Source organism: Paenibacillus puerhi (assembly GCF_009846885.1).
Taxonomy (GTDB): Bacteria; Bacillota; Bacilli; order Paenibacillales; family NBRC-103111; genus Paenibacillus_G; species Paenibacillus_G puerhi.
Window position 1 is genome coordinate 115,344 of sequence record NZ_WUWM01000016.1, and the last position, 44,826, is coordinate 160,169.

Here is a 44,826-nt window from a genome sequence, read left to right on the forward strand (position 1 = left end):
ATCCCAGTTCCCCCATTGTATAGGTATGCTTACGATGTACAGGTTGCGTACCCTGCACCTGATTCATGAGCGGATATTATAGGGAAACATAAAACGGCACGGACAAGTCCATCCTACATGTTATTGTTAAAGGAGGGTGTACGCATGAGATGGCGTTTATATGGAAGCTTGCTCTTAATCATGGTCCTGATGATCACGGTTTGCCCTTCGGCAGCGGAGGCTGCGCCGCGTAATCCGACGAACGGACGTGCTTATTTTGAGGAACGTGGCGAGATTGTCTGGGAGGTGCCCAGCGAGGAGAAGGTAATTGCGCTGACCTTCGATGACGGTCCTGATGAGACGGATACTCCGGCCATTCTCGATCTGCTCAAGCAATATGATGCGAAAGCAACCTTCTTCGTGATCGGAAAACGGGTGGAACAATTTCCTGAGCTGGTGAAACGGGAAATGCGAGAAGGACATGAAATCGCGAATCATACGTACAGCCACATGTATTTCACAAAAAAAATATCCGAAAGCAAGATCGAGGAGCAGCTCTCGAAGGCCGAGCATGCCATTGCGGATGTGACGGGACAGAAGACGAAGCTATTTCGTCCTCCGGGCGGCTATTACAGTGAACGCGTAGTCCGCGCTGCCAAAAAAGCCGGCTATCTGGTCGTGATGTGGTCCTGGCATCAGGATACGGAGGATTGGAATACGCCGGGCGTGAACAAAATTGTGAAAAAAGTGCTGGATCATGCCCATAACGGGGATATCGTCTTGTTCCATGATCATGTCGAAGGCCGAACTCAGACGGTGGAGGCCTTGAAGCAAATATTGCCGGAGCTGCAGGCCCGGGGGTACCGGTTCGTGACGGTTAGCGAGCTGCTGACTTACCGGAAATCGACGACTGTTGAAAAATAAGAAGACCCAACCGGTCGATTCGCCGCCAAAGCAGGACGAGGCGGATCGGGTGGTTGCTTCGCTGTGTTAAGAAAGGGCTTACACATCCTTCCGCGAGTTTAAATGATTAGGCTGGCCGCTCTGACAAGCAAATTCGTCTATGATGGCCGCCCTAGACCGGCTCTGTGATCTGTATTGACAACAGCCAGAAGGTTTGCTAGCATGGCAATCATTCATTAATAGAATGAAGAACTTATAAGGTTTAGTAACCGGGAGTTGCGGACAGGAGAATGAAGATGGAAAGAAACGAACCGGAAAGACAGCCGGGGAAAGAAACGAACCGGAAGATGGTAACCCTCGGATTATTGGCTGCTTTGTTTATCGGAGCGTTGGATGTGACGGTGGTCAGTACGGCGACGCCCCATATGATCGAGGAGCTGAGCGGACTTTCCATGATCACTTGGGTATTTTCGATCTATACGTTGACAACCTGTGTGGCGACGCCGATCTTCGGCAAGCTCGCCGATTTGTATGGAAGAAAGTCGGTTTTTATTACCGGCCTCGTCATATTCGTACTGGCCTCCGTCCTTTGCGGCATGGCCGAATCGATGGTAGGCCTGATCTGGTTCCGGGCTCTGCAAGGGATAGGAGCCGGTGCGCTTACGCCGGTTACCTTCACCATTATCGGGGATTTGTTCCCGGGCGAGGAGCGGGGGCGGATGCAGGGCTTGTTCGCTTCGGTATGGTCGGTCGCCGGGCTGCTTGGGCCGCTCGTGGGCGGATACTTCGTCGATTATTTATCGTGGCGCTGGATATTTTATATGAATATCCCGATTGGTATCGTGTCGCTCGTATTGGTGCTGGGATTTATGCACGAGCGCTTCGAGAAGCAGCGCAAGCGCATCGACTATGCGGGCGCTGCTGCGTTCACCCTGGGCATCTCGGCTCTGCTGTACGCACTGCTTAGCGGAGGGGAAAGTCTGCCGTGGAATTCCCCGGTCATTTGGCTGCTGTTTGGCGTGGCCGCGGTTGCATTGCTGGTCTTCGTTCGCATCGAGAGCCGGGTAGAGGAGCCTATGATCCCGCTGGACTTGTTCCGCAATGGGGTCATGAACGTGTCCAATCTTAGCGGTTTTCTCGCTTTCTCGATCTCTACAGGAACGACGATTTATGCGCCGATGTGGATCCAGACCCTGCTGGGCTACAGTGCCACAAGCTCGGGCTTGATGGTCATGTCGATGTCGATTGCTTGGCCGATAGCCTCCAATCTGGCCGGCAAGCTGATGTATCGGTCGGGAGCCAAGAAGTTCATCGTGTTCGGCTCGCTGCTGGTGCTGCTTGGAGGGATCTGGCTCATGTCGCTTCACATCGAGTCGCCCTTCTGGTCGATGACGGCCATCCTCACGATCATCGGCTTCGGCATGGGCTGCCTGTCCACCCCGCAGACGGTTCTGATTCAGTCCGTCGTCGGCTGGGAGCTGCGCGGCACCGCTACATCGACCAACTCGCTGATGCGGTCGCTCGGACAGACGGTCGGCGTTGCCATCTTCGGGGTGCTGTTCAACAGCCACCTGATCACGCACACCAAGGCCGAGATGGCCTCGGGAATGCAGGCGGTGTTCGCGGCTATCTTTGTTATCGCGCTGCTGAATCTGGCGACCGTGATGTTTCTCCCCTCCTCCCGCAAGATGGCGGCGATGCAGAAGAGCTGACCCGCTTAGCTTCGCCAAATAAATACCCCTGCCTCATGTACAGGCTGCCTGCTTAAGGCAACCGGGTAAGGCAGGGGTGTTTGGGCTTCTCCGGCGAACTGCCGGGGCCTGCTAGATAGATTGAAATTAAGAGGATAACATTCGGCTAGATCTTGATCGGAAACATCCATCATGTGGTGCAAACCTGCAGCTGTACATCTTTTTTGTCTTATGATTGACCACCAAGTAAAACTCCTGCAAACGTGCATCTATTTTCCGCTTAACCCGTTGTTCAGGGGAAATATTGCATGAAATTCCTGCATGCTTGGTGGAATTTCCCTCTATGGAATGCCGTTTATGTAAAAAAACTGCACGTTGGCATGTTTCCGTCCTGGAATGGGGGCTGAGATTGATCGAGTAGGCCGACAATCGTTAAGCCGCTAAGGCCGCCATCCGGCAAGCAGCCGCTTCAGCTCCTCCGCATCGCGGGGAGGCCGGGCGCTGCTTCGAACCTGGGCGGGCAGCGCCCGCCAGACGTCGAGCAGCAGCGGCGGCTCCAAGCCGAGCGCGAGCAACAGCTCCGTCTGGGCAAATACGTCGGCAGGCGTTCCAGCGAGCAGACAGCGGCCCCCTTCCAGCAGAAGCACCCAGTCTGCCCAGGCATAGGCGAGATTCATGTCATGCGTAGCCATCGCGACAGTAACGCCGCTGCTGTGAATACGGTCCAGCTCCGAGAGCAAGAGCCGCTCTGACTGCCTATCCAGGTAGGCAGTCGGCTCGTCGAGCAGCAGCAGCTCGGGCTGAAGCGCGAGGACGCCTGCCAGAGATACGCGTTTTTTCTGTCCCAGGCTCAGCTCATGGATGGGCCGATGGGCAATCGTTTCCAGGCCGAGGGATGCGAGCGTCTGCACGGTGCGTTCCCGGATATCGGACTCGAGAAGGCCGGCATTGCGCAGTCCATAGCCAATATCCTCATACGGCGTATGGAGGATCAGCTGATGCTCGGGATCCTGGAAGACGAGACCGACCTGCTGCCGCAGCCGCTTCAGCTCCTTAGCACTGTAGGCAAGCGGTGCTCCGCGCCAGAGGACTTCGCCGGAGCTTGGCCGGAGCAGACCGATTGCTTGCAGGAAGAAGGTGGATTTGCCTGATCCGTTATGCCCGCAGATCGCGGTTTTCTTACCGGCGGGAAGCTGAAGATCCAGGCGGTCAAGGGCGGGGAGCTCCGCGCCCGGATAGCGGTGGACGAGCTTGCGGGTTTCCAGTATAGAGCTCATAGGGCCTCCCTCCAAAGCAGCCAGCCCTGCAAAGCCAGTAGGGCGGCAAGCCCAACGCCCGCCTCCCAGAGGTAAGCGCGGGGCATAGGACGGTCGCTGCTCGTACAAGGAGAAAGCCGAATATCTCCGGTAAAGCCGCGCGCCGCCAGGCCGTGCGCAAGCCCCCGATAGCGCTGAATGGCTTGCACGAACAAGCGTCCGGCCAGTATAGCCGTGTCGCGGATGCGGCCGCGAAAGCCGATCTGGCCGCCTCGCGCACGCTGCGCCCGATAGAGCTCCAGGGCCGAGTCGGCAAACAAGAAAATAAAGCGGTAAGTAATCAGCACCAGCTCGATAACCAGCCCCGGCACACGCAGCTTATCCAGCACCTGCAGCAAGCCGGTGACCGGCGTGGTTAGGACGAGGAAGGCGAGGACCGCAAAACAGGCTGCGGTACGGCACAGCAGATCGGCTGCCCGGTCGATCCCGGCCTCGGATACGTACAGGGTGCCTGCGGTACCGTTCAGCTCAAGGACAAGTGCCGGCAGGCTGGCCGCATAGAACAGCAGCGAGAGAGCGAGCAGGCCTGCATAGAACTTGAGGGGAATCCCGGCGTGGCCGACGATCCAGACAAGCATCCAGCCGAAGATGGCGGTCTGAACCCAGGGATGACCGACATACGACAAGGCAAATAGCGCAGCCGCGAACCCGCTCTTCCAGAGTGGAGAGACGGGATGCAGCTTATTGCTGTACGCGTAAGCGTCGATCCGGCGGATCATGAGGAGCCGGGAACGGAGTCTTGGCGCTTCTTGCTGCCTTTGCCGGTGACGGCTGTCCCCGAGCTTGCTGCCTTGCCTGCGCTGCCCTCCTTGGATGACCTGCCTCTCAGCAGGCCGAACACATAACCGATCATGCCGGCCCCGATAGCGGCCTGCAGCGCGAACAGCATGCTTTCGGTCTCGGCCGGAGGCTCGAACCAAGGTGAGAACCACGGTTCATAGGAAGGGGCCAGGGTGCCGATCAACTCCTCCGCTTCACCGTCGGCGCCGCCGAACTCGCCGTTTACGAACAGCAGCGGGATGACGGTCAGCAGCACGACGGCGAACAGGATCCATAGATTCTGTGTGCTTCTTTTCATCGGGAACGACCTCCTTTCATCGCTCGCCGGAGCAGCGACAGCTCCTCCGCGCCTTGGGCTTGAAGCCAATTCCAGATCAGCACGGTGAGGAGTCCCTCGCTGATCGCGAGGGGGACTTGGGTGAAGGCAAAGATGCCGCCGAACTTGGCAAGCGATACAAGAAACCCTCCGCTCTCTGCCGGAAAGGCAACCGCTAATTGCAGCGAAGTGACCATGTACGTGCTAAGATCGGCCAGAGCGGCGGCCATGAAAATAGCCAGCTTCTGCTTGCCTGTGGACGCCATCAGCCAGCGGTAGGCGGCATAGCCGGCAAACGGGCCGGCGACGGCCATAGAGAAGGCATTGGCTCCGAGCGTGGTCAGCCCTCCGTGCGCGAGCAGCACAGCCTGGAACAACAGCACGATCGAGCCGATCACGCTCATCGGCAGCGGGCCGAACATCACGGCGCCGAGGCCGGTCCCCGTCGGATGCGAGCTGCTGCCGGTGACGGACGGGATTTTCAGAGCCGAGAGGACGAACGTGAAGGCACCGGCAAGTCCGAGCATCAGCTTCAGCTCCGGCGTTTCCTTCGTTATCCGGATCAGCCTGCGCAAGCCCAGAAGGAAGAAGGGAAGAAAGGCCGCCCACCAGAATATCGCCCAGCCGAGGGGAAGGAAACCCTCCATAATGTGCATTGCCTTTACGGTTTGGGGCTCGTTGACGATAAAGTACAGGACCATGCCTGCGATGAGAAGCAGCGTACGGGCTAGCCTCTTGACTTTCATGGGTGTTCCTCCATTTCGAAATGTAACATCTGACTTCTACTACTCCAGCCTGGCCCGTATGAACGGTATGAACGCAAATAAGCCAATCCGGCGTGGATTGGCTGCAGGTACGAAGTACACCTAAACAAACGATCACAGGCATGATCGTTATTTCGTGGCTCGTACACCTCTCCTTTCCGCGAAGGTAACCGGGTGTGCAGAGTCTAGGTAGGTCTCCTGGCTCCCGGATCAAGCGCGTTCTCCCGTCTTCCCCGGACTAACGTCCAAGTGACTGGTGAGAGAAAGCTTTCCGGTTACAGTGGCGGGACCGCTCGGGAGTTGCACCCGATTCCCTGTTACCCTTTGCGGCTAGCAAAGGCACCTGACTCTGTGTAAAGCGAATTTAAACGAAACATAACACAATCTAGTGACTTTGTCTATTGCTTGTGTTACTATTTTGATGTTTCATGCTACTGCAGGAGTTAAAGGGAGAGGGAAGCGAGTGAAGCGAGTGAAGGAACGATTGCGCAAGTGGGCTTGTCTAGGAATGATCCTGACGGTCGGGCTGGCCGGATGTACGTCGAGTGCTCCGGAAGAAGCTTCGAGCGCTCCGAAGGAGGAGCTGATTCTCGCCGTAGGCGGAGAGCCGGAAGCGGGATTCGATCCGACGACAGGCTGGGGACGTTATGGCTCGCCGCTTTTTCAGAGTACTCTGCTAAAGCGCGATAGCGAGCTCAAGATCGGCTACGATCTGGCGACAAGCTATGAATTGAACGAGGACGGTACGATATGGACGGTGAAGCTGCGAAAGGACGCAAAGTTCTCCGATGGAATAAACGTCACGGCGGACGATGTTCAATATACGTTCGAGGCTGCAGGGAAAAGCGGATCGGCCATCGACTTGAGTAATCTGAAGTCAACGGAAGTCGTGGATGAGCACACGATCAGGTTTCATTTGAAGGAGCCGCAGTCGACCTTCGTCCAAATGCTGGTGGCGACCGGCATAGTGCCGAGGCACGCGCACGGCAAGGATTATGCGTCGAAGCCTATCGGCTCGGGTCCTTACAAGCTTGTGCAATGGGATAAGGGACAGCAAGCTATCGTGGAAGCGAATCCCGATTATTACGGCAGCAAGCCGTATTTCAAAAAGCTGACGTTTTTGTTCTTGAACGAGGATGCGGCTTATGCGGCAGCCAAGGCGGGCAAGGTCGATATCTCCTATATCCCGGCGGCTTTCAGCAAGCAGCCTGTTGCGGGGATGCGTTTGGAAGCGGCGCGCTCGGTCGATAACCGCGGCATTATGTTTCCTTATATCAAAGCGGGGGGCCAGGCGAAGGAAGGGGTCCCGATCGGCAACGATGTAACGGCAGAGCCGGCGATCCGCAAGGCGGTCAATATGGCGCTCGACCGCAAGGCGATCGTGGAAGGGGTGCTCGAGGGTCACGGAACTCCTGCCTATACGGTGAACGACGGGCTGCCCTGGTTTAATCCGGAATCCGTCATCCGGGATGCGGATATGGAAGGCGCGAAAAAGCTGCTGGAGCAAGACGGCTGGAAGGATACGGACGGCGACGGCATCCGAGAGAGGGGCGCGTTGAAGGCCGAGTTCAAGCTGCTCTATCCGGCAAGCGATGTGACTCGGCAGTCGCTTGCGATCGCGGTTGCGGATATGCTGAAGCCGCTAGGCATTCAGATTAAGGCGGAAGGCAAGAGCTGGGACGAGCTGGAGAAGCAGATGCATGCGAGTCCCGTTCTATTCGGCTGGGGCAGCCACGATCCGCTTGAGATGTATCATGTGTACAGCGCCAAGTATCAGGGCGTGGAGTACTACAATCCGGGCTATTACCGCAATGATACGGTAGAGGATTATATGAATAAAGCGCTTCGGGCGAAGACCGAGAAGGAAGCGATGGATTACTGGAAAAAGGCTCAGTGGGACGGGAGCACGGGCCTTAGCGCCAAAGGGGACGCGCCATGGGCATGGCTGGTGAATCTGGACCACCTATACCTCGTGAAAGAGGGACTGGATATCGGCAAGCAGCCGATTCATCCCCACGGTCACGGCTGGCCGGTGACGGATAACCTTGAGGAATGGCGATGGACGAAGTAAAACGGAGCCCGGCAGACGGAAAGGCGGAGGAGCGCACAAGCACAAGCCTCAGCGGCAGCGGGCTTCAGCGCGAGGCAGCGGAGCCGTCCGCCGGATCGATAGCGGGACAAGCCGCCGTACAAGGGAGAGGACGCACGCGCTTGTTGGCGGTCTGGCCGTCGTACCTGCTGCGCAAGAGCATCGGGCTTGTGCTGCTGCTTGCGGCCGTCAGCTCAATTTCGTTCGCACTGGTGGAGCATTCCCCGATCGATCCGGTTCAAGCCTACGTAGGCGCCGATCTGCTGAAGGTTGGACCCGAGCAGCGGGAGGCGATAGCCGTCTATTGGGGGCTGGATCGTCCGCCGCTCGAGCGTTACGCCAGATGGGCGTCGGCCCTCATACGCGGCGACTTCGGCGAGTCCATGATCTACCGGAGGCCGGTGCTGGAGGTGATCGGAGAGCGATTCGCCGCTTCGCTGACCTTGATGCTGACCGCATGGCTGCTGTCCGGTCTGGTCGGCTTCGCCGCAGGCGCGCTGGCCGCGATGCGGAAGGACACGTGGATCGACCGAATCATCCGCTGGTACTGCTATACGCTGGCCTCTACGCCGACCTTCTGGCTCGGCTTGCTGCTGCTGCTCATCTTCGCCGTCTGGCTGGGATGGCTCCCGGTAGGTCTTGGCGTGCCTGCAGGCGTACTGGCCGACCAGGTGACGCTCGGCGACCGCATCCGGCATATGCTGCTGCCCGCGCTCACCTTGAGCGTGGTCGGCATTTCAAGCATTGCTTTGCACACGAGGCAGAAGCTGATCCAGGTCATGGACAGCGATTATATGTTGTTCGCGAGGGCGCGGGGGGAGAGAGGCTTTACGCTATTCTGGCGTCATGGGCTGCGCAATGTGGCCTTGCCTGCCGTGACGCTGCAGTTCACTTCATTCTCGGAGCTGTTCGGCGGGGCCGTGCTTGCCGAGCAGGTGTTTTCCTATCCGGGTCTCGGCCAGGCTACGGTCGAAGCGGGGCTGAGGGGAGACGTGCCACTGCTGCTCGGCATCGTGCTGTTCAGCGCAGTATTCGTCTATGTGGGCAATCTGCTGGCTGATCTGACTTACCGTCTGATCGATCCGAGAATTTGAGGGCAGGGTTTGGTAAATCCGAATTTCCTGCCGAAAACTTGAAGGAGGCGCGCTATGAACTCAACGACTGGCTCCCCGGCGTCCCCGTCTTCCGGACGGGCCGATGGCGCATGGCGGCTGCACCGGCGACAGCGTGCTTTGCTATCCGCCGTCTTCGCCGCCGGCTTGCTGGCGCTGTTCGCGCTGGGGGCGCAGCTTGCGGACAGCGCGCAGCTTGCCTCTCGGCTTGAGCTCCGCAATCTCGCGCCGACTCTGGCTCATCCTTTCGGCACGGACTGGCTCGGTCGGGACATGCTGACGCGCACGCTCAAGGGACTTGCGCTCAGTCTTCAGGTCGGCTTGGCTGCAGGCTCCGTCAGCGTGGTCATCGCTGCGCTGCTTGGGCTGGCCGCGGCTACGATGGGGAAAACGGCGGACCGGATCGTCACTTGGCTGATCGATCTGTTTCTAAGTGTGCCGCATCTGGTCACGCTTATTTTGATTGCCTTCGTGCTGGGGGGCGGGGCCAAGGGAGTTATCGTGGGCGTGGCGCTGACGCACTGGCCCAGTCTCTCGCGTCTGATCCGCTCCGAGGTGCTTCAGCTGCGGTCAGCCGAATACGTGCAGATTTCCCGCCATCTGGGCCGTTCCCGGATATGGATCGGAACGCGGCATATCCTGCCCCATCTGGTGCCGCAGCTGCTGGTCGGACTTGTCCTGATTATCCCGCATGCGATCCTGCACGAGGCCGCCGTGACCTTTGTCGGGATGGGCTTGTCCCCGCATGAACCGGCCATCGGCATCATTCTGTCGGAGTCGATGCGCTACCTGTCGACCGGCATGTGGTGGCTGGCGTTGTTCCCGGGCTTATGCCTGCTTCTGGTCGTCCGCTGTTTCGACCGTCTGGGCGATAATCTGCGTCTGCTCGTCGATCCTAAGCGGGCGCATGAATAAGGGCGGGATGGTTCCCCGAGGGACTGGCGGCGGGCATGTCGCCCGGCTGTGAGCGGATGAGGGAAGGCAAGGTAAAGCGAGGTAAAGTAATAGAAGGTGAAATAAAGTAAGGTGAAATAAAGTAAGGTGAAATAAAGTAAGGTGAAATAAAGTAAGGTAAAATAAAGTAAGGTAAAATAAAGTAAGGTAAAGGTAAAGTAAGGCATAAGAAGATAAAGGCTAAAAGAAAGTAAAGAAAGGTGAAGAAAGGTAAAGGCAAGGCGAGGCAGGCAACCGAAAGTGGCTGCTAGTAGAGCGATCTGAAAGTCATGTCATCATGGAGCAACATAGGAGCGGTGGCGGGGTTAAGGCTAACGGACATGTTGGAGGCTGTCGATTCATTGTGGACGGCAGCGCAGTTAAGTAAAGGCTGATCATTACGGACACCACAGTCGCTATTTCACAAAAATGAGGCCTGTTCAAATTGTAACGGACACAGACGACCTTACTTACGTCAAAACCGCATAGAATGGGCAGAAATGCACCAAATAGCGTCATCTGAGTCCGTTAGATTTTCAATATCGCAAAAATGCTGCAAATAGAGACTCTGAGCTATATAGCCCCCTAATCCATTTGGACATTCCTAATCACCTTCATATACACTAGAGGGGTGGGGGAAATATCCATGAAAAGACGGTTTAGATGCCCGGTTCAAGCCAAAAAGGAGCTCGTAGTAGAGGTACTCTCCGGCTACCGTACAGAGGTGGTAGCCCGAAAGTATGGCATGGCTCCTAAAACGCTTAGCACCTGGGTTCGTCAATATCAGGATGAGGTGGGCGACCTTATGGTAAAGAAACGTGATGAAGAGGAAAAAACCAAGCAGGATGCAGCCAAGTTCAAAGAGCTTGAAAAGAAATACGACGAAGCGATGAAACTACTGGGCCAGAAGGAACTGGAGAACAGCATCCTCAGAGATCTGGTTAAAAAAAAGTATCCCGACTGGAAGTAGCCTCCTATTGGATCGGGGAGGGATATCCGGTTCGTACGGTGCTGCGTCTGTGCGGAGTCCCCCGTTCCACTTACTACTACCGCCTTCGGCATCCGGAGCGTCAACAGCCCGCAGGTAAGGGCCGTCCTATTCCAGGACACTCTTACGATAAAAACGGATCCGTTGTTTTGGATGCCCGGATCAAAGGATACCTTAGAAGTCTAATCAGAGGTCCACATGCTGCAGCCGGCTACCGGAAACTCACGGTCCTTTTAAGGCGAAAATATAAGTTAGTCATTAACAAGAAAAAAGTTTACCGGCTCTGCAAAGAGCTGGGCATCCTCGCTCCGCAACGGGAGAGGACGAATCCCGTACCCAAAAAGGTAGCTAACAATCGTGTTGTGAACGGCCCCAATCAACTTTGGCAGCTGGACATTAAGTATGGGTATGTGGCTGGTAAACGGCGGCATTTTTACCTGGCAAGCATCATCGACGTGTTTGACCGGAGCATTGTCGCGCATCATCGAGGTAAAGTTTGTAGTACTCAGGACATTTTACGAATCGTCCAAAAGGCGCTTCTGAAACGCGCGGCATACCGGCAAGGGAATCATCCCGTTCTTCGAACCGATAACGGCCCTCAGTTCGTCAGCAAGGCCTTCTACGCCTTCTGCGAACAGGCTGGCATTGAGCATGAGCGAATTCCAAACCAAACGCCAAACAAGAATGCCTTCATCGAATCCTTTCACAGTATTTTGGAAAGGGAATGTTACCAGCGGAATTGCTTTGAAACTTATGAGGAAGCTTTTAGAGAAGTAGATCGGTTTATTCGATATTACAATAACGATCGCATTCATGGCAGTCTTCAAGATTGGCCACCAAAAGAATATCTACGGCTCGTATCCGATGGGATGATAACACCAAAACAAATTGCGCTTTAGTGCGATAGCACAAGATTGAAGGCGGTAGTGTCCAAATTTAGGGGGTTAATCCGCTCAGAGTCTCTATTTGCAGCATTTTCGCGATATTGAAAATCTAACGGACTCAGATGACGCTATTTGGTGCATTTCCGCCCATTCTATGCGATTTTGACGTAAGTAAGGTCGTCTGTGTCCGTTACAATTTGAAGAGGCCGCATTTTTGTGAAATAGCGACTGTGGTGTCCGTTACGATCAGCCTTTACTTAACTGCGCTGTCGTCCACAATGAATCGACAGCCTCATATTGGACCGTTAGAGCGACAATTTCTTGGTTTTGCGGGCGCTTGAGACCGCTAAGGGTACGTCATGTCCGTTAGCCGATCCCGATACCCATGCAGGTATAGGAGACACGTAACGTTACTTCGGGTACGTTCTACTGGGAAAGGGGAAGGGGCTGCTAAACCTAGCAGAGAGCCGCCTACCCGTCACGGAATGACTGCGCCTGCGAGGACGGCTCTGCCCGGTCTGCATCCCTTCCGGGATAACACGTTAACCTACGACTACGATAGCCTGTTACAAGGTGACCCCTGTTTTGAAAATAGCGATTTCACGGAAATGACTCTTCTCATTGTTCACCCACTCGCCGCTGGCGATGCTGATGATGTAGGCGATAAAGCATCGCAGTATGTCCTCCGGCTCCACGTCCTCGACGAGCGCTCCGGCATTGAAATCGATCCAGTGCGGCTTGGCCCGGTACAGCGCGGAGTTCGTGGATACCTTCATCGTCGGGACGAAGGTGCCAAACGGCGTGCCTCTCCCGGTCGTAAATATAACAAGCTGACAGCCGGCCGCAGCCAGCGCCGAGGAGGCGACCAGGTCGTTGCCCGGCGCGCTGAGCAGGTTAAGACCTTTGGTCTGCAACCGATCCCCGTAATTCAATACGCCGTTGATGACGGACGTGCCGGACTTTTGCGTGCAGCCCAGCGACTTGTCCTCCAAGGTGGTGATGCCGCCTGCCTTGTTGCCCGGAGACGGATTTTCATAAACAGGCTGGCGATGATCAAGAAAATACTGCTTGAAATCATTGATCAGCTTGACAATTTGCTCGAAGATTTCCTCGCTCGCCGCCCGCTCCATCAGGATCGTCTCCGCCCCGAACATCTCCGGCACCTCGGTCAAGATCGTGCTGCCCCCCTGTGCTGCCATAAAATCGGACAACTGGCCAAGCAGCGGGTTGGCCGTGATGCCCGACAGCCCGTCGGAGCCGCCGCATTTCAGCCCGATCTTGAGCTCGGATAACGGCACGGTCTCCCGCCGGTCGCCCTGGGCAGCGGCATGAAGGTCCTTCAACAGCCGGACGCCCTCCGCTACTTCGTCGGATACGTCCTGGGACAGCAGGAACTTGACTCGGCTGCTGTCATATTCGCCAAGAGCCTCCCGGAATTCAGCCAAGTTGTTGTTCTCGCAGCCTAGTCCCAGTACCAGCACGCCGGCGGCGTTCGGATGCTTGACGGCGTTCGCCAGCATCGTCCGCGTATGCACATGATCATCTCCGAGCTGGGAGCAGCCATAGTTGTGCTTCAGCACCAAGGTGTTGTCGAACGGCTCGATGCTGCCGACCTCCGCTTGAAAGGCAGACATGATCTGATCGGCGACTCCGTTCACACAGCCGACCGTAGGGACGATCCACAGCTCGTTGCGAATGCCTACCTCGCCATTTTGCCGGCGATAGCCCTGGAAGGTCAGCTGTTCATCGGCGAATGGATTAGGTGCGAGCTTGGGCTCGTAGCTGTAAGCCTCCACGCCGGTCAGGTTGGTTCGGGTGTTGTGGGTATGCACATGCCCGCCTGGGGGGATCGCCTCCGTAGCGTGGCCGATCGGATACCCATACTTGACCACATGCTCCCCTGGGACAATCGGTACAAGCGCGATCTTGTGGCCCCGAGCCACATCCTCGAGCAACGTGACCTCCTTGTCCCCGACGACGGCGTGCTCCCCTTGCTTATAATCTCTCAAGGCTACGGCAACATTATCTCCGGGATGTATATGAATGATTTCCTTCATGCCGACTCCTCCTCTTGTGGCTTAACGCTTCTCCTCGGCGAGCAAGGCTTCCAACGCAGGCTGCATGCCGGAATGGACAATCGCGTGCAGCTGCTCGGCAACCAGCGCGGTCAAGCCCGGCACCTCATTCAGATCACGGCCCCACTGAGTCTTGGCTCCGAGCACGGCAGCGGTGAGCTTCTGCACGCCAGGAAGCGTCCCGTCATAATCGTTCCAGGCGGTCTGGAACAAATCCAGCACCTCGCGATCATCCACTAGCTGGATCGCTTCATCGCCTCGTTGGCCCCGATAGAAAGCGATCAACGCCGCGAGCGAGAAGGTCAGCTTTGCCGGCAAAGCGCCTTTGGCTTCCACGTACCCCAGCAAGGACGGCAGATCGCGCGTTTTGAACTTGGATACGGAATTCAAGGAAATGCTCATCAGGTAATGCTCGATGAACGGATTCCCGAACCGCTCCAGCACGGCTTCGGCGAAGGAGGTCAGCTCCTCTTCCGGCAGATCCAGCGTAGGGATGATCTCTTCCTGAATGAGCGCTTTCACATAGGCGCCAGCGACCTTATGCTCCAGAGCGTCCCGCACGGTATCCAGCCCGTACAGGTAGGCAACCGGCGTCATCGCGGTATGGGCTCCGTTCAGAATCCGTACCTTGCGCGTCCGATAAGGCGTCATATCGTCCACGACCAGCACGTTCAGTCCGGCAAGGTGGGCAGTGAACTCATCCTTGACCGCCTGCGGTCCTTCAATGACCCACAGGTGGAACTGCTCGCCGACCACGACAAAGCGGTCCTCGTAACCAAGCTCCTCGGTAATCTCCCCGATCCGGTCCTTCGGATACCCCGGCACGATGCGGTCCACCAGGCTGCAGCAGAACGTATTCGCCTCATGCACCCAACGGACAAAGCCATCTTCCAGCCTCCATAGCTCGGCGTACTGGAGCACGATCCTTTTGAGCTCATCCCCGTTGCGGTCGATCAGCTCGCAGGGAATGATGATGAAGCCTTTGGAGACATCGCCCCCGAAGTGCTGATAGCGGCGATAGAGCAGCGCTGTCAATTTCCCCGGGAAGCTGCTTTGCGGCCGGTCGTCCAACCGGTCCTCGGCGACGAAAGCAATCCCTGCTTCCGTCGTGTTGGAGACGATGAACCGCAGCTCGGGATTCTCGATCAAAGCCTCGTACTCGTCATATTGGCTGAACGGATTCAGCGCCCGGGACACAGTATCCACTACGGTATGCTCCCGTACCGCCTCGCCGTCCTTAATCCCTTCCATATATAAGGTATACAAGCCGTCCTGCTCCATTAGGCCCTCCGCTAGGCCCTGAGGCAGCGGCTGGACAATCACGATACTTCCGCCAAAATCCGTCTTCCGGTTCATCACTTGGATCTGCCAATCCACAAACGCGCGCATAAAGTTGCCTTCGCCGAACTGCAGCATCTTCTCGGGATAGCGGTTGGCTACGGGATGGGTAGTTTTGTTTAATCGGTTCATGAGGGGGACCTCCTTCATAGGGTGGGGGTTAAGACTATACCTTGAACAATAGGACTAACTGAGTCTGTTGCACACGTGCACAATTTCAAGCTAGATCAGCCGTTTTTTATAGACTGCGGTCGGCTGAACCTGTCTTTTTGAGAGCTGATTCCAGGCAATACGCCCGGAGTTGCGGAGTTGATTCTTCTTCATTGTCATTTGTTTTGAGGGATGGTGCAAGGATAAATGTCACAGGGGGAGGGGGGAGAAGCGGTTATGGGGGAGGGAAAGAAGGTGAAATGCAATCATTTGATTGCACATATTGAGTGTTGACCGTATAATATAATCGTGGGGTGTGAACCATATAGATGACGACGGCAGAATTTCTCAGGCAAGCGAAATCACTTATTTCTAGCGGACGAACATACTTTTCCAAACGAAACGATTATGATACCATTCAAGCTCTTTTTGATTTAGGTATTGAAGACCGAAGAGGCGCCTGGCGAGAGATCATGAAATTAAAGCCTACGGATCAATACAAGCCCCCTGAACTGGATCGTCGAGGTTCTAAGGAGTTGATCTGGTTTTTCAAGAAAGAGATTAATGGGCAAATCGCTTATATTAAGCTAACCATTGATCAGAATCTATGTATATGTATCTCGTTTCATCCAGAAGGATATACAAAGAAATAAATACATAATCTCAAAATCCCCATGCATGATAGGAGGATATCGAAATGAAACTATTGAATTATTGTGAATCTTGCCGTGCAGTGCACCCTTATACTATAGAAAAAGAACCGCATGTATTTAGATTTAGAGGACAGGATATTGAGGTTGAACGAAAACTAGCCTTTTGTCAGAACTGTGGTTCGTTAATTGACGTAGAGGAATTAGAACATGAAGCAATGGCTGATGTAGCGAGAATTTATGCAGAAAAGTATGGCATGACATCACTTGAAATCCAAAACGTCAGACAACAATATAAATTGGGTGTGCGGCCCTTTGCCAAGCTGTTGAATATTGGGCCTGCAAGTGTAACTAGATACGAATCCGGAAGTTTGCCACAAGCAAGCCATCTAGAATTATATAAACGACTGCAGCAACATCCTCATGTGATATTAGAATTCTTCACCAGAAATAAGGATTTGCTTACTAGCAGGGAATTAAAAATGACCGAAGCAGCCCTACATGCTTGGACAATCCCAGAGCAATCAGTTCAAACAGACGAACAAATTATTGAATCCATTTATAAGCCTTATGAAGCAACGGAGTTGGCTGGCTACAGTGAGTTCTCCTTAGAAAAGTTTATTCATATGTTTTTGTATTTTACGAAAAATGGTATTTTGAAAACAAAACTTATGAAATTGTTGTGGTATAGTGATTTTTTGTATTTCAAACGGCAAACAGTATCTATAAGCGGTGCAACTTATTGTAAATATCCGTATGGTCCGGTGCCTAAGGATCATGATATCACTTTAGCTCACTTACAACATATGAATGTAATTGAAGTTGACGAACGTACGAATGATGAGGGTTGGACTATGATGACTATTAAAGCTTCTGAGCCATTTGACTCATCCATTTTCACTGAAGATGAGCTAGAGACCATGCAGGAGGTTGAGGCACAATTTAGAGAATATGGTTCTCGGAAAATTAGTGAGTATGCGCATAATGAAAAAGGCTGGTTAGAGACAGAAGAGAAACAGCCGATTAGTTATAAGTATGCTGAAGAATTGCGAGAGTTCTGATAAGATCGAACTTTGAGGAGGAGCTTGTGTTGGGCAACTTGCAAGTACAGCTTCAACTGGCCTTGCTGGAAATCGAACGATTGAAACGTGAAAATGATGATCTTAGATCCAAATTGAAAATGGCTAATCAAGATATTGCCGTGGGGTATAGAGGAGGAAGTATTACAATTTATTCAGTCTAATGTGAGGGAAAGCAATATTTTTCAAGAGGGCTATATAAACCTTGAAGAAGACGAAAGCCCGTGGGATACAAGCAAAGCGCGAAAGTGAACTGTACATGTACCCGTACTCCGGGGTAAGCTTGCTTACATTTAGTTCGAGCGTGCACATCCTCTCATTCAGAATATTACTGATGTACTGCTCTGTATTTGCATCGGTTTGAAGTCGGCCGTAACCATCCTCACGTCTCTGTAAGAGACATAGCGGAAGGAGTTGCGGATTTGGTGAATGATGCACTTTTGGATCTCCGTCTGGTGGTAGCAGGCAGAGATGGCTTGGGAAAAGCCGGTCAAGTTGTCTACGCAGGTGATGAAAATGTCTTGTACACCGCGGTTTTTGAGCTGATTCAGTACGCTGAGCCAGAACTTGGCCGATTCGTTTTCGCCGATCCAAATACCAAGCACGTCCTTGTTCCCATCCAAACCAATGCCGATGACCATGTAGGCGGCTTTGTTGACAATGTGGCTGTCCTGCTTCACTTTGAAGTATGAAAAAAAGCGAAACAATAGGATCATAAATCCTTAATCGTTCGCTTTTTTGTCTTTACCTATATTTTTGTTTTTCAGTTCTTCATACTCAATCTCGACTAGTTTGAAGAAGCTGGATGGTTTGATCCTCAATCCTTCACAAATTTCAAATATTTTGCTAACGGAAGGTTCATTTCTGCCAACCTCTATCATGGATATGTAGGATCTGTCTACATTGCATTCGAAAGCTAAGTCTTCCTGAGTCATACTCTGCTTGATTCTTAATGATTTGACTATTTTGCCAATAATAAGTTTTATGATAATGGGCTGTTCGCTCAAGTAAAATTCTCCTTTTAAGTCCATTATCATTTTGTTATAATAACCAACAACAGATAAAGTATTCAACAAATAGTAAAAAACATACATTATTGTTTTTTATTTAAATGAGTTCTGTAATTTCGACATATCTAGATCTTTAGTAAACATTAACTCTGGAGGTCAGCCATGCTCAAACAAACCCCATCTCACCCGCTCATCACCATAACCTCGGATATCAACGAAGCCACACACTGGATGCCCTTACCCGATGAACGCTGGACGGCGGACAATAGTGCTTGGAGTGGTGCCACACCAGGGAAACATTACCGTTTATTCTATGATAAGTACGATCGGGAGTATGTGATTGTCAACGACCGGGGCCAGTTATCCATGATTTACTTGGCCCATCATGGTCTGTATCTGATTTATGAGCATCAAGACGCTCCAGCGGGAAATTTGGTAGAATCCGGTGTAAATCCAGACCTGTCTGAGGTTCAATCTACCTAAGCAGGTATATTTTAGGGGGAGGGATAGATATGAGGCGCTCCAAAGAGCTACAGTACTTGATACAGGACCGTTTGGATAACGCGCTAGCGCAGGTTGAGCAGCAGGAAGACATAGTCCGACTGCGAGCTATGGAGCGAGCGTCGTATACAGCGATGAAGCATAGCATATGCAGGGAAGAACTGCACCAGTTTATAGCCTGGGAAGAGATTTACTGGATTCTTCACATCGCCGAATTGAAATGGATGTACCAGCAGGGACTTCGGGATGGAATGAATGAGGGTCAAGGAGGGCGTATCCTTCATGATGAGCTGTTGGACTATTGTCCGCTCAAACTTCGACAGCAGAGCCCAATCCCTGGTCAGCTTGGATAAGTCCCGAGAGCTTCATATTTCGTTCCCTGCTTCACTGTGGTATACTGACAGTAAGAATGGCGTACAATGCAAAGAGAGCCGTGCTGCTAACACGACTCTCCGAGCAATAGCCGCTTTAAAGGGCGGTAGGCTTCAAGTATTTCGGGCACAAATAGACCGCGACCTTGACCGAGGGCGGTCTATTTGCGTTTCTGGTTCGACAGCAGTGCTACGATAAGCAGACCGAATGTAAGCATGATCATCAGCGCTTCGAATACTGTCATGGGGCATCCCTCCCTTCCGAGAGGTAGCCGACCGCCCTTGCAAGCCTATTCTATTGCCCCCTGATTATAGCATAACTGGATAAGACTATAATACTAGCTGTTGCATACATACCTTAACTAGTCATACCATCCCCTATGATGTAAAATTAACCCATACTATACATTTCTAAAGAAATCCGAGATGTCCCACGAAGCAAGGTCTGTATGAGCAAATCATCAATACTACTTGCCCAAGTGCAGGCGGTCGATAATGGAAGAGCAACGGCTGATGAAGGGGATGCCTCCGGCGCTGGTGCCGTCAGCGAATAAAGCAACAGAATAGGATGTGAGAGCCATGCTCGAAGTAGCCGCGGCCATTATTGAGAATGCACAGGGGCGGATTCTGATCGCCAGGCGGAGGAAAGGGAGATCTCAGGAAGGTCTGTGGGAGTTCCCTGGAGGGAAGATCGAGAACGGGGAGTCGGCCGAGGACTGCCTGCGGAGAGAGCTGCAGGAGGAAATGCAGATTGACATAGATCCCTATGCCTTCTTCGGAACGAATGACCACGATTATGGCTCCGTCCGTATCCGGCTGATCGCATACAAGGCGGCTTACCTGGCCGGAGAGATTGCATTGGTGGATCACGACGATTACAGGTGGATCGGGCTGGAGGAGTTGGGGGAGTATGTATTTGCCCCGGCGGATATTCCGTTTGTGGAGATGCTGGATAAATGAAATCTAGTTTCGCTAAATGATGGGTAATCTGACTACAATCATTTTGATAGGAGAGTGGGCTAATGAGCAGTCACAACAAGGAAAGATTCTCGAACCGTGTAGGGAATTCAACTGGTTGTTAAAGATTGTTTTCGGGCCAAGCCGTGGGCTTGGGGTGTGCAGCAGGTTTCTTCTTCGTTGTCATTTGTTTTGAAGGCACTCTCAAGGATAAATGTCACAGGGGGGAGGGGGGAGATATCATGATTCCGAAGGTATGGCGGGAAGCGCTGAAAATGCTGGGGGCAGGAATACGAATGAACTAAGCGTTCTTCCATGTTATAATCAGAACGGGAATCAAACTCTGAAACTAAGGAGCGGGATCATGAGGCTGACGAATCAAACCAAGGATCTTCAGAAATTCATTAAGCTTACGGGCGGTCGTGCTAAGCTGGATGCCAAAGCCAATGATACCTACATTGTATATAAGACGGCAGAAGGGCAAATCGTTAAGGAATACAGTGATGGTCATATCATTCCTGTATCCGATCAGGATAGTTCTCATGCATGATCCGAAGCCGATCATCTACATTTTTGCCGGTAACAATGGTAGCGGGAAAAGTACAATCCGGAATCTAATCGTTGATCGGCTGGGGATCAGTGTTAACATAGATCCCGATGCCTTGGCTCGAGGGATCGATTCTGTTCATCCGGAAAGTAAAAGGGTATCTGCAGGGAAAGCGGCTATCCAATTAGCCAGGGACTGTATTCGTCATAAGCGTGATTTCTCCGTGGAAACCACTTTAGCTGGAGGCAATGTCATTCGCCTGATGCAGGATGCCAAGGAAAATGGATTCGAAGTTACGATGTTTTATGTGGGTCTGGGCGACTATCAATTGAATATTGAGAGAGTCGCAGCTCGTGTTAAAAATGGAGGACATCACATTCCTACTGAGGATATTATCAGACGGCATGATACTTCAATTATAAATTTACTTTCACATCTTCACTTAATCGACCATCTGATTGTTATAGATAACAGTCGTACAGAAGGCGAAATTTCTCTCGAGATCCATCGGGGCTCGATCACCCATCTGTCGGACTCGCTTCCCTTATGGGTTGAACATATTGAACAGAGATTATTGATGGGATAAGAACAGCGGAGAATTCTGAGCTGTTCTTTTTTTTTATGAAAAGAATCCGCAGTCATGGTGGGTTTCGATTTTTTTAAATTTAAGGTCAGTAGAAAAATGACAGTAGGATGCCTGGGAACCGGAAAAGACGGTACCGCTGGTTAAGACTAACGACCGTAGGAACCCTCCCCAAATATCTCCCTCAGTACGTTCTTCGCCATTCTAAGCTCTTGTGAATTTCTGGCTCTCATTATTTCTACAATCTCATCTAAATCAGTTTCTGACTCCATTTGCTTTTCTTCATGCTCTATATATGTAAAAAACTTTGAGATATGCACCTCTAATGCCGCGGCTATTATTGAGAATGAACAGGGGCGGATTCTGATCGCCAGGCGGAGGAAAGGGAAGTCTCAGGAAGGCTTGTGGGAGTTCCCTGGAGGGAAGATCGAGAACGGAGAGTCGGCAGAGGATTGCCTACGGAGAGAGCTGCGGGAGGAAATGCAGATTGACATAGATCCCTATGCCTACTTCGGCACGAATGATCATGATTACGGCTCCGTCTGCATCCGGCTGATCGCGTACAAGGCGGCTTACCTGGCTGGAGAGATTGCTTTGGTGGATCACGACGATTACAGATGGATCAGGCTGGAGGAGTTGGGGGAGTATGTATTTGCCCCGGCAGATATTCCGTTTGTGGAGATGCTGGATAAAAATGAAATCTAGTTTCGCTAAATGATGGGTAATCTGACTATAATCATTTTGATAGGAGAGTGGGCTAATGAGCAGCGACAACAAAGAAAGATTCTCGAACCGTGTAGGGAATTACGTCAAGTACCGGCCGAGTTATCCGGCGGAAGCGATCGACTACTTGTACAGCAAGGTGGGCATGAAGCCGGACTCGCGGATTGCCGATGTGGGGGCAGGCACCGGGATTTTCTCCAAGCTGCTGCTCAAGCGGGGCAGCGAAGTGATAGCGGTAGAGCCTAACCAGGCGATGCGCGAGGCGGCGGACCAGGAGCTGGGTGCTCACTCTGCGTACCGTTCGGTAGCCGCAGCAGCGGAAGCGACAGGCTTGCCGGAGCAATCGGTGGATTTTATCGTGTGCGCACAATCGTTTCACTGGTTCGATCGGCCTGCGGCGCAAGCCGAATTCCATCGCATACTGAGGCCCGGCGGCAAGGCCGTCTTGATCTGGAACTCTCGGTTGACGACGGGGACACCGTTTCTGGAAGGCTATGAGGAGCTGCTTCGTCTTTACAGCACGGACTATTCGCAGATGACGCATAAGAATATATCGGCTGAGCAGCTCAGGTTGTTCTTCCGGGACCAAGACATGCATACAGCAAAGTTCGCCAACTCCCAGCTGTTCCATCTGGACGAGCTGATCGGCCGGGCGCTGTCCTCCTCCTATGTACCGGCAGAGGGGCAACCGAATCATGAGCGGTTGAAGCAGGAGCTGGGGCTGCTGTTCGAGCGTACGAAGGAGAACGACCGGGTTAGCTTCGATTATGAGACGGAGATTTTCTGGGGCGACGTGTCAGTGTGATGAGCGGAACGAATTAGGCGATATTCGAGATATATGAAGCGAAACGGCAGGATCTAGCACCTAGCCGTATCGCTTTTATTATTTTCTAAACATTTACAATTGAAGATCATTATGTTAAACAAGGAGTGTGTTGTTTGGCCCTGATGGTATAGTCTGCCACGATAAGGAGGAATGGATGACAAGTGCTGGAGTTTCTTACGCATCATCGCTGGAATTTTCTGATCCTGGCTGAGGCGGTATTTTGGATTTCCTTGTTGATTGCCATTACGATGAGGTATTGGTTTGATAAACCCAAGGCTGCTCTGGCCGCCATTATGCTAACTCTGATCAATGAGCTATGGATTCTCTTTCTTGCTATTCTGGATCTGAAGCAGACCGGTCAGCTCTCCGTATTCCAGATCGTTATTGTCATCTTGATTGTATACACCCTGGTCCTCGGCAAGCGTGATCTGAAGAAAGTAGACCGCTTTATTCACAGAAAGGTAGCTCGATTCAAAGGGAGGGAGGTTCCCGAGCACCTTCAAGAGGTGAAGTACGGAATGGCGAAGGCGAAAGAGGAACTGAAAGGATTCGGTCTTCATGTTCTGTTGTTCTTATCCGTCCATGCGGTATTCTATCTGCTGCTTTACTTCGTAAACCGGGAGCTGCATCCGGTACCGCCAGGAGCCTGGGTTCCTTGGCTGAAGGAGCAGTTCCATCAACATCAGACGCTCGTTCAGGTTAATAAAATCTGGTCGGTTCTGTTGGTGCTTGATGCGGTAATCAGTTTCTCCTATTTGCTGTTCCCGAAGAAGGAAAGTTGAGTTAGGAGGCTCATGCCAGCCTCTTCCGAGGCCTAGCAGGTGAAAGAATCTGCTTGAGCTGCTGCATGCGCTCGCAGCGGCTCATGGCTCAACGGTGGAGCAGCTTGAGGCGATCCGGGCGGGTAAAGCAGAGAAGCGCGGAGGGTTTGCTGGCCGAATCTATCTGACAGATGTTCCCGATGCCTGATATCAAGCTGATCACAGAGAATCTTGCTGATGAGTTGATACCGGGGACGGGAATGCCAGGGTTGAAGGAAGAACATAAGGGAGGGCAGAGAATCCATAGATGATTCCCGGCCCTCCTCTTCTACTTGTGCAGGACTGACAACAACAGAATTACAATTCGTCTTCCTGCTGCTGGGCCTGCTCGCTTTGTTCAAAGACTTCCGCGGCTTCTTCGGCGGAGAATTCCGTGTCGGTTTCTCCAGGGACGCTTAATTTGTTCAGCTTGGTCGATTGAACCTCCGCCTTGGATGGCTGATTTTCGTTGTTAGTCATGTAAATCCCTCCTTGTGTGAAATAAGAACAAGCCTTAGTTTTCCACAATTGGGATGAACTATACCTAAGAAAGAGAGAGCTTTCGGTGAAGCCGAGGCCCACCGCCTGTATACGGAACATGTCGGATATACCATCCCGTTTCTATACTAAGTTTAGAACTAATGGCCTATATTTCGAGTGAAGAAGTGTGAGTCATAACTACCAGAAGTTGAAGGATTCTTGTGAAATTCGTCGAATTAGCCTTAAAGGAAGGTCAATAACGATGGGGCCGTAGGTTAGCGTGAGCCCGATGCTAGGAGAGGAAGGACATCATGTTGGATTTAAGAAGCTTGAGGGAACAGCGCCTGCAGCTGACAGTTGATCAATTTGCGGAGAGGCTCGGGCTCCCTGTAGAAAAAATCATTGAATTGGAGCATCACCCGGAACGGGTAGATGTAGCCCTGCTGATGAAAATAGGCCAAGTGTTCGGGTTGTCGCTGGAGACTTTGCTGCAAGCCTCGCAGAAGCCGGCAGCCTTCGAGGTGAAGCCGGTATACCGCGAGCTGCGCGAGCGGCAAAAACGGATGGACGACTATTTGCGCAGCAAAATCAATGAAATGAAGCTGCAGCTGTCAGTAAATGATTTTCAATCAATTATGCGCTCCTATGAAGCCGTTAGCTTGGATAGCTCTAAGCCTGTCATCTCGCTGCTCGGTCCGTCCGATGCGGGCAAAAGCACGATGATCAATGCCCTGCTCGGGCAGGAGGTTGTGCTGTCCCAGTGGACGCCAACTACATCGGCGGCCGTCTTCATCAAGCATATCGAAGATAAGCCCGCTTGGATGGGCGAGGACGATGTCTGGATCTTCCGCGCAGAAGGCGCACAAGCCGGCTTTAACATCCGCCAATATAAGATCAAGTCCTACTGCCACAAGCATCTGATCAAAAAAGGAGACCGCTCGCTGCTGACCAGCTACACGAACCGGCATGATAAAGGCTTTCATGCCGAGGTGGATACGGCGATTGTGTTCCTCGACGCTCCGATCCTGCAAGCTTGCGACTTGGCAGACCTGCCGGGCTTCGGCACGGATACGAAGAAGGACACGGACCTGGCCAGCCGTGCAAGAGGCATGTCCGACGCCATGATTTTCCTGTGCCAATCCAATGCCTTCTTCAATAAAGAAGAAGATATCATTTTCGCGAAAACGATGATTCAGCAGCTTCCCGTCATCCGGAACTCCGAAGACAGCACTTTCCTCTCCAACCTGTTTATCGTGGCGTCCCAGGCACGAATCGTCGGAGAATCGCAGGTGGATAAAATTTTCGAAAGAGGCTATACGGCAATCGCCAATCAGCTGTCCGACGAGCTTGTTCGTGCGACTTACGGCGTGGGCAAAGCTCAGTTCTCCCAGAAGCTGCGGAGCCGCTTTTTCTCTTATGAGGTAGACAGCGCTGCCTTGCGCGCCGGGTTCGAGCAGCAGCTGCTGCAACTGCTGGAGACGATCCTGCCTGCCTACAAGCAAGAACGGGCTCACAAGACGATGCAACAATTCAAGGAGCGGCTGCTCTATTTTTTTCGCAGAGAAATAGTAAAGTATGAGGAGGCGATTCAAGATCGGAACGCGATAGAGCGCTCGTATGAGGAGATGCTGGCTCGGAAGGATAGCGTATTCAGTAAAATTAACGCGGAGCGCGATCAGCTTATTCAAGAGATCGAGGAGATCCGGGAGCGCAATCTGTCCGCTTACCGGGCCTGGGAGAGCCAGAGCATCACCGTGAGTGCGATGGAGAAGCTGATCAAAGAGAAGGGCTACAACAAGAAGAATGCGCCGAAGCTGCTGCCTACGAACGTCACGGACTTATATCATGCCAAGCTGCAGGAGATGCTTCAGCAAAGCACCGCCGATTTTCAGCAAAAAGCGGACCGCTACTTGAACAATGTGGAGGGCCTGTTGAACGGGATCAGCAAGCAGAATATGGATGAAGCGTATATTCCCTTCGACATGCAGGGCATTCTGGCGGGCGGTCTGGCGGGTCTCGGGGTGCTGGGCGGACTCGGCGTGGTGGCGTCAGGACTTGGGAATCTGGGCGGATATATTCTCGTCGCCAAAGGAGTCAGCCTGTTGTCGGCAGCGGGCATCTCGGTCGGCGGCACGGCGGCTGCGGCGTCAGCGGTGGCGGCCATCGGAGGTCCGATCACACTCGGCATCGGCCTTGCTGTAGGCATCTTTCTGATTGGACGAGCGATCTTCGGGGATAGCTGGCAGACACGCTTGGCCAAGGAACTGAAGAAGAAGCTGGACCAGGAGCAGGTTGCTGAGAAATATATGGATCAGATCGATGCTTACTGGAATCAGACCAAAGAAGGAATCCGCCACCTGTCCGACGTCTTCCAGAAGGAGTACGAGGACAAGGTGATGGAGAAAAAAAACCTGCTGCTCCAGCAGGACAGCGAAGACGCGGAGCGTCAGCTGCGGTGGCTGAAGGAGGGGCTGGACTATTTCGAAGGAATGCCGCAATAGCGGACTTATGAACCGGGGGCTGTTGCCCGGCAGGCAGCAAGAGCGAGGACATGAGAGGTGAAACGTGCGTGACTTTCGTGCATGAGAAGATAAAGCTGGCGCGTCTGCTCGAGCAGATGGGCGCTGCGCTTGCGCCCTATGGCTTCGAGTCGCGGATAACGGCGGCGCAGGAGCGGCTTGGACGCGCGACGATGAATTTATTAATCGTGGGGGAATTCAGTCGAGGGAAATCGACATTTATTAATGCTTTAGTAGGAGCGCCGGTGCTGCCCTCCAAGGTCAATCCGACAACGGCGACGATCAACACGATCGTGCCCGGGGCGGAGCGGAGCATGCAGATCTGGTATCATGATGGCCGCGTGGAGACGGCGGACCTGCCACAGACGCAGGTGAATAAGTTCCTGGAGCAGATTGTGACAGTGGCCAATAGCGATGCGCCTAAGATCAAGCAGGTGCAATTGACCTTGCCGGGACCTATGGAAAAGTGGAGCTGCACGATTGTGGATACGCCTGGGGTGAACGAGCTGGACGACGCGCGGGAGGAAGTGACGTACCACTATCTTCAGCGGGCGGACGCGTGCATCGTGCTGCTGGATGCTCAGCCGCCGCTCTCCGAGAGCGAGCGGCGGTTTATCGGCGATAAGGTGCTCGGCTCGGATGTGAACCGGCTAATCTATGTGATTAACCGGATGGATGAGGTGGAGAAATTTCCGGATGGTCCGGTAGCGGAGCGATTGACAGGTTATACGCAAGGATTGCTCGCCGAGAAGTTTCCTATGCTGGAGAGCCCGGCCGTCTTTACCGTCTCGGCCAAGGAGGCGCTTCGCGCACGGTATAAGCGGGAAGAAAGCCCATGGCTCGAAGCGTTCGAGCGGTTCGAGGAGCAGCTTCACTCGCTGCTGTCCGAGCAGGCGAGAAAGGGACGGCTGCCCGACCATGTGGACCGGGCAGCAGGGATTGTGGAGGAAGCGTTGCTGACCGCGAGCGACAGGCTGGCATTGACGCAAGGCTCGGCGGATGAGCTTGCCGTGCGCGTCTCCAAGCTGGAGGAGGAGGAGCGATATATTCGCCTGCAGCTCCAGGGCCTGGACGATTGGTTTACGCACCAAGCGGCTGCCCTCGCCAGAAGAATTCGCGAGCGGATGGAGAACGGCTTCAGCCAGCTGCGGGCGGCGTGGATTACGCAGGCGGAGGCTTGCGCGGATGAGGCGGACTTTGCCGCGCTGAAATCGGCTATATTGACCGGGATTCGCCGGGAAGCAGCGGGCTTAATGGAGGAGCTCGGAGATTCGAGGCGGGCGCTGGCCGCAGAATTGCATAAGCGCTTCGATGCAATCCGTCTGAGCGGACAGGAGGGGGAATCTGCGGGCAGCCTGCCGGCCTTGCGCCGGGCGACTCGCTCGGGCCCCTTCCAGAGCGATGCCATGAGCGAGACGTTCTTCATGCAGGTGCAACAGGCGGATTCGGACGGGCTGCCTGTACTCGGAGCGGTTGCTGCCGGAGGAGTGCTCGGATATATGGGTGCTGCGCTGCTCGGCCCGATCGGCCTAGCGGCCGCCTTGGTAGGTTCCTATGTTCTGGGCAGAAAGCTTGGCGAGGAGCGGGATCGAGCGGCTTGGGAGAAAGCCAGACAGGAGGCTATTCGCACCATCCGCAAGCAGATGGACGAGGTTCTGCAAGCGGCGAGGACGAACGCGTCGAGGATGGCCGAGGAGGAACTGCAGCCGATGGAGCAATATTACCGGGACGCCGCCCAGATGCGGATCGAGGCCATCTCCAGGACGTTGGCGGAGCAGCGCGAGGGCATGGCCCGTGCCGGAGAGGATCTCGCCAGGCATAGGATGGAGCTGGAGTCGCTAATGGCGCGGCTCGGAGAATGGCGGCTGGAGCTGCACAACATGAAGGGGGCGCTGCTGGCATGATCCAACCTATACTGGAAAGCCTTCGGGCCTTGTCCGGTCGTGTGAACGAGCCGGAAGCCGGGCGGCTGCTGGATGCCGTAGAGGCGTCGCTGAAGAGGCAATCGTTTCACACTGCCGTTCTCGGAGAGTTCAAGCGGGGAAAATCCTCCTTCATCAATACGCTGCTCGGCCGCGAGCTGCTGCGGACGGATCTTTTGCCGGCTACGGCGGTGCTGCATATGCTGGAATATGGCGACGAAGAGGAATATGACATCATCTACCTGGATGGAACGATACATACGCAACCGCTTGACGAAGAAGGCCTTGCCGAGCTGGCAGTGGGCGGCTCCATCGCGCCGGAACAGGTTCGGTATGTTCGGGTTAAGCTGAATTCCCCGCTGCTTCGCGATGGGCTCGTTCTGATCGACACCCCCGGGGTCAACGACATGAACCAAGCGCGCGCCGAAGTGACGTATACGATTCTGCCGAACTGCGACGCAGCACTGTTCCTGCTGGATGCGGCAGCGCCGCTGACAAGGTCGGAGGCGGACTTCCTGAAGACGAAGGTGCTTCAACATAAGCTGAGCGACCTCCTGTTCATTCTGAGCAAAAGCGACAGGCTGGATGAGGAGGAGCTGGGCGATGCGCTTGAAGGCGCGTCCGGCCGAATCCGAGAGGTGCTGGGTCGGACGGTGCCGGTGCTGCCCTTTTCTTCGCGTGAAGCGGCTGCCCTGCAGGCGAGAGGGAAAGCGTCGCAAGAGGCGGAGGAGCTGCTCCGACATCTGGCCGAGCTTCGGGAGAAGGCGGGTCGAAGCGCACAGCGGCGTCAAGCGGAGCGGCTGCTGCTCGCAGCGGATGAACTGCTGGAGGCGATCGGCTGGCAGGAAGCGGCGCACCGCTCGAATCAGGTGCTTGCCCAGGAGCATCGCACCCGCCTGGATCGAGTGCTGGAGGAGATGGGCATCCGGTTCGAGCGGCTGATGGCCGGCGTGGATTCGGTAGGACGCGACGGGCTCATGCTGATGATGGACCAAGCGTACCAGAAGCTGGAGGACATGCTGGTCCACGATATGCGCTACGATATCCAGACCCGGGGCGGCAATCTGGAACGCTTGATGGACCGGGATTTGCCGCTGTATATCGAGCGGATGTTGCGGCAGTTCTCCGAGATGAAGGCCATGGAGGTATCCATCTACCTGGAGCGCTTCCAGAAGCATACCGCCGAGGAGTATCAGCGGCATTTCCGCACCCCGCTTCAGCTGGCCATGGAGGAGCTCGGCTTCAAGATTCCGATGTGGCAAGCATCGGTCGCCCCGACTCCATCGAGCCAGGTCGATACGATTATCCGCCATGCCGCACCGGCGACAGCGCTGGCGGTAGCCGGAAGCTTCATTATGCCCGGGGTAGGCACGATCATCGGCGCTGCCGTAGGAGGCGTGCTGACGAGTGTGCTCCGCTCGAAGCAAATGGAGCAGATGCGCTCGGAGGTGCTCGAACGTTTACCCGAGCTGGTGCATGAGATTGTCAGCGCGCATCGGATCGAAACGATAAAAACGGCTTCCGGCTGGTTCGATGAGATGAAGACGGCGCTGCGTTCCTTCCATGAGCGGCAGCTGGACCGGATGAGCGCTATGTTCGAAGCGAATATCGCGAAGCCTGATTACGCAGATGCCGGAGCATCTGCCGAGGAGCTGCAGAGCTGCCGGCAGCAGCTGCTGGATATCCGGGGAACGCTTGAGGCCCTGCTGTCCGCAGCGGAGACGAATACTCGAGAGGAGAGCTGAAGCATGTCCGATCATTTGCATCATTTTTTTCACCCCACCGCTCACGAGGAGACGATTACGGAGAAGAATGCCTTCGGAGGCGTCGATTACTACAATCAGCATCATCAGAAGCTCGGCCACACGGAAGCGAACCCGTTCGGGGGCTATGACGTATACAACGCTTCGAATCAGAAGGCCGGTCATACGGAGGCCAATGTTTTTGGCGGACAGGACGCTTATGATGCAGCCTACAGGAAGCTTGGGCATACGGAGGCCAATGTGTTCGGCGGCGTGGATTATTTGGACGGCGCATACCGCGTAGAGGGGCATTCGGAGACGAACCCGGCAGGCGGCTACGATTACTACAATGCTTCCCAGCAGAAGGTAGGCTCCAGCGAACCGAACGCGTCCGGGGGGATGAGCTACTTCACCCATCCGATGTCGGATGCCCATGCCCTCGCGGAGGCTCATCGGGAATGGCAGAACCAGCTGCTTCGCTCGGGCGGCGCGGATCCGCTGAAGTATGCCGGTTCGATTACTTTTCCGAATCTGATCTAAGGACATCAGGATACCCATGAAACGGAGTGCTTAACAATGACCGGTAGTCAAGACGATAGCAGTTCCCTAACAATCAGGCCCATGCCCTTGACTGAGAAGCTGCTTCGACGCCATCCTGTAGAGGGCGAGGAGCTGATCTTCAATAGGGAGGCCAGTCTTCACTGCACCCTGTTCACCGAAACCGAAGAGCTGCAGAGCGGAGAGATCGTCCTGACGTCTCTTCGCATCGGGGTAGTGACAGCGGCGGGGGACTCGGATATCTCCTACTATATGGCTCCGATCGAGGACCTGCGGCATATCGGATACTCGGGAGAAGATAATATCCTGTATCTCCGGTTTGTCGATCCGGCGAAGCCGGAGCGCGTGGAGCAGGATATTTATGGGCGGGTTCAGTTTGATTCGGAGCAGCGGATGGATGACATCTGGGGGGAGCTTTATGAGCAGCGTACGAGGCTGTCGAGACCGGCTACCCTGGAAGAAATGGACGGTATCGGCCGGGATATCCACGAAGGCCGCTTCGACGCGGCTATTCTCAAGCTGGACCGGCTGCTGGGTATCGAGCCGCTGAACGGCATGCTGCATCTGATGAAGGCCCGAACGCTTTATGTTTGCGGACGACGGGCGGAGGCGGTCACCTGTGCCGCCAAGCACATAGCGTCCATCCTGTATATCCATGCGGGCTACCTCATCCTGGAGTATCTTTGGTACGACTGGCATGAGGGCGCGCTGCGGCTGCTTCCCGATCCGAATGCAGCTCAGGCCGACGGGGATGAGCGGGAGGCGGCATTGCTTTGGGCGGTTACCGCCAGTGCGCGCGGGGATAAAGCGGAATTTGTGCGCCAAGTGTGCAAAGTCGTCCGGTTTTATATGGAGGAAGGCGATGATGTAGCGTTCACGGTAGCCTTGCGGCTGTTGTCCGTCCTCTCGGCCGAAACCCGGGAACCGATTCGCGAGCTCTACAGGGAGCTATCTGAACGGCTTGAGGGGCTTGCCGATGAGATTGGCCCCGAAGCGGTGGAGAGTCTAATTCCCTTTTTCCAGCTTGCTGAGCATGAGACGAAGGAGGAGGCGCTTGACTCGTTTGAACGGCTGATCGGGCGTGAAACGGGAACGGAGAATGGGTTAGAACCGATCAGAACTATGTTTCTGGAGCAGTACGAGGCGATCCGGGACCTGGCGAGCTCTCCCCAGCCATACACCCCTCCGGAGGAATGGACCGTGGGTGCGGTGGTTACGGAGCGGGGGCTGTGGATCGAGTCGGAGTGGTCCGGCAGCATGAGGCGACAAGCGTGCCAGATCTGGGCGGAGGCCCGGTTGACCGGTACGGACAGTCCGGCATTCGTCAATCGATTGAACCTGGCTACCCAGGGAGAGTGGAAAAACAAACTCGAGGCCGTAGACAACGGCTATCTCAGCCTGCTGTTGACGCTGCTGCAGGTGGAGCGGTCCATCCGCCAGGGACGCACCACCCAGGCTCTAGTCAAGCTTGCCGACTGGAAGAAGGAGAACCGAAGAAACATCGGCCTCTTCGAGAACCCGTGGCTGTTGTACGGCGAGGAGCTCATAGACTATTACACGGCATGGGCCATGAAATCGGAGTCTGACCTCCGGGATGCGTTGAGCCGTATTCCGAACCGGCATCCTTTCCTCGGCCTGCACCGGGAGTCGGCTGGCATTCTGGAGGAGCTTCGGGCTGATGCCCGGCGCTGCGCCATCGAAGGCCATGAGATGGTTCTCGGCGAGATGAAGCAGGCCGTGGCGCTGGCCGAAAGTCTGACGGCATCCTCCGACCTTGGCCTCCGTACGCTGGCGGATGCGGCCCGTTCGTTCAGCCACGAGGTGAAGCAGAAGCTGGCGGATGCCAGTCTCGCGATGCATGGCGAGCCGGAGGCTGCGACTGGCCAGGCGTCTTCGCCTAAGCGGGAATCTTTCTTCGGCAGGCTGAAGGCAAAGCTATTTGGCTCTGGCGGAGACGGTGCGAAGGAGGACAGGCTTGAACGGGCGGCGACAAGCGGTACCGGACACTCCTCCGGATGGGCTAAGGCCAATCAGATTCGCATCGCGATCGCCGGGGAGTCCGGTTCGGGGAAAACGACGATGCTGAATGCGATTTTCCGTACGAATCTGTTCTTCGCAACCCAAGAAGAGGCAACGGGAGTCCCGACAGAGGTGACCTATGGCAAGCTGCCGCGAATCGAGGTGTGGGACCGGGAAGGGAAGGTGAGGCGGCATCTGGACATCCCGGCAGACTGGTTTGGACAAGGGGATGGGGATTCGCTGCTTCTCTCCGATCGTCTGGAGGAAGCCCGCCGCTTCATCACCGAGCATACGCGGGTCGGGTCGCCTGAGCTGGCCTGGGTGGAACGTGTGGCGGTAGCGTGGCCGCTTGAAGGGCTTCCGGAGCATGCCGTGCTGGTGGATACGCCGGGCTTCAATGCCCATACAGCACGTTCGGCCCTGGCTGAAGCTGTCCTGAGGGACAGCAACATGTGTCTGTATATCATGGATGCGCGGCATGCTTTGAAGGGTCAAGAGCTCGAGACGATGCAGTTCATCCGTCACGAGGCAGGGAAAACGTTTATCGTCCTGAATAAAATGGATCTCGTCTTCGGGGATGACGAGCTCGACTGTGATGGAGAAGGGGCGGCGGAGGAGACGATCGCCCGCGTTCGCCGCGAGCTTGCCGAGCAATTCGCCGTTGACGACGTGATCGTATTTCCCGTCTGCTCGCTGCCTGGGAGCGGCGTACCTCAAGAAGCCCGTCGGTATGCGGCCAATCTGGAGTCTCTGGTCGTGGCGGTCTTCCAAGAGGCGAAGGACGGACAGCTCGACTATATCATCGATGCCTCGGCCAAATCAGCGCTGCACGTATTCCGCGAGGTGCAAAGCTCAACGCAAGAGGCAGCAGCAGCCGGCGAACAGGAGCTGCTCAAGCTGGAGCGCGCGGTCCCGCTGGACTTCCGATTATTCGAGGAGGAGGCGCGGGAGCTGCTGAAGGACAGCATGAACCGCCATCGGGGCGCCTTCTACGACGCTATGAACAAGCATCTCGAGGAATCGTTCGGAGGGAGTCTGGATCTGTTTGTGGAATGGCTCCAGACCGTAGATTCCGCCTCGGAGCTGAAGAAGCAGGTGGGCATGAAGGCGGAAAACCTCGTTAAGGCTACGATCGCGCTTCTTGAGTATGAGCGGAAAGAGGAGCTGGAGAGGATGGGGCGCCGCGTAGCCGAGGATGCCGCTGCGTTCATGAAGGAGCTTTACCGGAATCTGCCGTTCAGTGCGGCTAGCGAGCCGGAGAAGCTTACGGCCGGACTGGCTACTCTCAACGTCTCCTCCTCGGGTCAGCTTGCCACAGAGCTTCAATCGATCAACTACGGGGGCGGCATCAACGGAGGGGCGGCCATCGGCGCGGCTATCGGAGCCGTGGTGCTTGGGCCAGTCGGGGCGCTGATCGGCGGCGTGCTCGGGCAATTGTTCGGGGGCAAATCGCTGGACGAGGTCAAGCAGGAGGTCTATGAAGCATTCCGGAACAGCATTAGCGAGCTGTGGGACCAAACGGCCGAGGTCCTGAACCGCGATCTGTCGCCGCAGCAGACGGCCTCGTTTCTGAATATGCTTCAGAAGGAGATGGACGGCCAGCTGGACGGTTACCGCTCGGTGGTCCGGCTGGAAATCGACCGCCGCCAAGCGGAATGGCGCACCAAGCTGGAGGCCTTGCTGCAGCTCCAACTGACGGCAAGAAGTCTGCAGGTCGTTATGGAAAGGCTCCGCGACTGGCGGATGGTCCGGAGAGCGCGGCTTAGGTAGGCTGGCGAGGACATTATAATATCCACTAATAGAGATGATGCAAGGTGAAAGACGCCGGGAAAGAGCTCCCGAGCGTCTTTTTTTTTTGCCTATCGAGATGACTATATCAGGTTGCGAAATGAATATCCGCATGCCTGAAGGGCTTGCTGGGCGTGCGAAGCCAAGTTCGTCCGGGAATGACTATGGACGGCAATGACTGGCGTCTCTTAAGATGCAGGTGTGACCGCAAGATCTGGCCAGCGCTTCAACCGGATATCCGATAGCCTAGAAAGGGAGAAACCTTATGCCTAATCATACCGCCTTAACCCGGGTCCCAGCGGCCGGGAACGTATACCGCAAGCAGAAGCTCAGACGGCTAGTCCGCAACCGCTGGCTTTACCTCATGATGCTGCCGGGTGTGCTCTACTTTATCATTTTCAAGTATATCCCGATGTACGGGGTGCTGCTTGCCTTCAAAAATTATCAGCCGTTTCTCGGCTTTCTGAACAGCGAGTGGGTCGGTGCCAAGCATTTCGTCCGCTTCTTCGGAGATCCTTTATTCTGGATGCTGCTGAAGAATACGTTCATACTCGCGGTGTATAACATCGTGTTCTTCTTCCCGCTGCCGATCCTGGTCGCCTTGATGCTGAACGAACTGCGCGCGGCCGCTTATAAGAAGACGATTCAGACGCTGATCTATATTCCGCATTTTATGTCATGGGTCGTTATCGTCTCGATCGCTTATCTGTTCTTCACTACTGAGGGCGGGCTGGTGAATGAGGCGATCGCGTACATGGGCGGGGAAAAAATCAACTTCTTGCTCAGCCCCGATTGGTTCCGGACGTTTATTACCGCTGAAGTGATGTGGAAGGAGACGGGATGGGGGACGATCATCTTTCTGGCTGCCTTGGCTGGGGTAGACACCCAGCTGTACGAGGCCGCAAGGATGGACGGAGCGAACCGCTTCCGCCAATTGTGGCATATTACGCTGCCGGCGATCCGCTCAACGATCATCATCCTGCTTATTCTGCGGATGGGGCATTTTCTGGATACGGGCTTTGAACAAATCTGGCTGATGCTCAATGCGATGAACCGGGAAGTGGGAGAGGTGTTCGACACCTATGTGTACTCTACGGGGATATCTCAGGGGCAATACAGCTACTCGACGGCCGTCGGTTTATTCAAGTCGGTGGTCGGCCTTATTTTGGTAGCGGCTTCGAATTACTTGTCCAAACGGTTCGGCGAGGAAGGCATCCTCTAGAAGGATCTGAAAATGAAAGGAGATGGCCTCCATGGTGCAAGACCGTTCCTGGGCCAGCAGGCTGTTCGACTATGTGAATGTGATTTTGCTGGGCTTGTTTGCCCTGATCACGATTATCCCGTTTATCTATATGGTTGCCGGTTCCTTTGCCACGCAGAAGGAGCTTCTGGAGAAAGGGTTTATCTTGTTCCCAACTGAGTTTTCCTTGAGTGCGTACGAATTCATTTTCTCCACCAGCACCTTGATGAGGAGTATGGGCGTGACGATTTTCATCACCGTCGCAGGTACGCTCATCAATATCGTGCTAACCTGCCTGATGGCGTATCCGCTTGCGAGGAAGGATCTGGATTACCGCAAGCCGATTCAGATCATGGTCATCTTCACCATGTTGTTCAGCGGAGGGATGATTCCAACGTTTCTGGTCGTGAAGGAGCTGGGTCTTATCGACACGTATTGGTCGCTGCTGCTTCCCGGCGCTATCAGCGCTTTTAACCTGATCATCATGAGGAGCTTCTTCCAGCAGCTCCCCGATGGCTTGGAGGAGTCCGCCAAGATAGACGGCGCCAGCGATCCCGGCATTTTGATGCGGATCGTGATCCCGCTGTCGCTTCCGGCTATCGCGACGTTTTCGTTATTTTATGCCGTCGGCCACTGGAATACGTTCTTCAGCGCCATTCTGTACATCAACGATTCGACTAAGTGGCCGATCCAGGTCCTGCTGAGGCAGATCGTCATCTTGTCGGAGGGCGGGGGCCTTGGAGATTCCGCTTCGTTCGACGCGAGCTTCATTCAGCCGCCCGAGCAGACCGTGAAGATGGCCGTGATCGTGGTTTCGACGCTGCCGATTCTTCTGGTGTATCCGTTTTTGCAGAAGCATTTTGCCAAAGGGGTTTTACTGGGTTCCGTGAAAGGGTAGTACCCCGGATCGATCCCAATCCTATATAATCCAATACAGAAGCTAAAGGGAGGATCAGTTTCACAATGAAAACGAATCCGAAGGTTTGGATGAAATCCGCCACAGCCCTCAGTATAGTGGCTATGGCAGCAGGTACCCTCGCGGGCTGCGGAGGGGGCGGCGCTTCCGGCTCGGGTGCTGATGCGGGAGCCAAGGAAGCGGCCGCACCGGTGCAAGGTCCGTACAAAATGTCGATCATGCTGCCCAGCTACAACCCCGAATCGATGTCTACTGACGGGGAGCTGTACAAGCGTCTTCAAGAAAAAACGAATACCGAGCTGAAGCTCACCTGGGTGCCGTCCTCAACCTATGAGGATAAGCTGAGCTCTACCGTCGCTTCGGGGGAGCTGCCGAGCGTCATTACCGTGCTGAATCAGAAGCTTCCTTACATCGTTAATTCGGTCCGCTCGGGCATGTTCTGGGAGATCGGCCCCTACCTCAAGGACTATCCGAACCTGAGCCGGATGAATCCGATAGCGCTGGAGGCCGTTTCGATCGACGGCAAAATTTACGGCATTTACCGCGAGCGTGACCTGGCCAAGGATGGGATCATGCTGCGCAAGGATTGGCTGGATAATCTGGGATTGAAGGAACCGAAGACCATTCAAGAGTTTTACGAGGTACTGAAGGCGTTTACCCACAATGATCCCGATAAAAACGGCAAAGCCGATACCGTCGGTCTCGTCGAGCAGCAGGCGGCTGCCTCTTGGCGCAGCATGCTGGTATGGCACGGAGGACCGGTGGATTGGGAGCTGAAGGACGGCAAGATCAGTCCGGCGGCACTGTCGCCCGCGTATCTGGAGACGATGAAATTTTATAGAAAGCTGTATGAAGAAAAGCTGATCAATCAGGATTTTGCGGTGGTCAAGGACGGCCGCCAGGTTATCAATAAGGGCAAGGCCGGTGTATGGATCGCGAACATGAACGACGGACAGGGCATTAAGGAAAATATTAAGAAGGTGGACCCCAGCGGCAGCTTGACGATGGTGCATGCCCTGGAGGGACCGAAAGGCATGGGCAGCGTGGGCGGCACTGGCTCTCATGGACAGTTCATGATTCCGAAGACAAGCGTCAAGACGGAAGCCGAGCTGAAGGCGGTGCTGAACTTCTTCGATAAGGTATCCGATCCGGATATGCAGAATATGCTGGTCAATGGTCTGGAGGGCAGGCAGTATACGCTCGAGAACGGGGAATACAAGAAAACGACCGATTCCAAGATGCTGGTGGAGTACGGGATGGGCGACTCTTCCCAGCTTGCGGTATTGCGCGATAAGATCACATCCTACGGCGGCCCGTTGTTCCAGCTTCGCGACAGGCTTTATAAGGAAAATGCCCGGATCGCCGTCGGCAACCCGGTTAACGCTTATATTTCCGATACGTATAGCGAACGGGGCAAGGAGCTGGATAAAATTATCGAGGATGCCCGTGTCAAATTTATTATGGGTGCAATCGACGAAGCCGGCTGGAATCAGGCGGTTAACAAGTGGCTGCAGGACGGCGGAAGCAAGATCATGGAGGAATACACGGAGGCTTACAACAAAAGCCAGAAAAAATAACGGCAGGTCGTCCTCCGGTGTATTAGAATAAGGGAAGACTAAGCACGTTTGCTGGGGGTAGTGGGGAATGCGCACATCAAGTTATTTACTCAAATTGGTCCTTCTGACCTTAATGGTGGGAACCTTTCCTGTCCTGACCTTGGGTTGGTATTCCTACCACTACTCCTCGCAATCCGTGCTGGAGCAGCTTGAGGAGGGAAATTCCCAGGTCCTCCGGCAGAGCCAGCTCCGCGTCGAGCAGACGTTGAAGATGATCGATTATTCCACTTCGCAGGTATTGAGCTTGCCCATCATTACCCGGTCGATTCCAGCCTCGCTTGGGATAGAGGACGCTGAGACGATACGGGAAATTTATAACGTGCTTGCTTCTATCCAGACCTTCGAGCTGGGTATCAAGGACGTTTACTTGTTCAGCATGGAGAAAGACTGGCTGATCAGCAATTCGGGCATGGACGCCTACAATCAGCCAGGCTTGAAGAATAAAATTCGCGATTATGCGGGCATATCCCAAGGGTCGGTGTGGGTGAGCGGCAATTCAGCCAAGCTTCAAGGGTCGGACGGACTTGTCGAGCTGAAGCATGCGGTGATGAGCATCAAGAAATGGCCTATTAATTCGACTAGACCACGGGGGATGGTCTGTGTGGTCGTGTCCGCCCAGCAGTTGAAGCAGCTGATCGACAACGATCCGCGTGCAGGGCAAATATTTATTCTCGATGATGACAACCGTGTCATCGCTCATTCCGACGAGGCCAGGCTTGGGTTGAACTTGTCGGATGCCTCCTATGTACAAGCTATGCGGGGACAGAACAGCGCAGTCGGCGTGCTGAACGCCAAGGAGGAGGGCGAGGAGGTGTCGATCTCGTACCGGAAGTCGGCTTACAATGGCTGGACTTATGTGTCGGTCGTCCCGACCAGCGCGATTACCCGTCAGGTTATGGCGATTGGCTGGACCTCCCTTCTGGTCAGTACAGGCGTGCTGATCGCCACGGTTCTTGCCGCGTTGATCGGCTCAAGAAAGATGTACCGTCCGGTCCGGCATATCTCCCGGGTGCTACTTGACGATAAGGCAAGCCATCCTAAGAAGGATGAGCTCCTGGCTATATCTGACCGCATCCAGTCGCTGATGACGGACCAGACGAAGCTGCAGGTCGAGCTCAAGGGTCAGCAAAAGCAGCTTGTGGAGCTGCTTGTCCGCAAGCTGATGCTGGGCGAGGCCAAGACGGCCGACATTCCCGACAGCCTCCAGTACTACGGATATGAGTATACCCGGCAGTGGGTGGTCATGCGGGTGCTCCGGGTTCAAATCGACGGACTGGAGGGCGACCGGTATACGGAAAAGGACCGCGATCTCCTGCTCTTTGCGATCGGCAATATCGTCTCGGAGCTCGCGCCGGACGACCGGAGGCTTCCTCCCGTGGTGATGCAGGAATCGGTCGTTGTGCTGGTGGGGACGAATTCGCAATCGGAAGAAGGGTTCAAGGAAGCCGTATTCGAGCTAGCGACCGAAGTACAACTAGCGGTTAAACGGTATTTGCAGCTTTCTGCAAGCATCGGCATCAGCCGTTCTTTCCAAGATTGGGGAGAAGCGGGCCGAGGTTACGCAGAGGGGGAACATGCGTTAAAGTACCGGTCCCGGCTGGGAGAAGAGGCGGTTCTCTTCATCGAGGACGTACAGCCTGACAAGGGCAGTGAGATCGTCTACCCTAAGGAGCTTGGCGAACAATTAATTCAAGCGATCAAATCGTTAGACCCGGAGCGTGCGGGCTTGGCGCTGACGTCCATGATGAAGGCATTGTCCCGACAGGATTATGATCATAATGACTACCAGCTATCGCTGATCCGCCTGCTGATCGATTTGCTCCGGCTTCTTCAGGATTCGGGAATCCCGCTTCATGGTCTAGGGCTAGGAGAGGGCTCGCTGTTCGAGGAACTGATGCCTCTTCATACGAGCAGAGAAATTGAAGCCTGGTTCGGAGAGCGAATCGTGCAACCGAGCATCCGCTTGCTGGAGGAGCGCCGTGAGACGCAGTTCCGGACGATCTCCCAGGAAGTGAAGCGGCTGATCGAGGATGCCTTCGATACGGATCTGACCCTGGAGAAATGCGCGGCCCGGCTCAATTATCATCCTCAGTATATCAGCCGGGTGTTCCGGCAGGAGACCGGCATTAACTTCGCCGATTATTTGGCCCAGTACCGTCTGGAGGTCGCCAAGCGCTGGCTGAGAGAGACCGGCCTAACGATTACCGAAATTGCGGAGAAGCTGAAATATAACAATCCGGCGAATTTCATCCGGTATTTCCGCAAGATGGAGGGGACTACGCCGGGGCAGTATCGGGAGCATAATCGAGGGATATAAAGAGAGAAGGCGGCAGGTCCGGGATAATATCCGAACCTGCCGCCTTCTTGATGATGCCTATTCCGCTACTCGTCCTTGTAATCGACTTTCGTATCGATGCCGACGGAATTGGTCTGTCCATCCCAAGTCACGCCGATGTTCAAGGCTTTAGCTACATCGCGAAGCTTCAAGTAGTTGTTTCCATCGATGTTGTAAGCAGTAAGCTGAACTTCCCGCCCATTCAGATAAATCTGGGAATCCGTAGATGCAGCCTCTTTGGCTGCAGGGTTTGCGGAAACGGCCAGTTCCCCGCCTTCAGGCGTATAGGCTTTGCCCGACTCCAGGCTGATCGCATTTTTCGATGCATCCCAGCTTACTTCGAACTGCTTCTCCGTGCCATTCACGGCCATAGCCAAATCGCGCAGCTTGAAGTAATTATTGTCGTTAATGTTGTAAGCTTCGAAGGCAGTTTCTTTCCCGTTAACCAAAACCTTGGAAGCTATCGGCTGTGCTGCTGCCGATCCCGCTGCCGGCTTGGCCGCCGCTGTTTCTTCCGTCTTGCTCTCAGGCTTCGCTTCGGCCTGTGGTGCTGTTGCTTCAGCGGAGGAGCCCGCAACAATTTGGATAGCAAATTGGGCAACAGTGCTGAACGCATATTCAGAGGTGAAGCGTATGTGACCCGCATAGTAGCCCGGCTTGCTTACGGTGGCAGTCAGATCGGTTACCGGGATTTCTTCACTGCCCTCGCCGATGTCGAAATAGTCTCCGCTCAGCTTGGCATCGGGACGGAAGCTGATGGAAGGATGAGGGTCCTCCCCGTGAATGGTAATCGTAACGGGTCCATGGGCAACGAATATCGTATCTCCAACCCCGGCTCCTTCGTCCGCAAAGTGGATTTCATCGACCACATTCGTGAGCGTTACGTAACCGCCTTGCTCCGTCTGAATCCTCTTCTCGCTCGCCGCAGCAGATGCCGCGATCGAAGAGAATGCTGTCATTAGTAAAGCCACTACCATCATAACCGATAATTTCCTCATTGCTTGACTCACTCTACCATCGCTCCTGTCAGATTGTTGTATGGCGTGTAACCCCTTCCATCATACCAGGATAAAAGACCTATTTCTATAGGTGGATGTTTTAATAGCCTAATCTTTCATGGAGGTGAGACTTTTGGTCTATTTATCTATGTAAAGCGAGCGCTGGCTGTCTTTCTGTCTGTCGGGATACGGACAACCTTACCACAAGAAACGGCAAGTATGATCAGGAAAAGGGTCCAACTTACAAAGTACAACTGTGCCAATCCGGGTGAATTCAAGGCTGATGTCCGTGATTTTGCTCTGGCTTATCGGTATGGACAAACCTTTTGCCCCATTCGCAGAGTGGATCGAGTACCGTCCGCAACGACCACCCGTTTTTGGTTAGTTCGTAGACGACTTTAGCTGGCACTTCCGGGAAGACTGTGCGAAGAATGAGCCCGTCCGCTTCGAGTTCCTTTAGCTGCTGGGAGAGCATCTTTTGTGTGATCGGCGAGAGCGCCCGCATCATCTCCCCGTTGCGCAGCGCACCCTGCTCGGCTAGCAGGCAGAGGATCGCAGTCTTCCACTTCCCGCCGATCCGGTCCAGCGTTGCTTCCGTTGGGTTATGATACGTTTTGCTCGAGCCCATAATGTCGCTATTCGCCTTGTCAGCCTCGATCGTAATGATCATCTACCTCCTTCAACGTACCCATTTGGTAACCATATTACGAAAAAGTGCGTACTTTTTTAATTTGATTATATCGTTTATATTCATTCATGTCAGTGGGAGGGTCGAACAAGTCAAAGGAGGAATCGAACATGCAAAGAAAAGGCCAATGGGGAGTTGGAATCGTCGGAACGGGGGGATGGGGTGGTTTGGCTCACGTTCCGGCACTCGCGGCGTTGGCGTCATATGAGGCGAGGGCCGTGACCGGCACGTTGCCGGAGAGCGCTCGAGCGGCGGCGGAACGCCACGGCATCGGACGTTTCTATACGGATGCGTTGGAGATGGCGAAGCAGCCCGACGTGGACGTCGTGACGGTAGCGGTGAAGGTGCCGGAACATGATCGGCTGATCCGATCGGCGTTGGAAGCCGGAAAGCACGTGTACAGCGAATGGCCACTCGCCCGGACTACAGCGGAGGCGGAGATGCTTCTTGCTCTTGCTGAAAGGCGGGGAATACATCACGTCGTCGGCCTTCAGGCACGGGCCAACCCAACCGTCCGGTACATCAGGGACTTGGTCGAGGAAGGCGCTGTTGGCCGTGTGTTAGCGGTGAATGCGGTCGTCACGCTACCGGTATTTCCGACAACGAACGGAACGGTGGACCTTGCGCATGTCTATCTGCTGGATGAAGCCAATGGGGCCGATCAACTGACCATCGGGGCGGCGCATGTGCTCGATCCGATCGAATATATGGTAGCGCCGTTTGTGGAAGTGTCCGCGACGCTCGACACCCAATACCCAGAGGTAAGCGTGCTTGAGACCGGTAGGACTGTGATGGCAAATGCGCCGGATCACGTGCTTGTTGCCGGTAAGCTGGCCCAGGGCGCGCTCGTTTCGGCCCAGTTCGTGAACGCCGGTGCGCCCGGCTTTAAGCTGCAGATCATCGGGAGCGAGGGTGAGCTAGTGGTGACCCCGCGGGACAGGCTAATGTTTCAGATGGATCGACTGAACCTTAGCATTGCCCGACCTTCTGGAGATACAGAGAAGCTCGAAGCTCCGGACGGTTACGCTTCGAGAGCACGGGATACGCCGCCTGGACCGGGGTACAATGTCGCCCATCTCTACGCCTTATTTGCGGAGCGGCTTGATGGGGGCGAGGTGGAGCTTCCGAATTTCACCCAGGCGGTACGAACGCATCGTCTGATGGACGCCGTCCGCAAGGCCTCTGCCTCGGGCGTTCGCCAAACCGTTGAATGAGGTATTAGCGACATCAGGAACGAAGACGTTTTATATGACAACCACCTCTCTGCAGCCTGGGCGGGATCTCCCCTAGCAGCGGGGAGGTTTTTGCATGCCGATACGACTAAAATCTGGCCGCTACAACTAGCGTGGTGCACCGTATCACAAATCGTGGTTAAACTCTTACTTTTACTAAGACTTTGGTTATAGGCCTATACTTCGAAGAGGCAATGGCCACTTTATGAGCTTCACCGGGTTAGCAGATCACGAAATCCAGGCGAAACGCGGTTGAAACGGCTGAAGGGTAAGTGAATGGTGTCCAAACGCAGAGTAAGTAAATTCTGGATGGGTACCCCCGTAAAGGAGATATTTCAGAAGCAGTTAAACAGCCACTACTCTACGTAAAAAATTGCATCTATAATAAACTGTACTGATGTATTCTTTAGTAGATCGATGCACAAAAGAACAAGCAACATATCCTGAGGGTCATTCTAATGACGGGTGAACAGGCCAATACAGAGTGACCTATTACAATAGAATCTAGCAGGAAGAGGGTTATCTCCATGAATCAAATGATATGGCTAACCGGTTTGTCTGGTTCCGGCAAGTCAACCCTTGCAGAAGCGCTGAGACCGCATATAGAAAATTCTTATATTCTTGACGGAGATGTTCTGAGGAAAGGAATTAATCAGGATCTTCAATTCAGCGAAGAGGATCGCCTGGAGGTCGGCAGAAGAATTGGCGAGATTGGCAAGATTCTTCTTGATGCTAACCTGAATGTGATCGTCGCCTCGATCTCTCCATACCGTTCCACACGTGATAAGGTCCGTTCTCTCATCGGGGATTCCTTCATGGAAGTTTATGTCGAGTGTCCTTTGGAAGTGTGCGAGCAGCGAGACCCGAAAGGTCTATATAAACAAGCGAGAGCCGGACAAATCAAGCATTTTACGGGTATCGATTCTCCTTACGAAGAGCCTATTCATCCGGATGTGATCGTCGAGACAGATAAGCTCTCCTTAGAGGAATGCGTGTCGAAGATCATTCAATACAAATCTGCTTTGCCGTTTAGGGGGAAATTCGGGGGATAGGATATACGCCAAGTACACCAAGCCAAGTGATCCCTACGTAGCAGCCGTACAACACAAAACATACTAAAAACAGTAGCGCAGACCAAGACCGTGGTTTGTGCTACTATTTTTTTATAGTAGAAGTGCAGAGGGGGGAGTTAACGATGAGTTTATAATATTTGTTTCTATGTAGAACGCAAGTAACAAACGAACAAAATCACGCTAACCACCAAATCGGGTAATGAATAGTAAAAAAACCGGTGGTGATGGAAATGAGTACCGTAAAAATCGAGCAACTCAATGTGTCCATGAGAGAAACATCAGATAAACGACTTTACGAGAGGTACCTTGCAGTCCGCCTTCGCTTTGAAGGTCAC

At 54.2% G+C, this 44,826-nt stretch carries 40 protein-coding genes, 2 pseudogenes and 1 riboswitch (1 of these 43 cut by a window edge); of the genes and pseudogenes, 29 read left to right on the forward strand and 13 right to left on the reverse strand.

Annotation, left to right across the window (positions count from 1 at the left end):
- On the reverse strand, nt 1-2 hold a 2-nt sliver of the coding sequence (locus GSF01_RS15970) for a hypothetical protein (RefSeq protein WP_159885729.1). Its footprint begins 1,135 nt before the window's first position; only 2 of the gene's 1,137 nt are visible here; the start codon is cut by the window's left edge — 2 of its three bases fall inside, at nt 1-2; the stop codon falls past the left edge of the window.
- Between the two features lie 142 nt (nt 3-144).
- On the opposite strand from GSF01_RS15970, the gene GSF01_RS15975 reads away from it, so the two are divergent.
- Both GSF01_RS15975 and GSF01_RS15980 read left to right on the forward strand, forming a co-directional pair.
- Nucleotides 145-903 carry a polysaccharide deacetylase family protein gene (locus GSF01_RS15975; protein WP_159885731.1) on the forward strand — a complete coding sequence of 253 codons (759 nt, stop codon included), beginning with the start codon at nt 145-147 and terminating at the stop codon, nt 901-903.
- A gap of 275 nt (nt 904-1,178) precedes the next feature.
- A complete protein-coding gene (locus tag GSF01_RS15980) occupies nt 1,179-2,594 on the forward strand; it encodes an MDR family MFS transporter (protein WP_235941536.1) in 1,416 nt (471 codons plus the stop codon).
- Between the two features lie 419 nt (nt 2,595-3,013).
- Here GSF01_RS15980 and GSF01_RS15985 read toward each other — a convergent pair whose 3' ends face one another.
- The 4 genes and pseudogenes from GSF01_RS15985 to GSF01_RS16000 form a co-directional block, all read right to left on the reverse strand.
- A complete protein-coding gene (locus tag GSF01_RS15985) occupies nt 3,014-3,850 on the reverse strand; it encodes an energy-coupling factor ABC transporter ATP-binding protein (protein ID WP_159885733.1) in 837 nt (278 codons plus the stop codon).
- The gene (gene cbiQ / locus GSF01_RS15990) at nt 3,847-4,608 is read right to left on the reverse strand and encodes a cobalt ECF transporter T component CbiQ (protein WP_159885735.1); all 762 of its coding nucleotides are present in this window, start codon (nt 4,606-4,608) and stop codon (nt 3,847-3,849) included. Before cbiQ ends, GSF01_RS15985 begins: the two co-directional genes overlap by 4 nt.
- Nucleotides 4,609-4,694: 86 nt before the next feature.
- Nucleotides 4,695-4,967: pseudogene (locus tag GSF01_RS15995) on the reverse strand (energy-coupling factor ABC transporter substrate-binding protein); the annotation flags it as partial.
- The gene (locus GSF01_RS16000) at nt 4,964-5,731 is read right to left on the reverse strand and encodes an energy-coupling factor ABC transporter permease (RefSeq protein ID WP_159885739.1); all 768 of its coding nucleotides are present in this window, start codon (nt 5,729-5,731) and stop codon (nt 4,964-4,966) included. The gene GSF01_RS16000 and the pseudogene GSF01_RS15995, both read right to left, overlap by 4 nt.
- Before the next feature lie 188 nt (nt 5,732-5,919).
- A riboswitch (cobalamin riboswitch) is annotated at nt 5,920-6,111 on the reverse strand.
- A 146-nt stretch (nt 6,112-6,257) separates the two neighbouring features.
- Between GSF01_RS16000 and GSF01_RS16005 the strand changes: the two genes are divergently transcribed.
- The 5 genes from GSF01_RS16005 (at nt 6,258) to GSF01_RS30375 (ending at nt 11,770) form a co-directional block, all read left to right on the forward strand.
- On the forward strand, nt 6,258-7,820 hold the full coding sequence (locus GSF01_RS16005) for an ABC transporter substrate-binding protein (protein WP_235941545.1): 1,563 nt from the start codon (nt 6,258-6,260) through the stop codon (nt 7,818-7,820).
- Entirely contained in the window at nt 7,808-8,932 is a 1,125-nt protein-coding gene (locus GSF01_RS16010) for an ABC transporter permease (RefSeq protein WP_159885743.1), read from the forward strand. The genes GSF01_RS16005 and GSF01_RS16010 overlap by 13 nt, the downstream gene beginning before the upstream one ends.
- 54 nt (nt 8,933-8,986) lie before the next feature.
- Nucleotides 8,987-9,865, forward strand: a complete 879-nt coding sequence (locus tag GSF01_RS16015) for an ABC transporter permease (protein WP_159885745.1) — start codon at nt 8,987-8,989, stop codon at nt 9,863-9,865.
- A gap of 664 nt (nt 9,866-10,529) precedes the next feature.
- Entirely contained in the window at nt 10,530-10,853 is a 324-nt protein-coding gene (locus GSF01_RS16020; RefSeq protein WP_159885747.1) for a transposase, read from the forward strand.
- Nucleotides 10,854-10,891: 38 nt separating this feature from the next.
- Entirely contained in the window at nt 10,892-11,770 is an 879-nt protein-coding gene (locus tag GSF01_RS30375; RefSeq protein ID WP_159885749.1) for an IS3 family transposase, read from the forward strand.
- 551 nt (nt 11,771-12,321) lie between these two features.
- Here the strand turns inward: GSF01_RS30375 and GSF01_RS16030 are convergent.
- Nucleotides 12,322-13,812, reverse strand: coding sequence for a UxaA family hydrolase (locus GSF01_RS16030; RefSeq protein WP_159885751.1), 1,491 nt, complete (start codon nt 13,810-13,812; stop codon nt 12,322-12,324).
- A 21-nt stretch (nt 13,813-13,833) separates the two neighbouring features.
- Complete coding sequence (locus GSF01_RS16035; RefSeq protein ID WP_159885753.1) at nt 13,834-15,318, reverse strand: tagaturonate reductase; 1,485 nt, start codon at nt 15,316-15,318, stop codon at nt 13,834-13,836.
- Between the two features lie 329 nt (nt 15,319-15,647).
- Between GSF01_RS16035 and GSF01_RS16040 the strand changes: the two genes are divergently transcribed.
- Genes GSF01_RS16040 through GSF01_RS16050 form a run of 3 tightly spaced genes read left to right on the forward strand, consistent with a single transcriptional unit; the run spans nt 15,648 to nt 17,211 of the window.
- Nucleotides 15,648-15,971, forward strand: coding sequence for a type II toxin-antitoxin system MqsR family toxin (locus GSF01_RS16040; RefSeq protein WP_159885755.1), 324 nt, complete (start codon nt 15,648-15,650; stop codon nt 15,969-15,971).
- Between the two features lie 44 nt (nt 15,972-16,015).
- On the forward strand, nt 16,016-17,029 hold the full coding sequence (locus GSF01_RS16045) for a type II TA system antitoxin MqsA family protein (protein ID WP_159885757.1): 1,014 nt from the start codon (nt 16,016-16,018) through the stop codon (nt 17,027-17,029).
- 29 nt (nt 17,030-17,058) lie between these two features.
- The gene (locus GSF01_RS16050) at nt 17,059-17,211 is read left to right on the forward strand and encodes a hypothetical protein (RefSeq protein ID WP_159885758.1); all 153 of its coding nucleotides are present in this window, start codon (nt 17,059-17,061) and stop codon (nt 17,209-17,211) included.
- Between the two features lie 195 nt (nt 17,212-17,406).
- On the opposite strand, the pseudogene GSF01_RS16055 reads toward GSF01_RS16050, so the two are convergent.
- A pseudogene (locus GSF01_RS16055) lies at nt 17,407-17,736 on the reverse strand (transposase); the annotation flags it as partial.
- 33 nt (nt 17,737-17,769) lie between these two features.
- Nucleotides 17,770-18,054: a helix-turn-helix domain-containing protein gene (locus GSF01_RS16060; RefSeq protein ID WP_159885759.1), complete on the reverse strand. Its 285-nt coding sequence runs from the start codon at nt 18,052-18,054 to the stop codon at nt 17,770-17,772.
- Between the two features lie 165 nt (nt 18,055-18,219).
- Here GSF01_RS16060 and GSF01_RS16065 point away from each other — a divergent pair, with 165 nt between their 5' ends.
- Nucleotides 18,220-18,540, forward strand: a complete 321-nt coding sequence (locus tag GSF01_RS16065; protein ID WP_159885760.1) for a hypothetical protein — start codon at nt 18,220-18,222, stop codon at nt 18,538-18,540.
- 29 nt (nt 18,541-18,569) lie between these two features.
- Entirely contained in the window at nt 18,570-18,911 is a 342-nt protein-coding gene (locus GSF01_RS16070) for a hypothetical protein (RefSeq protein ID WP_159885761.1), read from the forward strand.
- Between the two features lie 179 nt (nt 18,912-19,090).
- Here GSF01_RS16070 and GSF01_RS30380 read toward each other — a convergent pair whose 3' ends face one another.
- A complete protein-coding gene (locus GSF01_RS30380; RefSeq protein ID WP_407945772.1) occupies nt 19,091-19,174 on the reverse strand; it encodes a putative holin-like toxin in 84 nt (27 codons plus the stop codon).
- A gap of 334 nt (nt 19,175-19,508) precedes the next feature.
- On the opposite strand from GSF01_RS30380, the gene mutT reads away from it, so the two are divergent.
- The 6 genes from mutT to GSF01_RS16100 all read left to right on the forward strand — a co-directional run bounded on the left by mutT (nt 19,509) and on the right by GSF01_RS16100 (nt 23,347).
- Nucleotides 19,509-19,889, forward strand: a complete 381-nt coding sequence (gene mutT / locus GSF01_RS16075) for an 8-oxo-dGTP diphosphatase MutT (protein WP_159885762.1) — start codon at nt 19,509-19,511, stop codon at nt 19,887-19,889.
- 361 nt (nt 19,890-20,250) lie between these two features.
- Nucleotides 20,251-20,436 (forward strand): hypothetical protein, encoded by a 186-nt coding sequence (locus GSF01_RS16080; protein ID WP_159885763.1) that lies wholly within the window; start codon nt 20,251-20,253, stop codon nt 20,434-20,436.
- Entirely contained in the window at nt 20,429-21,019 is a 591-nt protein-coding gene (locus tag GSF01_RS16085; protein ID WP_159885764.1) for a zeta toxin family protein, read from the forward strand. The genes GSF01_RS16080 and GSF01_RS16085 overlap by 8 nt, the downstream gene beginning before the upstream one ends.
- 333 nt (nt 21,020-21,352) lie before the next feature.
- A complete protein-coding gene (locus tag GSF01_RS16090) occupies nt 21,353-21,721 on the forward strand; it encodes a (deoxy)nucleoside triphosphate pyrophosphohydrolase (RefSeq protein WP_268893716.1) in 369 nt (122 codons plus the stop codon).
- Nucleotides 21,722-21,776: 55 nt separating this feature from the next.
- Nucleotides 21,777-22,544 carry a class I SAM-dependent methyltransferase gene (locus GSF01_RS16095; protein ID WP_159885765.1) on the forward strand — a complete coding sequence of 256 codons (768 nt, stop codon included), beginning with the start codon at nt 21,777-21,779 and terminating at the stop codon, nt 22,542-22,544.
- Nucleotides 22,545-22,726: 182 nt separating this feature from the next.
- Nucleotides 22,727-23,347: a hypothetical protein gene (locus tag GSF01_RS16100; RefSeq protein WP_159885767.1), complete on the forward strand. Its 621-nt coding sequence runs from the start codon at nt 22,727-22,729 to the stop codon at nt 23,345-23,347.
- Between the two features lie 336 nt (nt 23,348-23,683).
- On the opposite strand, the gene GSF01_RS29345 is transcribed toward GSF01_RS16100, so the two are convergent.
- The gene (locus GSF01_RS29345; protein ID WP_201305412.1) at nt 23,684-23,845 is read right to left on the reverse strand and encodes a hypothetical protein; all 162 of its coding nucleotides are present in this window, start codon (nt 23,843-23,845) and stop codon (nt 23,684-23,686) included.
- 311 nt (nt 23,846-24,156) lie between these two features.
- Here GSF01_RS29345 and GSF01_RS16105 point away from each other — a divergent pair, with 311 nt between their 5' ends.
- The 9 genes from GSF01_RS16105 to GSF01_RS16145 all read left to right on the forward strand — a co-directional run bounded on the left by GSF01_RS16105 (nt 24,157) and on the right by GSF01_RS16145 (nt 40,482).
- A complete protein-coding gene (locus GSF01_RS16105; RefSeq protein WP_159885769.1) occupies nt 24,157-26,346 on the forward strand; it encodes a dynamin family protein in 2,190 nt (729 codons plus the stop codon).
- 50 nt (nt 26,347-26,396) lie between these two features.
- Nucleotides 26,397-28,268: a dynamin family protein gene (locus tag GSF01_RS16110; RefSeq protein WP_159885772.1), complete on the forward strand. Its 1,872-nt coding sequence runs from the start codon at nt 26,397-26,399 to the stop codon at nt 28,266-28,268.
- The gene (locus GSF01_RS16115; RefSeq protein WP_159885774.1) at nt 28,265-30,031 is read left to right on the forward strand and encodes a dynamin family protein; all 1,767 of its coding nucleotides are present in this window, start codon (nt 28,265-28,267) and stop codon (nt 30,029-30,031) included. The genes GSF01_RS16110 and GSF01_RS16115 overlap by 4 nt, the downstream gene beginning before the upstream one ends.
- Nucleotides 30,032-30,034: 3 nt before the next feature.
- Complete coding sequence (locus GSF01_RS16120) at nt 30,035-30,568, forward strand: hypothetical protein (protein WP_159885776.1); 534 nt, start codon at nt 30,035-30,037, stop codon at nt 30,566-30,568.
- 36 nt (nt 30,569-30,604) lie between these two features.
- Nucleotides 30,605-34,375, forward strand: coding sequence for a dynamin family protein (locus GSF01_RS16125; protein ID WP_159885778.1), 3,771 nt, complete (start codon nt 30,605-30,607; stop codon nt 34,373-34,375).
- A 283-nt stretch (nt 34,376-34,658) separates the two neighbouring features.
- The gene (locus GSF01_RS16130; protein ID WP_159885780.1) at nt 34,659-35,615 is read left to right on the forward strand and encodes an ABC transporter permease; all 957 of its coding nucleotides are present in this window, start codon (nt 34,659-34,661) and stop codon (nt 35,613-35,615) included.
- Nucleotides 35,616-35,646: 31 nt separating this feature from the next.
- Complete coding sequence (locus GSF01_RS16135; RefSeq protein WP_159885782.1) at nt 35,647-36,531, forward strand: carbohydrate ABC transporter permease; 885 nt, start codon at nt 35,647-35,649, stop codon at nt 36,529-36,531.
- 65 nt (nt 36,532-36,596) lie between these two features.
- Nucleotides 36,597-38,126 (forward strand): extracellular solute-binding protein, encoded by a 1,530-nt coding sequence (locus GSF01_RS16140; RefSeq protein ID WP_159885784.1) that lies wholly within the window; start codon nt 36,597-36,599, stop codon nt 38,124-38,126.
- 67 nt (nt 38,127-38,193) lie between these two features.
- Nucleotides 38,194-40,482 (forward strand): AraC family transcriptional regulator, encoded by a 2,289-nt coding sequence (locus GSF01_RS16145; protein WP_159885786.1) that lies wholly within the window; start codon nt 38,194-38,196, stop codon nt 40,480-40,482.
- A 65-nt stretch (nt 40,483-40,547) separates the two neighbouring features.
- On the opposite strand, the gene GSF01_RS16150 is transcribed toward GSF01_RS16145, so the two are convergent.
- Nucleotides 40,548-41,510, reverse strand: a complete 963-nt coding sequence (locus GSF01_RS16150; protein WP_201305413.1) for a stalk domain-containing protein — start codon at nt 41,508-41,510, stop codon at nt 40,548-40,550.
- Nucleotides 41,511-41,772: 262 nt separating this feature from the next.
- Nucleotides 41,773-42,168: a winged helix-turn-helix transcriptional regulator gene (locus GSF01_RS16155; RefSeq protein ID WP_235941538.1), complete on the reverse strand. Its 396-nt coding sequence runs from the start codon at nt 42,166-42,168 to the stop codon at nt 41,773-41,775.
- 128 nt (nt 42,169-42,296) lie between these two features.
- Here GSF01_RS16155 and GSF01_RS16160 point away from each other — a divergent pair, with 128 nt between their 5' ends.
- On the forward strand, nt 42,297-43,400 hold the full coding sequence (locus tag GSF01_RS16160; protein ID WP_159885788.1) for a Gfo/Idh/MocA family protein: 1,104 nt from the start codon (nt 42,297-42,299) through the stop codon (nt 43,398-43,400).
- A 515-nt stretch (nt 43,401-43,915) separates the two neighbouring features.
- Entirely contained in the window at nt 43,916-44,470 is a 555-nt protein-coding gene (cysC, locus tag GSF01_RS16165) for an adenylyl-sulfate kinase (protein WP_268893717.1), read from the forward strand.
- Nucleotides 44,471-44,826: the final 356 nt, after the last annotated feature.

Bases quoted from the DNA above. Each gene is read 5' to 3' on its own strand.
- GSF01_RS16070 (WP_159885761.1), top strand. From the start codon at position 18,570: ATGAGGCGCTCCAAAGAGCTACAGTACTTGATACAGGACCGTTTGGAT.
- GSF01_RS16020 (WP_159885747.1), top strand. From the start codon at position 10,530: ATGAAAAGACGGTTTAGATGCCCGGTTCAAGCCAAAAAGGAGCTCGTA.
- GSF01_RS16010 (WP_159885743.1), top strand. From the start codon at position 7,808: ATGGACGAAGTAAAACGGAGCCCGGCAGACGGAAAGGCGGAGGAGCGC.
- GSF01_RS16040 (WP_159885755.1), top strand. From the start codon at position 15,648: ATGACGACGGCAGAATTTCTCAGGCAAGCGAAATCACTTATTTCTAGC.
- GSF01_RS16065 (WP_159885760.1), top strand. From the start codon at position 18,220: ATGCTCAAACAAACCCCATCTCACCCGCTCATCACCATAACCTCGGAT.
- GSF01_RS16160 (WP_159885788.1), top strand. From the start codon at position 42,297: ATGCAAAGAAAAGGCCAATGGGGAGTTGGAATCGTCGGAACGGGGGGA.
- GSF01_RS16015 (WP_159885745.1), top strand. From the start codon at position 8,987: ATGAACTCAACGACTGGCTCCCCGGCGTCCCCGTCTTCCGGACGGGCC.
- GSF01_RS16045 (WP_159885757.1), top strand. From the start codon at position 16,016: ATGAAACTATTGAATTATTGTGAATCTTGCCGTGCAGTGCACCCTTAT.
- GSF01_RS16085 (WP_159885764.1), top strand. From the start codon at position 20,429: ATGCATGATCCGAAGCCGATCATCTACATTTTTGCCGGTAACAATGGT.
- GSF01_RS16145 (WP_159885786.1), top strand. From the start codon at position 38,194: ATGCGCACATCAAGTTATTTACTCAAATTGGTCCTTCTGACCTTAATG.
- GSF01_RS16125 (WP_159885778.1), top strand. From the start codon at position 30,605: ATGACCGGTAGTCAAGACGATAGCAGTTCCCTAACAATCAGGCCCATG.
- GSF01_RS16095 (WP_159885765.1), top strand. From the start codon at position 21,777: ATGAGCAGCGACAACAAAGAAAGATTCTCGAACCGTGTAGGGAATTAC.
- GSF01_RS16135 (WP_159885782.1), top strand. From the start codon at position 35,647: ATGGTGCAAGACCGTTCCTGGGCCAGCAGGCTGTTCGACTATGTGAAT.
- GSF01_RS16080 (WP_159885763.1), top strand. From the start codon at position 20,251: ATGAGGCTGACGAATCAAACCAAGGATCTTCAGAAATTCATTAAGCTT.
- GSF01_RS16130 (WP_159885780.1), top strand. From the start codon at position 34,659: ATGCCTAATCATACCGCCTTAACCCGGGTCCCAGCGGCCGGGAACGTA.
- GSF01_RS16120 (WP_159885776.1), top strand. From the start codon at position 30,035: ATGTCCGATCATTTGCATCATTTTTTTCACCCCACCGCTCACGAGGAG.
- GSF01_RS15985 (WP_159885733.1), bottom strand. From the start codon at position 3,850: ATGAGCTCTATACTGGAAACCCGCAAGCTCGTCCACCGCTATCCGGGC.
- GSF01_RS15980 (WP_235941536.1), top strand. From the start codon at position 1,179: ATGGAAAGAAACGAACCGGAAAGACAGCCGGGGAAAGAAACGAACCGG.
- mutT (WP_159885762.1), top strand. From the start codon at position 19,509: ATGCTCGAAGTAGCCGCGGCCATTATTGAGAATGCACAGGGGCGGATT.
- GSF01_RS16155 (WP_235941538.1), bottom strand. From the start codon at position 42,168: ATGATCATTACGATCGAGGCTGACAAGGCGAATAGCGACATTATGGGC.
- GSF01_RS16005 (WP_235941545.1), top strand. From the start codon at position 6,258: ATGATCCTGACGGTCGGGCTGGCCGGATGTACGTCGAGTGCTCCGGAA.
- GSF01_RS15975 (WP_159885731.1), top strand. From the start codon at position 145: ATGAGATGGCGTTTATATGGAAGCTTGCTCTTAATCATGGTCCTGATG.
- GSF01_RS16000 (WP_159885739.1), bottom strand. From the start codon at position 5,731: ATGAAAGTCAAGAGGCTAGCCCGTACGCTGCTTCTCATCGCAGGCATG.
- GSF01_RS16030 (WP_159885751.1), bottom strand. From the start codon at position 13,812: ATGAAGGAAATCATTCATATACATCCCGGAGATAATGTTGCCGTAGCC.
- GSF01_RS29345 (WP_201305412.1), bottom strand. From the start codon at position 23,845: ATGACTAACAACGAAAATCAGCCATCCAAGGCGGAGGTTCAATCGACC.
- GSF01_RS16105 (WP_159885769.1), top strand. From the start codon at position 24,157: ATGTTGGATTTAAGAAGCTTGAGGGAACAGCGCCTGCAGCTGACAGTT.
- cbiQ (WP_159885735.1), bottom strand. From the start codon at position 4,608: ATGATCCGCCGGATCGACGCTTACGCGTACAGCAATAAGCTGCATCCC.
- GSF01_RS16035 (WP_159885753.1), bottom strand. From the start codon at position 15,318: ATGAAGGAGGTCCCCCTCATGAACCGATTAAACAAAACTACCCATCCC.
- GSF01_RS16110 (WP_159885772.1), top strand. From the start codon at position 26,397: ATGAGAGGTGAAACGTGCGTGACTTTCGTGCATGAGAAGATAAAGCTG.
- GSF01_RS16115 (WP_159885774.1), top strand. From the start codon at position 28,265: ATGATCCAACCTATACTGGAAAGCCTTCGGGCCTTGTCCGGTCGTGTG.
- GSF01_RS16140 (WP_159885784.1), top strand. From the start codon at position 36,597: ATGAAAACGAATCCGAAGGTTTGGATGAAATCCGCCACAGCCCTCAGT.
- GSF01_RS30380 (WP_407945772.1), bottom strand. From the start codon at position 19,174: ATGACAGTATTCGAAGCGCTGATGATCATGCTTACATTCGGTCTGCTT.